This is a genomic window from Limnohabitans sp. Rim8, assembly GCF_945901735.1.
Taxonomy (GTDB): domain Bacteria; phylum Pseudomonadota; class Gammaproteobacteria; order Burkholderiales; family Burkholderiaceae_C; genus Limnohabitans_A.
In genome coordinates, this window is the sequence record NZ_CAMDLM010000030.1 from 1 (window position 1) to 50,887 (window position 50,887).

A 50,887-nucleotide genomic window follows, 5' to 3' on the forward strand; every position below is an offset into this window, starting at 1 on the left:
AATTAACCCCCCCTAGGAGATCATGATGTCCGGTATCAACTACAGCGAAAAAATTCCCAACAACGTCAACTTGAGCGAAGACCGCACCTTGCAGCGTGCGCTTGAGCAGTGGCAGCCCAACTTCATCAACTGGTGGGACGACATGGGCCCTGAGGGCTCGACCGACATGGACGTTTACCTGCGCACCGCCGTGAGCGTGGACCCGCAAGGCTGGGCCCAGTTTGGCCACGTCAAGATGCGCGACTACCGTTGGGGCGTGTTCATGAACCCCGGCGAGCAAGACCGCAAGATCCATTTCGGTGACCACATCGGTGAAAAAGCTTGGCAAGACGTGCCTGGCGAACACCGCGCCAACCTGCGCCGCATCATCGTCACACAAGGCGATACCGAGCCAGCGTCTGTGGAGCAGCAGCGCCACCTGGGCCTGACTGCGCCCAGCATGTACGACCTGCGCAACCTGTTCCAGATCAACGTCGAAGAAGGCCGCCACCTGTGGGCCATGGTGTACCTGCTGCACAAATACTTTGGCAAAGACGGTCGTGAAGAAGCCGATGCCCTGCTGCAGCGCAACAGCGGCAATGAAGACAACCCCCGCATCTTGCAGGCCTTCAATGAGAAGACCCCAGACTGGTTGAGCTTCTTCATGTTTACCTACTTCACCGACCGGGATGGCAAGTTCCAGCTGTGTGCCTTGGCCGAGTCGGCTTTTGACCCCCTGGCCCGCACCACCAAGTTCATGCTGACCGAAGAAGCGCACCACATGTTTGTGGGCGAGTCTGGCGTGAGCCGCACCATCCAGCGCACAGTCGATGTGATGAACCAGCTGAAAACCGACGACGTGGGCAAGCTGCGTGCAGCCGGTGTGATCGATTTGCCGACCATCCAGCGTTACATCAACTTCCACTTCTCGGTGACCATCGACTTGTTTGGTGCCGATGAGTCGTCGAATGCCGCCACCTTCTACAGCTCGGGCCTCAAGGGCCGTTACGAAGAAGGCAAGCGTGGTGACGACCACATCTTGAAGGGCAACAGCTACAAGATCCTGTCGGTTGAAAACGGCAAGCTGATCGAAAAAGAAGTGCCAATGCTCAACGCTTTGAACGAAGTGCTGCGCGACGACTACATCACCGACTCCAAAGGTGGCATCGACCGTTGGAACCGCGTGATCACCAAGGCCGGCATTCCTTTCACGTTGAAGGCACCGCACAAGGCGTTCCACCGCAACATCGGCTCTTTGTCGGGCTCCAAAATCACCCCCGATGGTCAAGTGGTGACCGACGCGCAGTGGATGGCGCAAGTGGGCGAGTGGTTGCCCACCAACGAAGACCGCGCTTATGTGGCCAGCCTGATGGGCCGTGTCGTCGAGCCAGGCAAGTTTGCCAATTGGATCGCACCTCCTGTGATGGGCATCAACCGTCAGCCAGTGGACTTTGATTACGTTCGCTTTAACTGATGTTTTGAGTGAACTGCTGCCTCCTTTTTTGGGGGCGGCAGTTGACACAGGAAGGGGCGGGTTCCTCATGCTGGGGTACCAGAAATCGTCACCCGCCCCTTACCCCATCAACAGCATGGGGTTCGCTCGGCTTCTGAGTTGTTTGACTTGCCCACATGTTTTGCCTTGATTGAAGGCGGTCATTGAAAGGGCAAGGGGCGGGTTCCTCATGGCGGGGTACCGCAAATCGTCACCCGCCCCTTGCCCTTTCAATGACATGGGTGCGCTGTGCACGCCGGGTCCCAGTAGACTCAGCACTTCAAAAAGGGCACAGAGCGACGGCATGGCTGTGGGCCGGGCGCCGATTTCTGGTACCCCAGTATGAGGCGCCCGGCCCACAGCCATACCGTTGCGGACCACGCATACCCAAGCCATACCGTTGCGGACCACGCATACCCAAGCCATACCGTTGCGGACCACGCATACCCAAGCCATAACGTCGTGGACCGCGCGGACCACCAACAAGATAAGACAAACAAACACAAGAGAGCCAAGACATGAGCACCGAAGCGACGCTGATCAAACAACACCTGATTGACCCGGAAATCTGCATTCGCTGCAACACCTGCGAAGCGATTTGCCCAGTCGGTGCCATCACGCACGACTCGCTCAACTACGTGGTCAAGGCCGATATTTGCAACGGTTGCATGGACTGCATCTCGCCATGCCCCACTGGCTCGATCGACAACTGGCGCATGGTGCCCAAGGCCAAGGCTTACAGCATCGAAGAACAACTCAAGTGGTACGACTTGCCTGCTGAGCTGAGTGCCGAAGAACTGGCCGAAGCAACAGGTGACACGGGCGGAGGTAATGCCGCAGTCGCAGAACAAGAAGCGCAAACCGCTGTGCAATCTGCCGCCTCTTCGTCATCCGCTGCCAGCACAGCAGCGGCTTCGGGTTTCAACTCCGCCCAATTCGGCGCGACCATCCCACCCTGGTCTGCGGCCCACGCCTACACCAACCTCTATGGCCCCAAGGCGCAAGACAAAACCATCACCGCCACCGTGACGGGCAACCTCCGAGTCACCGAGGTGGGTTTGCAAGAGGGTCAGCAAGACTACGACACGCACCACATCGTGCTCGACTTCGGCAACTTGCCCTTCCCGGTGCTCGAAGGCCAGTCGATCGGCATCATCCCGCCCGGGGTGGATGCCAACGGCAAGCCGCACCATGCGCGCCAATACTCGATCGCCAGCCCGCGCAACGGCGAGCGCCCCGGCCACAACAACCTGTCGCTGACCATCAAGCGTGTGCTCGAAGACCATGACGGAAAATCGGTGCGCGGCGTTGGCTCCAACTTCATGTGCGACCTGTTGGTCGGTGACAAGGTGCAGGTGATCGGGCCGTTTGGCGCGAGCTTTCTGATGCCCAACCACCCCAAGAGCAACATTGTCATGATCTGCACGGGCACAGGTTCTGCCCCCATGCGGGCCATGACCGAGTGGCGTCGCCGCCTGCGGGCCAGCGGTAAATTTGAAGGTGGCAAATTGATGCTGTTCTTCGGTGCCCGCACCCCTGCCGAGCTGCCATATTTTGGTCCGCTCAACAACCTGCCCAAAGACTTCATCGACACCGAGTTTGCGTTCTCGCGCGAAGTGGGCAAGCCCAAGCGTTATGTGCAAGATGCCCTGCGCGAGCGCGCCGCCGACATCGCGCTGCAGCTCAAAGACCCGAACACCTGCTTTTATGTCTGTGGCCTCAAAAGCATGGAAGAGGGCGTGGTCATGGCCCTGCGCGACATCGCGCAGAACGCCGGTCTGGACTGGGAAGCCATCGGTGGCGCGCTCAAGAAAGAAGGCCGCTTGCATCTGGAAACTTATTGATCCAAGCGGATACTGTGCGCTTAGCGGTCATGTCGGGGCTTAAGCCGCCGACCTACAAATCAGCGCAATTGTCTTTTGTAGGTCGGAGGCTTCAGCCCCGACATCACGCGTTTGCCGACGGCTGACATGAATTTCACCAACGGATGTGACCCATCGCATGCAAACCGACTCCACTTCTGAAACCCGCATCGGTTTGAATGCCTTGCGCGAGCAACTGCGCAAGCCCCGTTCGCAACTCAAAGGCCGACAAGTTTCGGACGAGGCACGGGCCGAAGTGCAGGCCCTGATCGGTGCCAAGCCCACAGAAGGCCACCGCCGCGATGTGCTGATCGAGCACCTGCATGTGCTGAACGACCGTTTCCGAGGTTTGTTCGAGCGCCACATCGTGGCGCTCGCGGCCGAAATGCGCCTGCCCGTGGTCGAGGTGTTCGAGGTGGCTTCGTTCTACCACCACTTTGAAATTCTGAAAGACGATGCACTGGCCCCGCGCATCACGGTGCGGGTGTGCGACAGCTTGAGCTGCAGTTTGGCGGGCAGCGACAGCTTGCTGCGCCAATTGCAGCGGGATCTGACAGGCGACGTGCAGGTCGTCAATGTGCCTTGTTTGGGCCGCTGCGAGCAAGCACCTGCGGCGCAAGTGGGCCAGCAGGCCGTGGCGCAGGCGACGGCCGAGGGCGTGACCCTTCTGGTGGGAGAGAACAACATCCAGCCTTTGGCCTTGCCCCATGCGCTGCGTTACGACGATTACAAAAAAACCGGGGGCTACCAGCTGGCCTTGCAAGTGGCCACAGGCCTGAAAGGCCACGAATCGGTCATCCATGTGCTGGAGTCTTCTGGCTTGCGAGGCCTGGGTGGCGCAGGTTTCCCCGCTGGGCGCAAATGGCGCATCGTGCGCAGCCAACCCGGCCCGCGCCTGATGGCCGTGAACATCGACGAAGGCGAGCCCGGCACCTTCAAGGACCGCACCTGTCTGGAGGCCGACCCCCACCGTTTTCTGGAGGGTGTGTTGATTGCAGCGAGTGTGGTGGGCTGCGAGGCGGTCTACATCTATCTGCGCGACGAATACCACGAAGCCCGTGTCTTGCTGACCCAAGAATTGGCCGCCCTTAAATTGAACCCGCCTTGCGCTTTGCCGCGCATTGAGTTGCGCCGTGGTGCGGGCGCCTATATTTGCGGCGAAGAGTCGGCCATGATCGAAAGCATCGAGGGCAAACGCGGCGAGCCGCGCATGCGCCCGCCTTACATTGCCGAGGTGGGCCTGTTCGGCCGCCCGACCCTGGAGCACAACTTTGAAACCCTGTTTTGGGTGCGCGAACTGATCGAGCAAGGTGCGCAGCGCTTTGCATCGCAAGGTCGCCATGGCCGCCAAGGCCTGCGCCGCTTCAGCGTGAGCGGTCGCGTCAAGCACCCGGGCGTCAAGCTTGCGCCTGCCGGCATCACGCTGCGCGAACTGGTGGATGAACACTGCGGCGGCATGGCCGAGGGGCACACGCTGTACGCCTACCTGCCCGGCGGAGCCAGTGGCGGCATCTTGCCCGAGCGCCTGGCCGATGTGCCGCTGGACTTTGACACGCTGCAGCCGCACGGCTGCTTCATCGGCTCGGCCGCCGTGATGGTGCTGAGCCAACACGACAGTGCCCGCGAAGCTGCGCTGAATGTGATGCGCTTTTTTGCACACGAAAGCTGCGGCCAGTGCACACCCTGCCGTGTGGGCACCGACAAGGCGGCGCAACTGATGACGGCTGCGGTGTGGGATGCCGAGACTTTGCAAGATCTCGCGCAGGTCATGGGCGATGCGTCCATCTGCGGCTTGGGGCAGGCCGCGCCGAATCCGATACGGTGTGTGCTGGATTATTTTCCGCACGAAGTGGGCGCAGGGGTGAAAGCATGAACACCGTTGAATTCACCCTCAATGGCCAAAGTGTGCAAGCGCCAGCCGGCAAAAGCATTTTCAACATCGCCAAAGAATTGGGCATCGCCATTCCGCACCTGTGCCACAAAGAAGGCCTGGCCCCGGACGGCAATTGCCGCGCTTGTGTGGTCGAGGTGGCAGGTGAGCGCACGCTGGCCCCGAGCTGCTGCCGCAGCGCCACGCCCGGCATGCAGGTGCAGACGAACAGCGAGCGCGCGGTCAAAAGCCAGAAGCTGGTGCTGGAGATGCTGCTGGCCGACCTGCCCGAGCAGGGCCACAAATGGCTCGATGACCGTGCCGAGGCCCCGCATGGCGAGCTGAGCCAGTGGGCTGAGCACCATGGCGTACAGGTGCGCCCGCAATTGGCGGCACTGCGCCGCGAAGCGGTGCCTGCCGACCTGTCGCACCCGGCCATGGCTGTGAATTTGGATGCCTGCATTCAGTGCAACCGCTGCCAACGCGCTTGCCGCGACCTGCAGGTCAACGACGTGATCGGTCTGGCCTTCAGGGGCGCACACACCCAAGTGGTGTTTGACTTGGCCGACCCGATGGGGGGCAGCAGCTGCGTGGGTTGCGGCGAATGTGTGCAGGCCTGCCCCACGGGGGCGCTGATGCCCAAGAGCCACATGGGTCCGCAAAAGGTGGACCGCGAGGTCGATTCGGTGTGCCCTTTCTGCGGTGTGGGGTGCCTGGTGACTTTTCAGGTCAAAGACGAAAAGATCGTCAGCGTCCAAGGCCGCGAAGGCCCGGCCAACGCAGGCCGCTTGTGCGTCAAGGGACGCTTTGGCATGGATTACATCCACAGTCCAGACCGCATCACGACACCGCTGATCCGCAAGCCGGGCGTGGCCAAAGATGTGTCTTTGTTGGACGGCCACACCGACTGGCGCGAAGTGTTCCGCGAAGCGAGCTGGGAAGAAGCACTCGATCTGGCCACCCGGCCGCTCATTGCGCTGCGCGACCAACACGGCCCCAAATCCCTCGCCGGTTTCGGTTCGGCCAAAGGCAGCAACGAAGAAGCCTACTTATTCCAGAAGCTGGTGCGCACCGGCTTTGGCAGCAACAACGTGGACCACTGCACGCGCCTGTGCCACGCGTCCAGCGTGGCGGCTTTGCTCGAAGGCTTGGGCTCAGGGGCCGTCAGCAACCCGGTGCGCGATGTTGAGCACGCCGACCTCATCATCGTGATTGGCGCCAACCCCACCAACAACCACCCGGTGGCCGCCACCTGGATGAAAAACGCTGCCAAATGCGGCACCCGCATCGTGCTGGCCGACCCGCGCATCACCGACATCGGTCGCCACACCTGGCGCAACCTGCAGTTCAAGGCCGACACCGATGTGGCGCTGCTCAACGCGATGCTGCACGTCATCGTCACCGAGAACCTGTGCGACGAGCAGTTTTTGCGTGAGCGTGCCGACAACGTGGCCGCACTCAAGGCCCATGTGCAGGGCTACACACCCGAAGCCATGAGCACGGTGTGCGGCATTCCGGCCGACACCCTGCGCGAAGTGGCGCGGGCCTACGCCAAGGCCAAAGCCGCCATGATTTTGTGGGGCATGGGCGTGAGCCAGCATGTGCACGGCACCGACAACGCGCGCTGCCTGATCGCGCTGGCCTGCATCACCGGGCAGATCGGCCGCCCCGGCACCGGACTGCACCCTTTGCGGGGTCAAAACAATGTGCAGGGTGCGAGCGATGCGGGCCTGATCCCGATGATGTACCCCAACTACCAGCGCGTGAGTGACCCCTCTGTGCACGACTGGTTCGAGAAATTCTGGAACACGAAGCTGGACGACCAACCCGGCTACACCGTGGTTGAAATCATGCACAAAGCCTTGGCCCTGGACAGCGATCCGCACAAGGTGCGCGGCATGGTCATCATGGGCGAGAACCCGGCCATGAGCGACCCGGATTTGAACCATGCCCGCCACGCCTTGGCCAGTTTGCAACACCTGGTGGTGCAAGACATCTTTTTGACAGAAACTGCCTGGCTGGCCGATGTGGTGCTGCCGGCCAGCGCCTGGCCGGAGAAGACGGGTTCCGTGAGCAACACCGACCGCACGGTGCAGATGGGCCGCCAGGCCGTGCTGCCACCGGGCGATGCCAAGCCCGATTTGTGGATCATCCAGCAGATCGCGCAACGCATGGGCCTGAACTGGGCTTATGCAGGCGAGCAAGAGGGCGTGGCCCAGGTCTACGAAGAAATGCGCCAGACCATGGCCCCGGCCATCGGCGGCATCGATTGGGCGCGCCTGAATGCGGGCTCGGTCACTTACCCTTGCGTGAGTGCCGACGATCCGGGTCAGCCGATCGTTTTTCATGACCACTTTCCCACAGCCGATGGGCGGGTGCAGCTGGTGCCCGTCGGCTTGATCCCCGCCAACGAGCAGCCCGATGGCGATTACCCGATTGTGCTGATCACCGGTCGGCAACTGGAGCACTGGCACACCTGCAGCATGACGCGCCGCGCCACCGTGCTTGATGCGCTGGAGCCTGCGGCCACGGCCTCGCTGCACGGGGGCGATCTGCAAAGGCTGGGCCTCAAGCCCGGTGACTTCGTGAACATTGCCTCGCGTCGGGGTCAAGTGCTTTTGCAGGTGCGCCAAGACGACGGCACGCCGCAGGGCACCGTGTTCATCCCCTTTGCTTACCACGAGGCCGCAGCCAATTTGCTGACCAACGCGGCGCTGGACCCGTTTGGCATGATCCCAGAATTCAAATACTGCGCCGTGCGGATCGAAACGGCGACCCCGGTGAACGCATAATCGGCGGCTGTTTGAGCCCCTGGGCCGGCGATCCGGCTGCGTCCACGGCGGGCTGTCCGATCGGGCCAAGGAGGCTGATTTGAATTTCAATGTGCAAACCATCTTCTGGATGGATGCGTTTTTGTACCTGATGCTGCATGCGGCCATCTGGTACGGGCTGGCGCGCTTTCGCAGCCCGGTGGTGGTCATGTGGAGTGTTTCGGGCATTCTCAGCGCACTGTCTTTGTGCGTGATGGGCAGCCGGGGTTGGCTCAGCACCGATGTGGTGGTGTTGTTGGGGCTGTTTCTGATGACAGCAGGCAACTGGGGCCGCCAAGTGGCTTTGCGCTCGCTCAATGGCCCGGCATCGCCCATGTGGCTGTGGGCCTCGGGCGGGGCGAACGTGGCCTTTTTGGTGCTGAGCTATGGTTTGCAATTTTCGGGCTCACCCGAGAGCACCATCATGCTGGTGTTTTATGGTTTTTACACCTTCAGTTGTTTGGAGTACTTTTTTTCTGGCAAGCGCATTGCCCTGACCCATGACAAAAAGGGTGCAGATTCGGTGATGTGGGCAGGTTTGATTTTGTCGGTGACTTTGGGCGTCAAGGCACTGGCCATGATCGCGGGCGTTGGGGCTGAAGATCTGTATGAACCCTCCTGGGATCACGCCTTGGTGTTCATCGGTCAATTCACGGCCATCATGTTGCTGTGTGTGGGGTTCATGCAGATTTTTGTGGACCAGGACCACCGCAGCAAAATCGCCACGGAGCAGCAACTGGCGCGTGAGCAAGAACATGCCGCTTTGGCCTTGCAACACGCCCAAGATCTGGGTGCCTTGTTGACCGAGCGCGAAGAGATCATTCGGCAACTGACGCTGTCCAACAAGAGTGCTGGCATGGGTGCACTGGTGGCCAGTTTTGCTCACGAATTGAACCAGCCGCTCACGGCCAACTTGCTGCACGCCGAACTATTGCAAGCCAAATTGGAAGAGGCTGAACGCGAGCAGTCCATGCCCAATTTGGCGTTTCTCATCCAGGTGGCCAGCGCCGTCGCGCATGACACGCAGCGTGCGGCAGACATCATCCGTAAACTGCGCAATTTGTTTCGCATGAGCAAAGGCGAGTACACGGCCTTGAAACTGAACGAGGTGGTGCAGGATGTGCTGGACTTGGTCCAGTCGAACATGAAACATGCCGACATTGGCTGCACGGTGGAATGGGATCCCCACTTGCGCGTGCATGGCGATGCCACGCAGCTGCAACAAGTCGTTTTGAACCTGCTCAACAATGCCATCGATGCGCTGACCGATTCCGGGTGTGTCAAGCCTGAGCTGCGCATACGGGGCAAGGCTTCGGGTGATCACCTGAGCTTGGAGGTGCAAGACAATGGCCCAGGCATCGCGCCAGAGCGTGCGGAAGATGTGTTCAGTCTGTTCAAAACCTCGAAGTCGCAAGGCATGGGCGTGGGATTGTGGCTCAGCCGTTCTATCGTTGAGATGCACGGCGGTCGTTTGACTTTCCAGTCCGAGCCCGGTCGCCGCACGGTGTTCACTTTGCGTTTACCCTTGCTCAACGAAACCATGCTGGGTTGATGAAGGGGCAAGCCCCGCTGAAAGAAAGTGCCTAATGTCTGTTCATGTCGTGTCTGAAATGGCGGTGCTGATGCGCCGTGAAGCCGTTCAAGGGGCCATGGCCCGCTGGCAGTCCCACCGCTGGGTGCTGGCCGATGTGGTGCCGCATGAAGTCGGGTTTGGTGAGACCCCGCGCTGCCTGCGTCAAACCGATGACGAAGCCCTGTGGCTCTACCCCGCTTGGCGGCTGGAGCTGTTCAGTGACGACGCCGAAGGTTATTGGCTCAACCTCACTTCGCCCACGCCCAGTTTTTTTGTCATGTGGCGTGTGCAACAAGGGCTGGAGGGCCAGGCGGAGCTGGCCGTGCCCCAGGCCCTGAGCCTGAGTTACCACGATGCGGGTCGCTGGCTCGATGCCCAGGAAACCGTGGACAACGTGCCCGCCTCGCCCGAAGTGGTGGCCAGGTTGCAGGCCTTCACCGACGCCTTTTATGTGCCCGAGGTCAAGCGCCGGCAGCGCCCGCAAAGCTTTCAGGGCCTGACCGATCGTTTTGGCCAGCCGGCGTCGGTCAGCACCGTGGACAAGCGCAAAGGCGGGAGGCAGGGCTCATGAGCGAGCACTTTTTCAGCCGCTGGTCGCAGCGCAAGCAAGCCGTGGCCAAGGGCTTGCCGGTGGCCGAACCTGCCATCCCAGCGAGTCCGGTCGAATCGTCTGAATTGACGGGACCATCCGAACCCTTACAGCGTTCCAAGCCTGCGCCCCAAGAGCTTGATTCGGTTGCAAACGAAGCGAAGCCCAACGAATTGGCCACCCAACCCTTGCCCAGCTTGGACGACGCACGTGCCTTGACGCCGAACTCGGATTTTCAGCCTTTCATGCGGCCCGGCGTGACCGCTGATGTGCGCAATGTGGCCATGAAAAAGCTCTTCACTGACCCGCATTTCAATGTGATGGACGGGCTCGACATCTACATCGGCGACTACAACACACCCGACCCCATGCCAGCCGGCATGTTGCAAAAAATGGTGGGCGCGCAACTGCTGGGTTTGTTCGACACACCCGATGAAGCGGCGGCCACAGTCGAGCCCGTGTTGCCAGCGCTCAGTCCTGCTGCTGGCCTCCGTGAAAACCCTGTGCCAAGTCCTGCGGCACCGCAAGGCGCGCCAGTTGTGGCACAGTCTGCGCCTCCCCTGTCCGATTTGGCAGGATCGGTCAGCCCCGTGCTGCAGCCCCACGACAAAGCGCATGCCGAACATGACCACCCTGATTTGCAACTGCAACCAAACCATGCCCCTTCAAGCCCAAGCGCTGGGCCAGGCGCTGGGTGAAGACCTGATCCTGCACACCACTTTGTGCCGCCGCGAGGCGGTGCAATTTCAAAAAGCGATGAAAACCGGCGACACCGTGGTGGTGGCCTGCACGCAAGAAAAACGCCTGTTCTCTGAACTGGCAGAGCAAACCGAAGGTGCTGTATCTCCGATCCGCTTTGTCAACATCCGCGAAACCGGTGGCTGGGGCCGCGAAGCCGAATTCGCCACACCCAAAATGGCCGCTTTGCTGGCTGCTGCCCGCCTGCCCGAGCCCGAGCCGGTACCCACCGTCACTTACAAAAGCGAAGGCCGCGTGCTCATCATTGGCGCTGTGGATGCCGCCGAACGCGCCGCCAGTTTTTTGTCAGATGCGATGCAGGTCACGATTTTTACGCAAGGCCCGGGCAACGCCGGGGGCAGCCAGGAGCGGCGCTTTCCCGTGGTGGCCGGTCGCCTGCAAGGCCTCAAGGGCTGGTTGGGGGCATTCGAGGTGTCATGGGATGCCAGCAACCCGATTGACCTGGACCTGTGCACCCGCTGCAACGCCTGCGTGGCCGCCTGCCCCGAGCAGGCCATTGGCCTCGATTACCAAGTGGATCTGTCGCGCTGCACCTCGCACCGAGACTGCGTGAAGGTGTGCGAGGCGGCCGGTGCCATCGACTTCAGCCGCGCTGCCCGACCGCAAACCGAGCGTTTTGACGTGGTGATGGACCTGCGCGGCGACCAAGCCTCGCCCACCTTCTCATCGCACGCCTTGCCGCAGGGTTACTTCCGCTGGGATGGGCAAGACCTGCAAACCTTGCTGAAGGTGCGCGAACTGGTGGGCGAGTTTGAAAAGCCCCGCTTTTTTGCCTACAAACAAAAGCTATGCGCGCACAGCCGCAATGAACAAGTGGGCTGCAGCGCCTGCATTGACATCTGCTCGGCCGAAGCCGTGCGCTCGGACAAAAGCCGCCAGCAAATCGTGGTCAACCCCAACCTGTGCGTGGGTTGCGGTGCGTGCACCACAGCTTGCCCCACGGGCGCACTGACTTACGCCTACCCGCGCGCGGCAGAGCAGGGCGCCAAGATCCGAGCCTTGCTCTCGGCCTACCAAGCCGCTGGCGGGCGCGATGCTGTTTTGCTTTTGCACAGCCAAGACAAAGGCCAGGCCCTGATCGACGAACTGGGTCGCGGCGCGCAGCTGGGCGTGATGCAAGGCGTGCCCGCCCGCGTGATGCCTGTGGCGTTGTGGCACACCGCTAGTGTGGGCCTGGAGCTGTGGCTCTCGGCCGTGGCCTATGGCGCTCGCCAGGTCATGGTGCTGATCACCGCCGAAGAAGCGTCGCAATACCGCGCTGCGCTTCTGCAGCAGATGGCCGTGGCCCAAAGCTTGCTCACTGGCCTGGGCTACACCGGGGTGCATTTCCAGCTGATCGAGGCTAAGACCGCGTCTTCTCTGGACGCCGATTTGCAACGCCTGTGCGCCCGCAGCCTGAAGACCGCCAGCCTCCCCACAGGACCAACTGTGGCCGCCCGCCACGCGGTGCAAGCCGAAAAGCGCAGCAACCTGGAGCTGGTCATCGACCACCTGATGGCCCAGTCGCCCGTGATGGCGATGGACGAGGCCTCGCGCCCCAAGGCTTTGGCCTTGCCGGCCGCGGGGTCGCCCCTGGGCAGCATCACGGTGGACGGCAGCAAGTGCACCTTGTGCATGAGCTGCGTGGGCGCTTGCCCCTCGTCGGCGCTGCAAGACAACCCTTTGCAGCCCGAGTTGCGTTTTGTCGAGAAAAATTGCGTGCAGTGCGGTCTGTGTGCCACGACCTGCCCCGAAACCGCCATCACGCTGCAGCCACGCCTGTCGCTGCTGGCCGAGCGGACGCAGCCGCGTGTGGTGCACAGCAGCCCGCCGTATGCCTGCATCCGCTGCGCCAAACCCTTTGGCACCCTCAAGGCCATCGAAACCATGCTGGGCCGCCTGACAGGCCACAGCATGTTTCAGGGCCCGGCCCTGGAGCGACTGAAAATGTGCGGTGACTGCCGCGTCATCGACATGTTCACCGACCAGAACCAGGTGCGCATCACCGATGGCCAAGTGCCTCCCAAAACCCGATAAATGCTTATCATGAGCCCAGACCTGAACCTGTCCGCCAGCAGCCACGCGCTGGACGAAGAAACCGCCCGCGCCGAGGTGTACGGCCTGCTGTCGCAACTGCTGTATGCCGCGCCATCGGCCGATTTGCTGAGCCAACTGCAGGTGGCCGTGACCGAGGCCCCCGATGCCGGTGGCTTTTTGGAGGAGCCGTGGCGCGACCTGGTGGCCAGCGCCCGCAGCCTGAACCACGATCAGGTGGCGGCCGAATACAACCGCCTGTTTGGTGGGGTGGGCAAGCCCGAGGTTTACCTGTATGGCTCGCATTACCTGAGCGGTTTCCTGAACGAAAAGCCCTTGGTGCGCCTGCGTGACGACTTGGCCGTCTTGGGCCTGGGCAAAGGCGAGTGCATGTCCGACACCGAAGACCATGTGGCATACGTCTTCGAAGTCATGCGCTACCTAATTGCCGGGGACGATGTGACGGTGGCCAACCTCACGCAACAGATGGCGTTTTTCAGCCAACATCTGCAGCCGTGGGTGCCGCAAATGTGTCAAACGCTGCAGGCGCATCCAGCTGCCGTCTTTTATGCCCACTTGGCCGCATTCACCGAAGCTTTCCTGAGTGTGGAAACGCAGGGCTTCGATTTGGTGGTTTGATTGAAATTTTCAACATTTCAACATATCAACTTGAAATTTTTGACAAGGCGTCCTAGGGTTTTCACTGACGGGTGAGCCTTTGGTGCGCTGCATAATCAATTACCAAGCGGTAATTTTTCGCGCTTGAAAGTTCAACAGGAGACAACATGACCCGAATTCAACAAGACGTTCAATCCCAGACCATCGAAGCCCCTGAGGCCAGCCGTCGTCGCTTCTTTGGCAAGGCTGCCACCGCTGCAGTGGCTTTGCCGCTGGCTGGCGTGCCCATGATCGCCGTGGCCCAAGCCCCCATTGTGTTCAAGATGCAAGGTTCCTGGGGTACCAACGAAATTTTCAGCGAGATGGCGCAGCAGTACGTCACCCGCGTCAATGAAATGTCCGGTGGCCGCTTGAAAATCGAGTACCTGCCAGCAGGTGCTGTGGTCAAGCCGTTCGAAATCATTGACGCCGTGAGCAAAGGCGTGCTTGACGGTGGTCACCACGTGTCCGGCTATTGGTACGGCAAGAACAAATCGGCTTCTTTGTTCGGCACAGGCCCCGTCAGCGGCGCCACCCCCGATATCGGTTTGAGCTGGATTCAGGCCGGTGGTGGTCAGCAGCTGTGGGACAAACTGGTCGCCAAGATGAACCTGAACGTGGTCGGCTTCTTCTCCTTCCCCATGCCTTCCCAACCTCTGGGTTGGTTCAAAAAGGCCCCGCCCAAGAAAGCTGCTGACTTGAAGGGCTTCAAGTACCGCACCATTGGTTTGGCTGCCGACATGCTGCAAGAAATGGGCATGGCCGTGGCGCAGTTGCCAGGCGGCGAAATTGTGCCTGCCATGCAGCGCGGCGTGATCGATGCCTTTGAATTCAACAACCCCACAGCCGACATGCGCTTTGGTGCACAAGACGTGGCCAAGTTCTACTCCATGGGTTCCTTCCACCAGGCTCAGGAATTCTTTGAAATCATCTTCAACAAAGACAAGTACAACGCTTTGCCTGCTGACCTGAAGGCCATCCTGAAGTACGCCGCTGAAGCCGCATCCACCGCATCGACCGCCCTGGCTCACGAAAACTACTCCAAAGACTTGCAGGAGTTGATCGTCAAGCACAAGGTGCAGGTCTCGCGCACCAGCGCCGATGTCTACAAGGGTCAACTGGCTGCTTGGGACGTGGTCACGGCCAAGCTGGAAAAAGAAGTCGACATGTTCAAGGAAGTGAACGATTCGTTCAAGGCCTGGTCACGCCGCGTGGGCTTCTACCACTTCACCAACGAAGCCAACTACCGCATGGCTTACGAACACGTGCAGAAAACCAAGCTGCCAGTCTGATCATTGGGTCCACTTGAAGGCTGTCGGAATCAATTCCGGCAGCCTTTGTTTTTTCTGTCTAGAGGTAAATCGCATGGAAGTCTGGATTCGAAGGATTGACATCCTCAACAAGTCGATTGGTCACGCTTTTTCTTGGTGTGTATTGATCTTGACCGCATCCACCTGTTTTGAGGTGTTCATGCGTTATGTGCTCAACAGCCCCACGGTGTGGGCGTTTGACATGAGCTACATGCTGTATGGCGCCATGTTCATGATGTCAGGTGCTTATGCTCTCTCGCGCAACTCGCATGTGCGCGGCGATTTCTTTTATCGCAATTGGTCTAACCGCACACAAGCCAAAGTGGATTTGGCTTTGTACTTCCTGTTTTTCTTTCCAGGCATTTTTGCCATGGTGTTCACCGGTGGCCAATACGCCTACGAAAGCATGCGCATTTTGGAGTCCAGCGTGAACAGCCCGGCAGGCGTGCCGGTGTGGCCTCTGAAGTCCGTTATTTTTGTGGCCGGTGTCACGCTGCTGATTGCGGGTGCCGCAGAGGTCATGCGTTGCCTGGTGTGCATCCGCACGGGCGAGTGGTTGTCGCGCGGCAGCGATGTCGAAGAACTTGAACAAGTGTTGATCAAACAACACGCTGAGAAAGCCCCATCATGAGTGATCCGTTTGTCGCCCTCTTCATGCTGGGGCTCTTCATTGTCTTTATCTTTTTCGGTTTCCCGATCGCCTTCACCATGATGGCCATGGGCATGGGTTTTGGCTTTTACGCCTATTTCACGCCCGACCAGTTGATTTGGGACAACCGCATCTTGTACCTGTTCACACAAAACACCTTCAGTGTGATGAACAACGATGTGCTCATATCCATACCCTTGTTTTTGTTCATGGGTTACATCATCGAGCGCGCCAACATTCTGGACAAGTTGTTTTTGAGTTTGCAAGTCGGCTTGCGAGGCGTTCCTGGCTCTATGGCCGTGGCTGCACTGGTCACTTGTACGCTGTTTGCGACCGCCACCGGCATTGTGGGCGCGGTGGTGGCCCTGATGGGCCTGATCGCCTTGCCGGCGATGCTCAAAGCCGGTTATGACGAAAAACTCGCCAGTGGTGTCATCACGGCAGGCGGCACTTTGGGCATCTTGATTCCACCTTCCATCTTGCTCATTGTGTATGCGGCCACAGCCAGTGTTTCGGTGGTCAAGATGTACGCTGCGGCCATCATCCCTGGCTTCACATTGGCGTTTCTGTACCTGCTCTACATCATCGTTCGGGCCACGCTCAACCCCTCTTTGTGTCCCAAGCCCAAAGATGTCTACGATTATTCCGTCTGGGAAAGCATTGTCATGGTGTTGAAGGCCTTTGTGCCTTTGGCCGTCTTGATCATGTCGGTCTTGGGCTCTATTTTGTTTGGTTTGGCGACACCCAGCGAAGCAGCCGCCATGGGTGTGTTAGGCGGCATCATCTTGGCCATCGTCTACCGCGCCTTCACTTGGCAGCGGCTGCGCGAGTCGGTTTACCTCACGGCCCGAACCTCGGCCATGGTGTGTTTCCTGTTTGTCGGTTCGGCCACTTTCGCCTCGGTTTTTGGTTACTTGGGCGGTGAGCATTTGGTCAAGGACTTCATGCTGGCATTGAACCTGTCGCCTTTGCAGTTCTTGCTGCTGTCCCAGTTCTTGATTTTCATCTTGGGTTGGCCTTTGGAGTGGAGCGAGATCATCATCATCTTCGTGCCCATCTTCCTGCCTTTGCTGCCCTTGTATGGCATCGACCCGATCTTGTTCGGCATCTTGATCGCCGTGAACCTGCAGACTGCTTTCTTGACCCCGCCGATGGCGATGTCGGCCTATTACCTGAAAGGGGTTGCACCCAAGAGTCTGCAACTGAACACCATCTTCAGTGGGTGCATGCCTTTTGTTTACATCATTTTGTTCACACTGGCCCTGACCTATGTCTTCCCGGCCATGGTGACCTATTTGCCAGACCATTTCTTCAACCAGTCGGTTGAGATGGAGCGCGATCCCAACGACGAGTCGGTGGTCAACCCTGATTTCTTCAAGCCGCAGTGATGAGCGCCCATCCCCTCAGCGTTTCGGAACTCACGGCCCTGCAAATCCGTGAGCACCTGCTCAGCGGCCAAGAGACGGTGGAGGAGTTCACCGTCAAACTGGGTCAGTTTGTGGATGCGGCCGATGACAAGATCCAGGCTTTCGCCCACCGCGATGACCGGGTGGTGGCGCTGCAGGCAGACAACCTGCAACGCGACCGCACGGCCGGCCATTTGCCTGGTCCTTTGTACGGCGTGCCGGTGGCGGTCAAGGACATCATCGACACCATGGATTTCCCTACCGAGTACGGCAGCGCCATCCACACGGGCCGCTATTCGGTGGGTGATGCCACCGTGGTGTCGCGTTTGCGCGCGGCGGGGGCCGTGATCTTCGGCAAAACCGTCAGCACGGAATTTGCCACCACCCAGGCGGGCCCGACCTGCAACCCTCACAACACGGCGCACACGCCTGGCGGCTCGTCCAGCGGTTCGGCCGCTGCCGTGGCCGCTGGCATGGTGCCGGTGGCCCTGGGCACCCAAACCAACGGTTCGGTGATCCGCCCGGCCTCGTATTGTGGGGTCTATGCGTACAAGCCCTCACGCGGACTGCTGCCGCGTACTGGGGTGCTTGACCAGTCCCCTTCGCTCGACGAAGTGGGCGTGTTTGCGCGCAATCTGGAAGACATCGCTTGGGTGGCCGAAATTTTGACGGGTGACGACGGCCATGACGCCGCCACCGCACGCCAGGCCCCCCGCCGTTTGTACGATGTTGCGGTTTCGGAGCCACCGCTGCCACCCAAGTTTTGCTTTGTCAAAACCCCTTGGTGGGACCAGGTTGACCCCGAAGCACGCGAAGCCTACGAGGCTTTTGTGGACCACTTGGGCGACTGCGTGACGCACGCTTCCTTGCCCGACATCGTGCGCAATGTGGCGCCTTGGCTGGCGACCATCAACGAGTCCGAGCTGGCGTTTTGCCTGCAAAAAGAATGGCTCCACAGCCGCGAACTGTTGAGCGAGCCATTGCAAGCGCGCATCGAAAAAGCCATGGCCATCCCGGTCACCGATTACCTGGTGGCCAAAGACCGGCAGTTCCACGTCATGACTGCTTTTGACGAGTACTTCGCCACTTATGACGCCATCTTGTGCCCGGCTGCGCTGGGCACCGCCCCTGTGGGGCTGGAATCGACGGGCAACCCGATCATGCAAACCACCTGGAGTTTTGCCGGTTTGCCCAGCCTCAACTTGCCGCTGATGAACCTGTCCAATGGCTTGCCATTGGGTGTGCAGGCCGTTGGTGCTCACCAAAACGATGCCCGCTTGCTGCGCTCTGCGCGTTGGCTGGTGGCTGAATTTGTCAAAAGGAATCTGGCATGAAATCGCTTGAACGCTTCACTGGCCTCGTGGGCCTTGCCCTGATGGCGGCTTTCTTGTTGCCCTACATTTTCAAGCTGCCCCAGCTGGACATCACCCTCATCTTGTTGGGGGGCTTGGGTTTGGCTGTGTTTGATTATTTATCTTCGGGCAAAGACGACAAAACCGAATGATCGCGCCACAGGGCCTGAGGGTCCTGTGTGCGCCAGCACACATCGGCTGGTGCATGGGTTGAGGTGCGCGTCATCAACTTGACTCGCTGACCCATCACCTAAGGGTATTCACCCAGATTGCTTTGACATGTAGCAGTAACATCACTGCCTATGCAACCATTTGCATGAGATGGCTTTTTTTGAACTTGCCCTGACTTTTCTTTTTCCGGAGCGCTTGATGTCTTCCAAAACTTCAACCCTTTCACGTCGCACCTTGTTCTCGGGTGCTGCCACCGTGGGCGCTGTGGCTGCAGCCACTGCCGTGTTGCCCGGTGTCGTCAAGCAAGCCGCGCCAGTGGCCACAGCCCTGCCCAAGCCCACACGTGGTGGGGGCTACACCCTGAGCGAACACGTTCAGCAGTACTACAAGACCACCCGCGTCTGATTTTTCTTCTCTCTTTCCTGTTCTCCCCCAACTGGAGCCCTCCATGTTGCTGACCAAAAAAACGCCCGGCACCACGGGTGCCACCTCATCCCCCTTCATCCACAGCTTGCGCCGTGGTTTGTCGCAGGCTTTGCCCACCTTGGATCGTCGCAGCTTTTTGCGCCGCTCTGGTTTGGGCGTGGGCGTGGGCTTGGCTGCATCACAGCTGAGTCTGGTGCAAAAAGCACAGGCCGCCACCGCCAAGTCCATCACGGGCGCGGGCAAGGTCGAAGTCAAACGCACCATCTGCACCCATTGCTCGGTGGGTTGCGCCATCGACGCGGTGGTGGAAAACGGTGTTTGGGTGCGCCAGGAACCCGTGTTCGATTCGCCAATCAACCTCGGTGCGCATTGCGCCAAGGGTGCGGCCATCCGTGAGCACGGCCACGGCGAGTTCCGCCTGCGCTACCCCATGAAGCTGGTGAAAGGCAAGTACGAGCGCATCAGTTGGGACGTGGCGCTCAACGAAATCAGCGCCAAGATGCTGGAACTGAAAAAGGCCAGCGGCCCAGACAGCATTTATTACGTGGGTTCATCCAAGCACAACAACGAACAAGCCTATTTGCTGCGCAAGTTTGTCAGCTTCTGGGGCACCAACAACTGCGACCACCAGGCCCGCATTTGCCACTCCACCACGGTGGCTGGTGTGGCCAACACCTGGGGTTATGGCGCCATGACCAACTCGTACAACGACATGCAAAACAGCAAGGTCGCTTTGTACATCGGCTCCAACGCGGCCGAAGCCCACCCGGTGTCCATGCTGCACATGCTGCACGCCAAGGAAAACGGCTGCAAGATGATCGTGGTTGATCCCCGCTTCACCCGCACGGCAGCCAAAGCCGACGAGTTCGTGCGCATCCGCTCGGGCACCGACATTCCTTTCCTGTTCGGTGTGCTCTATCACATCTTCAAGAACGGCTGGGAAGATAAAAAATACATCAACGACCGTGTCTACGGCATGGACGCCATCAAGACCGAAGTGCTGGCCAAGTGGACACCTGACAAGGTGGAAGAGGCTTGCGACGTGAAAGAAGAGCAAGTCTTCAAGATCGCCAAGATGTTGCACGAGAACAACCCGGGCACCATCGTCTGGTGCATGGGCCAGACCCAGCACACCATTGGCAACGCCATCGTGCGGGCTTCTTGCATTTTGCAATTGGCTTTGGGCAACGTCGGCAAGACCGGCGGCGGCACCAACATTTTCCGTGGCCACGACAATGTGCAAGGCGCGACCGACGTCGGCCCCAACCCCGATTCTTTGCCCGGCTACTACGGCCTGGCCGAAGGCTCGTGGAAGCATTTCGCCAACACCTGGGGAGTGGACTTCGAGTGGATCAAAAAGCAGTTTGCCAGCCCCGCCATGATGGGCAAAAACGGCATCACCGTGTCGCGCTGGATCGACGGTGTGCTGGAGAACAACGAGCTGATCGACCAGGACAGCAACCTGCGCGGCGTGTTCTATTGGGGCCATGCCCCCAACTCGCAAACCCGGGGTCTGGACATGAAGCGCGCCATGGACAAGCTGGACTTGTTGGTGGTGGTTGACCCTTATCCATCGGCCACAGCCGCCATGGCGGCCATGCCCGGCAAGGCCGAAGACCTGAACCCCAACCGCGCTGTGTACCTGTTGCCCGCTGCAACGCAGTTTGAGACCAGCGGTTCGTGCACCGCCTCTAACCGGTCGATCCAGTGGCGCGAGAAGGTCATCGAGCCCCTGTGGGAAAGCCGTTCGGACCACATGATCATGCACCAGCTGGCCGAAAAACTCGGTTTTGCCAAAGAGCTGTCCAAGAACTACAAGATGCAAAAAGTCGGCGGCATGGACGAGCCCGTGCCCGAGGACATCCTGCGCGAGATCAACAAGTGCGTCTGGACCATTGGCTACACCGGCCAAAGCCCAGAGCGCCTGAAGGCGCACATGAAGAACATGAACCTGTTCGACGTGAAAACCCTCAAGGCCAAGGGCGGCAAGGACAAGGAAACCGGCTACGACTTCACCGGTGATTACTTCGGTCTGCCATGGCCTTGCTACGGCACGCCCGAGATGAAGCACCCCGGCTCGTCCAATCTGTACGACACCTCCAAGCACGTCATGGACGGCGGCGGCAACTTCCGCGCCAACTTTGGCGTGGAACGCGAAGGCAAGAGCCTGCTGGCCGAAGACGGTTCGCACTCGATGGGCGCTGACATCACCACTGGCTACCCCGAGCTTGACCACATCTTGCTCAAGAAATTGGGTTGGTGGGATGAGCTGACCGAGGCGGAAAAAGCCAAGGCCGAAGGCAAAAACTGGAAGACCGATTCATCGGGCGGCATGATCCGAGTCTTCATGAAAGGGCATGGTTGTCATCCTTTTGGCAACGCCAAAGCGCGTGCAGTCGTCTGGAACTTCCCTGACCCGATCCCGCAACACCGCGAGCCTTTGTACGGCACCCGTCCGGACTTGATGGCCAAGTACCCCACACACGACGACCGCAAGGCTTTCTGGCGTCTGCCCACCTTGTTCAAGACCGTGCAGGACAAGAACATCGCTGACAAGGTGCACGAGAAGTACCCGCTCATCCTGACTTCTGGTCGTTTGGTCGAGTACGAGGGTGGTGGCGAGGAAACCCGCGCCAACCCCTGGCTGGCCGAGTTGCAGCAAGAGGCTTATGTCGAGATCCATCCCAAAACGGCGGCCGATCGGGGCATTCGCAACGGCGACCGGGTCTGGTTGACCGGTGCCACGGGTGCGCGCCTGGACGTGCAGGCCATGGTGACCGAACGCGTGGACACCGCCACGGTGTGGATGCCTTTCCACTTCTCGGGCCGTTGGCAAGGGGCCGACATGCTGGCGCACTACCCCAAGGGGGCGGCGCCTATCGTGCGTGGCGAGGCGGTCAACACCGCCACCACCTACGGTTATGACAGCGTCACCATGATGCAAGAGTCCAAGACCACCATCTGCAACATCGAAAAAGCCTAAGCGCTCCAGGAGAACACGATGGCACGAATGAAATTCATTTGCGATGCAGAGCGCTGCATCGAATGCAACGGCTGCGTCACCGCTTGCAAAAACGAACACGAAGTCCCGTGGGGTGTGAACCGCCGCCGCGTGGTCACCCTGAACGATGGCGTTCCTGGTGAGAAGTCGATCTCGGTGGCCTGCATGCACTGCTCGGATGCGCCTTGCATGGCGGTCTGCCCGGTCAATTGCTTTTACAAAACCGAAGAAGGCGTGGTGCTGCACGACAAGGACATCTGCATTGGCTGCGGCTACTGCTCTTATGCCTGCCCGTTTGGTGCGCCTCAATTCCCCTCCAGTGGCACCTTTGGCTTGCGCGGCAAGATGGACAAGTGCACCTTCTGCGCCGGAGGCCCCGAAGAGCACGGCAGCCAGGCCGAATTTGAAAAATACGGACGCAACCGCCTGGCTGAGGGCAAGCTGCCCGCCTGCGCCGAGATGTGCTCGACCAAAGCCTTGCTGGCGGGCGACGGCGATGTGGTCGCCGACATCTTGCGCGGTCGCGTGCTGGCCCGAGGCAAAGGCGCCGAAGTTTGGGGCTGGGGCACCGCTTACGGTAACCAAGCCAAGCCAGGAGCCTGAGCATGAGAAAAACCATTTTCACCATCGGGTGCGCGGCTTTGCTGGTGGCGTGCGGCGAAACTTCGCAAGACAAACCGGGCGTGCGTTCTGACAAGCCCGTGCAAAACGGCACTGGTGTGGCGGTCTACACCGCCCAGGGCTGGAAAGCCGGCGACAAAGACGGCTGGGCCAACCACCTCAAAGCCCGTGCCAGTTATGGTCAAGACGACCACGCCCGTGCTCCCAAGTGAGCCACAAGGAGAAGTTCATGCGCCGCTTCTTACTGAGCATCGGTCTGGCCCTGTGGACCTGGGGCGCTGTGGCCCAAACGCAGGCCCCGGCCTCTGCGGCCCCACCCACGGCCGCTGTACCTGCTGCCGCAGCTGACAACAGCTTGGGCGTGAAAAGCGCCAACATCTTCCAGATCGCGCCGGGTGCCGATGCCGATCCGAAGTACAAGGACCAGACCAACGCCGAACGCGGCCAGGTTCAACCCGGCAACAACGCGCCCATGTGGCGCGCGGTGGGGCAGGGCGCGACCGGTTACATCAGTTTGCCCAAAAGCCAGGCGCCTGAAGCGGGCAACCTGATCCAGCCCTTCGTGCAATACCCCGGCTCGCGTCTGGCATCAGCCGGTGAATCCTGGCGTCAGGTGCGCAACAACATCATCATTCCGTACGGCGCAGCCTTGCTGCTGATCGCCGTGGGCGCAATGGCGCTGTTTTATTTCTCTAAGGGCACGATCGAATTGCATGGCCAGGAAACTGGCCGCAAGATCGAACGCTTTACGCCGTTTGAGCGCTCGGCCCACTGGGCCAACGCCATTGCGTTTGTGTCGCTGGCCATCTCGGGCATCGTCATCGCCTATGGCAAGTACTTCTTGCTCCCCATTTTGGGTAGCACGCTGTTTGGTTGGCTGAGCTATGGCCTGAAAAACCTGCACAACTTTGCGGGGCCCTTGTTTGCGGTGTCTTTGGTGGTGGTTTTCATCACCTTCCTCAAGGACAACCTGCCCAGCAAGGACGATGTGGTTTGGATGCTCAAAGGCGGCGGCTTGTTCTCAGGCACCGAGGTGCCTTCTCACCGCTTCAATGCCGGTGAAAAAGTGGTCTTCTGGGGCGGTGTGTTGTTCCTCGGTTTGATCGTGGTGGGCTCGGGCCTGGTACTCGACATGCTGATTCCCGGCCTCATTTACGAACGCGGCACCATGCAAATCGCCAGCATGATCCACGGCGTGGCGGCCTTGTTCATGATGGCCATGTTCATCGGCCACATCTACATGGGCACCATCGGCATGCGCGGTGCTTACAAAGCCATGCGAACAGGCTATGTGGACGAAACCTGGGCCAAGGAGCACCATGAGTTGTGGTACGACGATGTGAAAGCGGGCAAGATTCCAGCGCACCGTACAGCCACCACGACCCCCCCTGCCGCCTCGAATGCTTCCACCGCTTCGGCTTGAGCCTGGAGAAACTTCATGAAAAAAACCCTGCTTGTTTTGTCCGCAATGGCCATCGGCTTCAGCGCTGCCGCCAAACTGCCCGCCCCAAGTGACGAAGCCAAGGCCAAAGCCGCCGAGGCTGCGGCCAAAACCGCGCACGGTAACAAAGTGGCCGACTTCCAGTTGTGCAAGTCCCGCGAAAAAGTGGCAGCGCACTATTACAAAACCAATGGCAAAGGCAAGGCCGAACCTGTTGCCACGCCCGCTTGCGTGGACCCTGGTGCCTACAAGCCTGCAGAAACCACGGCAGCAGCGCCTGCCGCTGCGCCCGCAGCAGCACCAGCTGGTGCCAAGCCCGCTGCTGCGCCTGCCAAAAAAGGCTGATCGCCTGTCCAGCGTCACCACAAAATCCCCCGTCGGCAACGGCGGGGGATTTTTACGTTAGGCTCAAGCCATGTCTGTTGCTCTGAACGCCCCCGAGGCGCCACCGTTGCCCAAGCCCGCTGTCACCCATGCCCGAGCGTCCCTCACGCGCAGCGTGACCGTGCACAACGAATTCGGCGAAGTCTCCGAGACCCAAATCCCCGCCGAGCGGGCGCTGACCATTTACCTCGACAAAAAAGAGCTGGTGACCTTGATGACCCTGGGCGCCGAGCCGGAGTGGCTGGTGCTGGGCTTCTTGCGCAACCAACGTCTGATTGATTCGGTGGACCAGATTGAATCCATCACCGTGGACTGGACGATTGGCGAAGGCGAACTGGGTGAGCCCGGTGTGGCCGCTGTCAAGACCCGCGCCAATGCCCAGGTGGTGGTCGAGCGCAGCGCTGACCGCGTGGTGACCACCGGTTGCGGCCAGGGCAGCGTGTTTGGTGATTTGATGTCCCACATCGACGAGATCGAACTGCCACCAGCCCAGATCACGCAAAGCCAGCTCTATGGTTTGGTGAATGCCATCCGCTTGCAAGAGACCACCTACAAATCGTCCGGCTCGGTGCACGGCTGCGCCCTGTTTCAGGGTGAAGAGATGCTCATGTTTGTGGAGGATGTGGGGCGTCACAACGCGGTGGACACCATCGCCGGTTGGATGTGGATGCACGACGTGCTTGGGCAAGACAAGGTGTTCTACACCACCGGGCGCTTGACCAGCGAGATGGTCATCAAGTCGGCGCAAATGGGCGTGCCCGTGGTCGTCTCGCGCAGCGGCATCACGCAAATGGGCCTGGACGTGGCCCAGCGCCTGGGCCTGTGCGCCATTGGCCGCGCCACTAACAAACGCTTCTTGTGCTTCAGCGCGCCCGAGCGGCTGGTCTGGCAACCTGAGTGCCTGACAAGTTGACGGTTTGACAGGTCCTATTTCGCTCAGCGACAGTTTCAACGTTCAGTGGTGCACAAGCACCGCGTCGGACCTAAAGGCACCGACCTGCGAAACCGACATGACTCCCGTAGGTCGGGCCTTTACGGTCCGACATGCCATCTTCTCGCGAAGCGCCAGTTTTAAAACCATGTGGCCCATCAGCCGTGGATGAACTTCGGCGCGCGTTTGTTCAAAAAGGCGTCCATGCCTTCTTTTTGGTCGGCGGTGGCAAACAGGCCGTGGAACAGGCGGCGCTCGAACATCACACCGTCGCTCAGCCCACTTTCAAAAGCACGGTTCACGCTCTCCTTCGCCGCCATGGTGGCCAGTTGGCCATGGCCACAAATCATCAGCGCCGCGCCCAAGGTTTCTTCCATCAACTTGTCCAAGGGCACCACGCGGCTGACCAAGCCACCGCGCTCGGCCTCGGCGGCATCCATCATGCGGCCTGTGAGCACCAAATCCATCGCCTTGGACTTGCCCACCGCACGCGGCAGGCGCTGCGTGCCGCCTGCGCCGGGGATGATGCCGATCTTGATTTCCGGCTGGCCGAACTTGGCGTTGTCGGCGGCGATGATGAAGTCGCACATCATGGCCAACTCGCAGCCGCCACCCAGCGCAAAGCCGCTGACGGCCGCGATCACGGGTTTGCGGATGCTGCGGATGGTTTCCCAATTGCGGGTGATGAAGTCGTTCTTGTAAACGTCGTGGAAATTGAACTTCGCCATGGCCGAGATGTCAGCGCCTGCGGCAAAGGCTTTTTCGCTGCCGGTGATGACCATGCAGCCAATGGCCTCGTCGGCATCAAAAGCCTTGAGGGCGGCGCCCAACTCGTCCATCAGCGCGCCGTTCAAGGCGTTCAGGGCTTTGGGACGGTTCAAGGTGATGATGCCAACCTGGCCGCCTTCGACGCGGACTTCGATGTTTTCGTAGCTCAAGGGTTTCTCCAGCAGTGGGGTCAATTCAAAATGCGACTATAACCAGGTCGGCTGTCCCGAGTCTGTCGCTCTGGCGCTGGGGCTGCTCAGGGAAAACAACAGGGAAAACATTCACCAACCGTGCGGTCGGCTAATGGTACAGTCATGGATTCAGGAGACCTCCATGACCGAATCGACCGCAACGGTGTTGTACGAAACGCGAGGCGCTGTGGCGCTGATCACACTCAACCGTCCGCAAGCCCTCAACAGCTTCACCCGCGCCATGCACCACGACCTGTGGGCCGCGCTCGATCAGGCCGAGGCCAACCCGGCCATCCGCGCTGCGGTCATCACCGGTGCAGGCCGAGGTTTTTGCGCGGGTGCCGATTTGTCCGATTTCGATTTCACACCCGGCCCCAACAGGGTCGAACGTGCCGACCCCGGCCCCATCATCGACCAGGCCTTCAACCCCAGCACGCGTCGCTTGCAAGCGCTGCGCATGCCCACCATTGCGGCCGTCAATGGCGTGGCTGCCGGTGCCGGTGCGTCCATGGTCATGGCCTGCGACATCGCGATTGCAGCGCCCAATGCCAGTTTCATCCAGGCCTTCAGCAAGATCGGCTTGATCCCCGATGCGGGCGGCAGCTGGTTGCTGGTGGAGCGCTTGGGCCTGGCCCGCGCCATGGCGCTGGCCATGACGGGCGACAAATTGACCGCCGAAAAAGCCAAGGAATGGGGCATGATTTGGGAGGTGGCCGAAGACCCATTGGCCAGTGCTTTGGCCCTGGCCGAGCGCCTGGCCAACATGCCGACCAAGGCCTTGGTGGCCACCCGCGCCTTGCTCCAGTCGGCCACCACCCGCAGCCTGTCTGAGCACCTTGATGCAGAGCGCGACACCCAGTCGACCCTGGGCCGCACGCACGACTATTTCGAGGGGGTGCAGGCCTTCCTCGAAAAGCGCCCAGCGCAATTTAAAGGCGAATGATGAGCGACCTAAAAGCACTGGCCCAGAAAGTGGGCGAGACCATGTTCGCGGTGGATGTGGCTTCCAAAGACACCATGGGCATGGAACTGCTGGCCTGCGAACCTGGCCGCGCCCTCATGCGCATGGAGGTCAAGGCCTTGCACCTGAACGGCCACCAGATTTGCCACGGCGGCTTCATCTTCACACTGGCCGATTCGACCTTTGCCTTTGCTTGCAACAGCTACAACAAGAACGCCGTGGCGGCCGGTTGCAGCATCGAATTCTTGAAGCCCGGCAAGCTGGGTGATGTGCTGACCTGCGAAGGCATTGAGCAGACTCTCAGCGGGCGTCATGGCATCTATGACATGAAAGTCAGTAACCAAAACGGCGAGGTGATCGCCATGTTCCGCGGCAAGAGCGCGCAAATTGCAGGCACCGTGATTCCGGAGTAAGTGAATGAATGGGGGGCTGGTCTTCCGCCCTGTCCCCCGCTGATCAAGTGGAGTTTTGAATGAGCCCTAAAGCCTTCCCCCTGGAGCCGATTGAAAAGGCCAGCATCGACGAGCTGCGCAGCTTGCAGCTCAAGCGCCTGCAGCAAACGCTGCAGCACGCCTATGCCAACTCGCCCGTGTACCGGGCCAAGTTCGACGCCGCAGGCGTGCACCCTGACGACTGCAAGAGCCTGGCCGACATCGCCAAGTTCCCGTTCACCACCAAGTCAGACCTGCGCGACAGCTACCCCTTTGGCATGTTCGCCGTGCCGCGTGAAAACTGCGCCCGCATCCACGCGTCCAGCGGCACCACCGGCAAACCCACCGTGGTGGGCTACACCCTCAAAGACATCGACACCTGGTCCACCGTGGTGGCCCGCAGCATCCGCGCAGGTGGTGCCCAACCCGGCGACATGGTGCACATCAGCTATGGCTATGGCTTGTTCACTGGCGGCATGGGTGCGCATTACGGTGCCGAAAAACTGGGCCTGACGGTGGTGCCTTTTGGCGGTGGCCAAACCGAGCGCCAAGTGCAGCTGATCCAGGATTTCAAATCCAACATCATCATGGTCACGCCCAGCTACATGCTGGCGATTGCCGACGAATTTGAGCGGCAAGGTATCGACCCCCAAAGCAGCTCGTTGCGCATCGGCATCTTCGGCGCTGAACCGTGGACCAATGACATGCGTGCCGCCATCGAAAAACGCATGAACATTGACGCGGTGGACATCTACGGCCTGTCCGAAGTCATGGGGCCGGGTGTGGCCAGCGAATGCATCGAGACCAAGGACGGCCCGACCATTTGGGAAGACCACTTCTACCCTGAGATCATCCACCCCGAAACCGGGGAGCCGGTGGCCGATGGCGAAATGGGCGAGCTGGTCTTCACCAGCCTCACCAAAGAAGCGCTGCCCATCGTCCGCTACCGCACGCGCGACCTGACGCGCCTGCTGTCTGGCACCGCCCGCAGCATGCGGCGCATGGAAAAGATCACCGGCCGCAGCGATGACATGATGATCATCCGGGGCGTGAACGTGTTCCCCAGCCAGATCGAAGAGCTGATCCTGAAGCGCGCCGAGTTGGCCCCGCACTACCAATGCGTACTGACCCGTGAAGGCCCGATGGACGACCTCAAAGTGCTGATCGAAACCAAGCCCGGCGTGTCGCCCGAGAGCATCGAAGCGCGTGCGGCGGCCAAGCTGCTGCAGCACGAGATCAAGGTCTACATTGGCTCGAGTGTGGCGATCGAGCTCAAGGCCGAAGGCGGCGTCGAGCGCAGCCAGGGCAAGGCCAAACGCGTGGTGGATTTGCGCGGCAAGTGAACCCGGTCCGCAAGGGTGCTGCATCCTGTAGGTCGGTGCCTTCAGGCCCGACATGGCGTATGTGATCCTTGCAGGATTTTCAAGCTGCAGGCCACGGATGGCCCGCACGTTCCTTGGGCACGCTCAGCTGCCAGTGGCTCGCTTGCGCAGGCACCCTGAGCGGCAAGCGCAGCAAGCGCCTGTCGCGTGACACCAGTGCGATCAGTTTGCGTTCTTTGCCCAGCAGAGCGGGCAGTTCGGCGAGCTTGCTCAGCCGCCAGCTTCCGCCTTGGCCTTTGGCCCCGACCTCCAGCCCCAGCCATTCGTCGCCAGCAGCCAGGCCCGCCGCTTCGCCCGCGCTGCCACGCAGCACCCCTTTGACCTGCACACTGCCTGCGGCGTCGCTCACGCGCAAACCCAAGCGCTCGGCCATGCCCGCAATCTCGGCGTCGACCTGAATGCCGTGCGCCGTGAGCAACTCGCGCAATGGCAGCTCTTGCGTGCTGTGCGCCCAGCGCTGGATCTCGCCCGTCCAACTGCGCCCGGTCAAGGCTTGCAATTCGTCCAGCAAGTCCTGCTCGCGCAGGGGCCCGGCCTGGCAGCGTTTCCACAGGCCGCGCATCACGGTGTCGAGCGTGTGACCTGCTGGCTTGAATTCCCTGCGCAGCGTCAGGTCCAGGCACAAGGCCACCAGCGCGCCCTTGGTGTAATAACTCACAGTGGCGTTGACGGTGTTTTCGTCCTGGCGGTAGTACTTGACCCAAGCGTCAAAGCTGGCCTGCGCGACGCTTTGCACATGGCGACCTGGGGTTTGCTGCACTTGTGCGATGGTCTTGCCCAGCAGCTGGATGTAAGTGGCGTCGTCAATCAGCCCTGCGCGGCGCAAGAGAATGTCGTCGTAATAGCTGGTGAAGCCCTCAAAGAACCACAGCAACTGCGTGTAGTTTTCCTGGCTGTAGTCGTAGCGGGCAAAGGCATCGGGGCGCAGCTGCTTGACGTTCCAGGTGTGAAAGTACTCGTGGCTGATCAGGCCCAGCAGCGTGGTGTAGCCCTCTGGCTTGCGCGGGCTGGTGGACAAGCCGTTGAGGCGCGGCAAATCATCGCGTTTGCAAATCAATGCGGTGCTGTTTTGATGCTCTAGACCGCCATAGCCGTCGTGCACGGCGTTGAGCATGAACAGGTAGTTGGGATGAGGCGTTTTTTTGCCCGCTGCCTTGCTCGATCCGTGCCAGAAATGAATCGCCGCCTCGCAAATTTTTTGCGTATCGGCCAACAATCGGTCACCGTCAAAGGAGGGCAAAGCCCCCGCCACCACAAAGCGGTGCGGCACGCCGCAGGCGTTGAAGCTGCCGCTCCAGAACGCGCCCAACTCCACCGGGCAATCCACCAGGGAGTCGTAGTTCTTGGCCTGGTACAGGCCAAAGCCTTTTTTGTCGATTTTGAGCGGCGCCAGGCCCGTGGCAGCCTGCCAATGGGGTTGGCTCTTCACAGTTTGCAGTTGCAGCTGGTGCGGCGCTTGTTCTTGTCCGTGCACCCGCAGGCACAGGCTGGTGCCATTGAAAAACCCCCTTTGGCTGTCCAGCCAGGCGGTGCGCACCGAGTTGTCAAGGGCATAGACCTCGTAGCTCAGCACCAGGGGCTGCCCGCTCTTGCAAGCGATGGCCCAGCTGCACTTGTCTTGCTGCTGTGTGGGCAAACTGCGCCGGCCTTGTTTGGCGCTCAGGTTTTGCAGGTTTTTGGAAAACTCACGCACCAGATAACTGCCCGGAATCCACACCGGCAGCGACACGGTTTGCAAGGTCTGCGGTTGCGCAATGGTCAAGGTGACGCGGAACAAATGCGCATGCAGGTCGGCGGCTTCAACGGTGTAGTGGATGGCGGTCATGCGTGTTGTGACTCAAGTTGCACCCGCCGCCAAAAAGCAGCACAAGCTGGCCACGAGGGTCAGTTGCAAGCGCATGGGCAGCCACGGGGCCAGGCCCGCGGCGGGCCAGGTGCGGCGGTCCATCAGGTAGCAGCCGATCAGCACAAAGCCCAGCAGGGGCAAACCTGCGAAGGCGGGCATCATCACGCCCACCCAGGCCAAGAGCGAGGGCACCACGCCCCAAGTGAAGTGGATGCGCGGCGCGTTGGGGCGGATCAAGGCGTTGCGAAAGCCCACGCCCCAATGGATGCCACCCAAAAACGAGACGATCACCGCGCCATAGCCTTGCATGGACAGGGCCACATAGGGGTGCAGTTCAGGGCCGACCAGCCACAGGCACAGGGCCAAAAACACAAAGGGAATCAGCCCGGCGTAACCCAAGCGGCGGATCAGCCGCCAGGTCGGGTCTTCGGTCATGGGGGTGGCGTGTGGGAAAGTCATTTGATCTCGGCGAGCATTTTTTCAACTTGGGCCATGGGCACGGCACCGGGCACGCGGGAGCCATCGGCAAACAAGAGCAGGGGGGTGCCGGTGATGCGGTTTTTCTGGCCAAAGGCCACGATCGAATCAATGGCCGAGGCGTCGCAGTTGGCGGTGGGCGGGGTGGTGCCGTTGATCATCCAGTCGTTCCAGGTTTTGGCCTTGTCTTTGGCGCACCAGATGTTTTTGGACTTGGTTTTGGAGTCCTCGCCCAAGATCGGATAAAGGAAGTGGTAAATGGTCACGTTGTCCAGCTTTTGCAGGTCTTTTTCGAAGCGCTTGCAATAGCCGCAGTTGGGGTCGGCAAACACGGCCAGCTTGCGTTTGCCGTGACCGCGCACTTGGGTGAAAGCATTTTTGATAGGCAACTGGTCAAACGGGATGGCCGAGAGTTTGTCCATGCGCTCTTCGGTCAAGTTGCGCTTTTGTTTCACATCGATCAGCGCGCCCTGAATCAGGAAGTTGCCTTCGGCATCGCTGTACATCACTTCGTTGCCCATGCGGATTTCAAACAGCCCGTTCATCGGTGTTTTGCTCACCTCGTCGATCTTGGGCAAGTTGGGCAGGCGCTCGCTCAGGTTTTTGCGGATGGCCGCTTCTTGGGCCATCACGCTGCCCAGCGACAAAGCGATGGAGGTCACGATCAGGAAAAGTTTGGAGAGAGAGAACTTCATGGAGAGGACTTTCGGGATCAAAAAAGACAAAGACGCATCAACGTGTGGCCTTGGCAGGCTTGGGCGGGGTGCTTTGGCCCATGGCACGTTGCGTCACCCAGTGTTTGAGGGGGCCGCTGCAGTCAAAGCCGCGCATGCCCCAGTTGCGCAGGTTTTGCCAGACCGGACCGGGCTGGGCAAACAGGCGCTGCAGGCCATCGGTCACGAAACCCATGGCCTGCACATCGGCCTGGCGTGCGCGCTCGTAGCGGCGCAGCAGTTTGAGGTCGTGCAGCGGCCGCCAAAATTCTTTGGCGCGGATCACGTTGACCAGTTCAGCCACATCCGCCAGGCCCACGTTCAGGCCTTGACCAGCGAGCGGGTGCAGGGCATGGGCTGCATCGCCCGCCAGGGCAAAGGCTTGTTTGTGTTGGCCCGGCATGGCACCTGTCCAGCGCTCGGCACGGGCCAGTTGCAGTGGCCACACGGCACGCTCGGCTGAGAGCTGCATGCCGCCCAGGGCATGGCCGCAAGCCTGGGCCAGCGCAGCTGAAAAGTCTTCCGGCGACATCGCCATCAAGGCTTGCGCCCGCAGCGGGTGGACCGACCAGACCAACGCGACTTCGCGCCCACCTTCGCCCCCCAAGGGCAGCAGGGCCAGCACTTCGGCTTGGGGCCGCGCCAGGCCGGGCGCGGGGCTCCAGCCAAACCATTGACGGGCGATGCCCTCATGCGCCCGCTCGCACACCAGGCGGGTGGCCAGGGCGTGTTGCTCGTAATGCGTGATATCAAAGCCCACACCCAGCTCGGCACGGGTCTGGCTGGCGCGGCCTTCACACACCACGGTCAAGGGCGCGGACACCGGGGCCTGCACCACTTGAATCTGGGGCTGAAACTGCACGGCCTGGGCCAGCAGCGCTTGCAGCACAGGCACATCCACCATCCAGTTGAGCTCACCCACGCCGTGCTCGCGGGCACCGAAGTTGAGCTGGCCGCCATCGTCGCCCCAGACTTGCATTTGGTGCACGGGCGTCACGGCGGGGGCCTCGGGCCAGCAGCGCAGGTCTTGCAGCAAGGCCTTGGCCGCGCCATTGAGCGAATAGGCGCGCACGTCGGGGGCGGTGTTGGGCTGGGGGGACTCGACCAAAGCCACGTTCAGCCGTTCGCGGGCCAGCAGCAAAGCCAAAGTCCGGCCCACAATGCCAGCGCCACGGATGCAAATGTCAGGGGATAGAGCCATGCGCGCATTGTAAGGAGGCTGCTCACCGCACGGGGCCGCCGGGGACTTTGGGGCCGGGCCGCTGCTTTGGGGCTGTGCCGTTAAAATCGCGGGTTGATTTCTGAATCTCCCCCCCGAATCACCGAAAGCCTTCCATGAGCCTCAAATGCGGCATCGTGGGTTTGCCCAACGTTGGCAAATCCACCCTGTTCAACGCCCTGACCAAAGCGGGCATTGCTGCAGAAAACTACCCCTTCTGCACCATTGAGCCCAACACGGGTGTGGTTGAGGTGCCCGACCCGCGCCTGCAGCAGTTGGCCCAGATCGTCGAGCCCGAGCGCATCGTGCCCGCCATCGTCGAGTTTGTGGACATTGCCGGTCTGGTGGCCGGGGCCAGCACGGGTGAGGGATTGGGCAACAAATTTTTGGCGCACATCCGCGAGACCGACGCCATCGTCAACGTGGTGCGCTGCTTTGAAGACGACAACGTGATCCATGTGGCCAACAAGGTCGATCCGATTGCCGACATCGAGGTCATTCAGACCGAGCTGTGCCTGGCCGACCTGGCGGCTGTGGAAAAAGCCATTCACCGCGTCAGCAAAATCGCTCGCTCGGGTGACAAAGAAGCCGTCAAACAAATGGCGATTCTGGAGAAGTGCCAAACCGCTCTGAACGACACCCAGCCGGTGCGCACCATTGATTTCAGCAAAGAAGAGCGGGTCGAACTCAAGCAGTTCTTCTTCATCACCGCCAAGCCCGCCATGTTCGTGGCCAACGTGTCCGAAGACGGCTTCGAGAACAACCCTTTTCTGGACCGTTTGAAAGCCTTTGCCGCCAAGCAAAATGCGCCCGTGGTGGCCATTTGCGCCAAGATCGAAGCCGAGCTGTCCGAGATGGACGATGCTGACCGCTTGGAGTTCTTGAAGGAAATTGGGCAAGACGAGCCTGGCCTCAACCGCCTGATCCGCTCGGCTTATGGCTTGCTGGGCCTGCAGACTTATTTCACCGCGGGCGTGAAAGAAGTGCGCGCCTGGACCATCCATGTGGGCGACACTGGACCGCAAGCCGCAGGCGTGATCCACACCGATTTCGAGAAGGGCTACATCCGCGCCCAGACCATCGCGTTTGACGACTACATCACCTTCAAGGGCGAGCAAGGCGCCAAAGACGCGGGCAAGATGCGCGCCGAGGGCAAGGACTATGTCGTGAAAGATGGCGACGTGATGAATTTCTTGTTCAGCTCCTGACACCATTCGCTGCCCAAGCCCTTTTCACGCAGCGTGCAAGTCTGGACTTTGTCCGATTTGCATTGATATCAGCCAGGCTGTGAATTAGTCTTGTCTGCAGGGTGTGATCGTTAAAGTAAACACAATGAGGTCCTCGGTGGGGCAGTAATTCACCGAATAGTTAAATTTTTCAGCCAACGACTTCACTAAAAATAGCCCTAAACCTGTACCGCTGCGGTAGGTGGCAGCAGGACTTCTGTAATACTTTTCAAAAACCTTCTCTGCATCTGGCCAACCAGCTCTGCCAGGCCGATTGGCGACACCAATCACCCAATTGGTGGATGTCATGGCCTGATTCAAGGTGACCACAATATTCGAATTCGAGTCGCCATATTTCAGTGCGTTATCAAGCAAATTGCGAATGATGATGGTCAACAAATAAATATCGGTATTGATTTTCCTGGCGTGTAAATTGAGAATTTGAAGGGTCATTCTTTCGGGGTTTTGCATCGACTCGATCAGACCCTTCAGCAAGTCCGGTAAATCACAATCCATCAGCTGAACTTCAATCGTTCTGTGGTTGACTTGTCCAATTTGAATGGTTCGCTCAATCACATTGGACATGTCAGCGACTGATTTGGTCAATTTTTTAGATAAATTGACTGACAGTTGGGGGTCGTTCACTTGCAAAAGCAAAGTCGCAAGCGGAGTCTTCAACTCGTGACCCAACATGGTCAGGAGTTGTTCAGTTTCCTGTCTGAATAGCCGTTCTTTCAGGGCTTCTTGTTCGGCTTGGTCAGCTTTGGCCGTCAGCGCAGTGTGGTCCTTGATGTTTTGTATTCCCCGGTAATGGATCACCATCATCATTAAAAAACCACTGCAAACACTGTAAAAAGAAACAATGTAATGGCTGAGTTCGGTTGCAGGAACCAGATTGAGAGCTGGCATAGAAGTCAAAAGAGTAATGACAAGGGTGATCGAAAAATAAGTGATATTGATCCACTGCGGTATAGGATGCTGCCTTTCCTTGAACATTTTTCGAGGTGTCAATAATGCAATTGCGAAATGAAAAATTGGCAGTATAAAAATCAATAACATATTGATCTGAAGGCCAATTCTTTCCTCGCCAAAAATAATCATGAAGAAACAAATTGCAAAAATAAGATAAACAGGAAAACTAATCAAGACGCGCCAAAAAAATTTCCGTAAATCCCCTAAAACTTGCTGAGCGAAAACAGATACCAAAAAAGTTGAGGTAATACCCAAAAAACTGGTCATGAAATTTATGGCCGACGGTTCCAGCCAATTGGGAAGGTACAAAGATGCATATCCAAAGAGACAAAAACCGAACAAAAGAGCAGCAATTTGATAGAGAATAAAAATCAATGCCAGACGTTCCTTCTGGACTGTGAGTTGAATCAGTCCCCAGACGACAAACATAAAAATTGAGCTCAAGTAGAGCGCGCCCAAATGCTCAATTTTTTTATTGCTTTTTCGCATTGACTGCTCATCCATCACGTCGACGTGAGCCATGCGCGTACTGCTGGTCTCTAAACGCACCCAGACCTCACGGCTGGATGAGCCCGCTGGCAGTGAATAGCTCAATGAAGAGGACGGATCCACAGAGTTCGGTTTGGGGTGTGTATCCCCAATCATGGGCCTCATCGCAGGCGTCTGTAAGGGATCAAACAGTTGCAGTTGATCAAGATAAGCAGGGCGAATACGCATCACCAGCTTCGCTTCGGGCGGTAAATCTGTTGATGTTGGATCGATGCGCAGTCGAAACCATACAGCGCCTTTGCCATAGCCGGCACTGATGACAGGGCTGTCTTTTTTTATTCGCCAATCTTTTGATTGTTGAACTTCTTCCCAAGTCATCAGACCACCTTGATCGATCAGCCAGGCTCTCTCGGCGATCAAGTCGTGAGATGATCCAGCCCAAGCAGATTTCGCCTGTCCAACAAAAATGGTATATAAAAAAATAAATGTATATAAAAGTATAAATTTATTGATCGACTTGAATGAAGACATAAATTCTAGTTAAAGCGTGCGGTTTTGTTGAGCGTGTTCATGCAGGACAACCCGCACGGACCATAACGCAATTTGTTGGGCACCCATGCGATGAACACCTTGTATCATGGATTCAGTCATGGCGGGAACTTGCAATGGCGTGACTTGAAGATTTGATTTTCGTAAGACGGAAAAACTAACAACGTACTGAATGAGGATATCGATGTTTTTCAATGGCTTGATCAGGTTCATTTCGTTGTTCATTTTATTGTCTGGTTTGAACATCAACGTCCTTGCCAATAAGCCCCTTCAAGGTGCGCTGCTACCGGTAGACAGTTCAAATACTGCTACCCATCAAGTCAAAATAGGAATTTATCCAATAGCTATTTATCAGTTGGATATGGGCAGCAATACCTTTTATGCTGACCTGTATTTGTGGCTGCGTTGGAAGGGAGACATTGATCCTGTTGCCTCTCTTGAATTTAAAAATATGGTTGAAAAATGGAACAAACAATATGAAAGAATTAACCCGAACCCCAAAATAATGGCGGACGGATCGAAGTACCAAATTCTAAAGGTCGAGGGCAGATTTTATCAACCTTTTAATCTGACCGACTATCCTTTAGATCAACAAAAATTGACCATTCAGGTGGAGGATGCCTTATACAGTGCGGAAGAGCTCTCATTTGTAATTGATCAAGAAAACAGTGGTTTAGGCAGTAACTTTGTTATACCTGGTTGGTCCTTGACGGGTTGGTCAGGCCAGGTTTTTCACCATGATTATCGGACAAATTTTGGTGAAGACAAAGCCTCATCGCTGTATTCAACAGCACACTTCAATATTCACGTGGAGCGGCCAACCAGTTACTTTTTCTGGCGGTTGTTATTACCAATATTCATTGTTTTGTGTGTGGCACTTTCTGCTTTGATTTTATCGCCACGGAGTATAGACGCCCGCACCGGTCTCGCAGGGGGGGCCCTATTGACGGCCATTTTCTTGCAAATAGGATATTCCGACGCGCTGCCTGAATTAACTTATCTCGTACTGATCGATAAAATTTATCTGCTGGCATATATATTGATTGTTTTGACACTGGTGCGGACGATCCTTGTATTCCAAAAATGCAACCAAGCCACCGAACAAAGCATGGAGAGCTTATTGCAAATGGACAAGAGGCTGATCGCTCTGCAGCTGTTGGTCTTTGTGTTGGGAACGGCCGTGTTGGTTTGGGTGCACTGAATCTGGACTGAGATCAGGTGCCGGTCGCATGCGCAGCAAGCCGCAAGTCGCATGCCGCATGTTGCCGAGTGCCGCCTGGTATCTCAAATACAGCCATGTTGACGTGTGGGTCCATCCACAGACGGCAAGGCTTGCTCTGACAGCGCAAAGCCATGTTCAGTTTTGTTAAGTTTCGAGCTTTTTCATGTGATTTAATGTCAAAAATATTTTTGTCATTTAATCGTTGCGCCTGCGCGACGAGCACCCTAATTGTTTCGGAGAAAAAGCATGAGTCAAAAGAAGTCTGCAGGCCCTGTCAATACACGCAGCCCTAACAAATCTCAAACCGATCGTGACGCTCTATCAGCATTGATTCCGAATGGTGAGGTCGCAGGCGGGGGCGATCGGGTGGTGAATCGCGCAAGCAAGCGCGTACAGATGCCTCAGGATGACTTTGAGACGGCCGATAAGATCGTGCAAGACGAAATCGTTTCTTTGAGCGATGCTCCAGCGGCTGAACCGTCTCAAGTCTGGACCTTGGCGCAAGCCAACACGTCTGCGGCCAACTCATCGGCGGCAAACACTTCGGCCACGGCGGTAGATTGCAAGCTGCCTGAAAAAAAGAACAGTGAAGAGTGCGATGACGACAAAGGGCTTTGGTGGAACCACGGCACGGGCTCGTTGATAAAAATCGGTCTTGCGGGCGCAGGTATTTTGATGGCGCTGAACGGCAAGGACAAGGCGGCCCCCACAGCCAGCCTCGAAACCGCGATGGCCGCTGGCCCCTTTGAAGCCAAAAACATGACCCTGGCATTTTTTGGCAACCGGGGCTTGCTGCTTGAATTGACAGGGAACGATCAAGGCGAATTATTGCCCAGCGTAGGCTCGGCCTACAAAGGGAAAATTCAAGTCCAATATTCCAAAGTGATGGATGCTGGCGTCGAAAAAACAGTCGTTTCAGGGGTCATTGTCGATTTTGGCGATTACAAAGGCGCCGTGATGGGGGTGTTGTATGACCGCCTCCCGGATGATTTGAAACCAGTCCAGTACTACGACGAAGTGGCAGGACTGATTGCATTGGAATCGACGGCTTTGCGAGCCGTGACCACCATCAATCCTGGCCAAAACTACATGGCCATCACGCCATTCACAGAAATGGCCTTCCGAAAAGCCGCTGTGGGTGATGTGGCTCTTACACCTGAGGCCGTTTCGGCGCTCCTCAGTGACCAGGGCAAGCTGACAAAAATCGCAGATGCCAACAAGGCTGTCAGTGCATGGGTTGGCGTGCCAGACATTGTCGGCGTGTTGCCAGTGGCTGTGAACGATGTGGGTTTTTCGACAGAGAAAGACAAGCAAGCCAAAACATACGGAGAAAAGCTCGCCGCACTCTCGCGCCTGGTGCCAGGTAACCTGGAAGAAGGCATCGAACGTCTTTTGCATGCGAGGCCTGCTGATGTGCCGGGTGCACTCAATGAGGCGTTGGAGGACTTCAATGACGACAATTTGCCTGGCGCAGTCCTCACACCACCATCGGTGCAGATTGAACGCAGTCCCTGGGTCAACGCTCAGGAAACCCAGCCCCTGCGTATCCAGGGCACATCCACCGACGCAGATGAGGGCAGTGTCGTCCGCATCAGCGTACTCAAAGACGGCGTGGTGCTGGCCTCGCTTAAGGCAGAAGTAGGTCCAAATGGTGCTTGGCAAGTGCAACTGCCCAGCACATTCAGCGCCATGGGCATCCAAGACGGCCAGAGCTTTACCATCCGTGCCCATATCGACCCTGATCATCCCGATAGCGTGACGGCCCAATACGATGCGACCGCACCAGCGGCGCCCCAGTCGGCCCCCGACTTGCTGGCCATGCATGACACCGGCAGCAACAATGACGACGATGTGACGGGTCAGGCGCGTCCTGGTTTTACCATTGGCGCTTTGCCAGAAGCTGGCATGACCGTCGAAGTTCTGGTGAATGGCGATGTGGTCCCCGCCACCTACGATCTGTTTGCGGGCACTGTTCGCCTTCAGAACATCCTGACGGATGGTAGTCACAGCGTGACATACCGCTATGTGGATGCAGCGGGTAACCGCGGTGACGCAAGCCTACCTCTCCAACTGATTGTCGACACATCAGCACCCCAAGCAACCCTGCTCTCGCCATTGCTCAGCCAAGACACGGGTGCCAGTGCGACCGACTGGATCACCAACATCGCAGACCAGAGCATTCGCGGACAACTCAGCCAAACGCTTGAAGTGGGCGAGACCCTGCGTGCCAGCCTCAATGGCGGCATTACCTGGACTGACATCACCTCTTCAGTCAGCGGCACCAGCGTCAACTGGAACCAAGTACCCCTCATTTCGGACATCATCACCCGAGTGCAGTTCCAGGTTATTGACCAAGCCGGCAACAAGGGCCCCTTGGTAGAAAAAACCTGCTTCATCGACACACAGGCCCCATTGGCGCCCAGCCAAGCGGCCGATCTGCAAGCCGCATCCGATTCGCAACTGAACACTGACAACGTCACCAACAACACACGCCCTGTGTTTGACGTAGAGGGCATTCCGGCAGATGCCGTGGCTGTAGAAATGTGGGTCAACGGCAGGCTGGTTGCCTCCACATTCAACCCCAACACCCAGACCCTGCAACCCAACGCAGCCCTGTCGGACGGCGTGTTGCAAGTCAGCTACCGTTTTGTAGACGCAGCCGGCAACCGCAGTGACCTCAGCACCGCATTGCCGGTCACCATTGACACCCGTGCGCCTGTTGGTTCTGCCATCACGGGCGTGACAGTGGGCAGCTTCAGTGGCACTTATGAGGCGGGCAGCGCCGTACAACTGAGCATTGCCGGGCAGCCAGCCACAGGGCAAGTCGTGCTCAACAGCAACGGCACTTGGCGTTATGAACCCAGTCCAGATGAGCTCAATACCTTGCGCACGGAAGGCGCTGTCAGCGAACTGCGGATCACCGTCACCGATGTGGCTGGCAACATTGCACAAGCCAACCGCACGGTCACAGCTGATGACTTGCGTGGTCCGTATGTCAAGGAATTCATCCCAGCGGACAACGGTTTTTTGGCCAATGACGCGACAGGCCACGCCACCCTTAACTTGGTGTTCTCCAAACCCATCACCAAAGGCACAGGATCACTGAAGGTCTTTGACCTGAACAACAACCTGATTCACACCGTGTTGGTGAGCAGTGCAGACGTGAGCATTGATGGCGAAGGTCAAAACGACGTATTTGTCCGTTTGCCCGGCTTGAACATGGCCACCCAGTATTACGTCACCCTGGATGCAGGCAGCTTCGTTGACAGCAACCAAGAAGCCTACCTTGGGCAGACCTTGACAGGGCTGAACGGTTGGAACTTCTCTGCAGTCACGGCATCGATTGCGCCCGATTTTGTTACCGCCGATGACATGATCAACCGGGTGGAGAGTGCTGCGGTGGTGCCGGTTACAGGCCGGGTCGTCAGCAACGGTGGCGTGCTTGCTGCCATTACCACCAATGACTTGACGCTCGATGTGCGCGATGCCAACAACAACCCTGTGTCGGCCACCATCACGGGCTACAACACCAGCACTGGTGAGTTCACTTTCAACATCGCGGCCAATGTGTGGCAAGAAGGCCGTTACAGATACACCGTGACCTTGAACGGTGCGCAAGGCGCAGCCCAAGGGGTTCAGGCTCAGTACGTCTTCACCAACCTGACCATCGATCTGACCGCGCCCACCATGAGTGCCAGTTTGCAAAGCGCAAGCGATGACGCCGGTGTTGTTCAGGGCGATTTGTGGGCTGCTGGGGCCAACACGGGCGTCAGCGACGACATCACCCCATTTGTCAGCGGTACCCTCAGTGCGGCTCTTTCGGGTGATGCCCGCGTGGTGGTGTACCGCCGTGACGTGACCAATCCTAATCAGCCGGGTCCTGAGGTTGAAACCACGGGCATCGAAGGCCTCAAGCCCACCGGCACCACTTGGAGCATGAGCGACAGCGGTTTGCAAGACGGTCGTGCCTACGAGTACGTCGCCTTTGTAGAAGACGCTGCCGGTAACCGCAGTGCGGCCACAACAGGCCGCACCATCATCGTGGACACCAGCCCACCCACCACCTTGGTGTCGGCCCTGAGCTTGAGCCAAGACAGTGGCCAAAGCGCCACTGACCGCATCACCAATGTGGCCAGCCAAACCGTGACCGGCACGCTGAGCGCGCCATTGGCTGCTGGCGAAACCCTGCGCGCCAGCTTGGATGGCGGTGCCACATGGGCAGACATTTCTGTTGTGGTGAACGGCACATCGCTGGCTTGGCCAGGCGTGACATTGCCTCAGGGCCCAGGTCAGGTGTTGTTCCGCGTGCAAGACGCTGCGGGCAACCAAGGCCCCATCAGCACCTGGAGTTTCACTCTGGACCAAATGCCGCCGGCCGCGCCCACCAGCCCGCTCGATCTGCTGGCTGCCAGCGACAGCGGCAGCAGCAACAGCGACAACATCACCAACAACACCCAACCCCGTTTGGTGGTGGGCGCTTTGCCAGTGGGCATGGCGGGCGCGCAGCTGCTGGTTGATGGCGTGATGGTGGAAGCCGCCTATGACGCCAACGACGGCACTTTGCGCCCTGTGCAGGCGCTCGAGCATGGCGAGCGCAACTTCAGTTTCCGCTGGGTGGACACAGCGGGCAACATCGGTGCAGCTGGGACCGCTTTGGCGGTGCAGATTGACACCATTGCCCCCTCACTGCGCGTGACCAACATCGACATCAGTGCCGACAGCGGCAGCAGCAACAGCGACTTCATCACGCGCACACCGGCCCAAACCATTACCGGGCAACTCAACAATGCCCTGACAACAGGGGACAAGGTGTTTGGTTCGGTCAATGGCGGCACCTCTTGGACAGATGTGACCAGCATGATCAACTCTGGCGGCCAACTCAGTTGGACGGGAGTGACCCTGCTCGAAGGCAACAGCAGCGTGCAGTTCCGGGTGGTGGATGTGGCGGGCAACATCAGCCCCATCAGCAGTCAGGATTACAGCCTGGACCTGACCCCCCCCGAGACCATGGTCCGGAACATCGACATCAGTGCCGACACCGGCATCAGTGATTCTGATTTCATCACCAAAGAGGCCACGCAAACCGTTACTGGACGTCTGATGGATGGTGACGAACCGCAAGCATTGCAGGCAGGGGACCGTTTGTGGGCTTCGTCCAATGGCGGGGCCAACTGGCAAGACATCACCTCCACCGTCAGTGGCGATGAATTTACCTGGGCCAATGTGAACTTGACCAACGGCGCCAGCAGCTTGCAGTTCAAAGTGATTGACGCTGCAGGCAACGAGGGGGGGGTCAGTCGCCAAAATTACACCTTGGACATGGTGGCGCCCGCTGCGCCCCAGAACTTTGCCTGGGCCACTTACCCCAATGGCATCAACACCAGCACCAACGTCGTCAACGGCACCATTGGTGATGTGCCCTTCACCTACACCCTGAAAAAGCTAGACCAAGCTGCGCTTAACCTCACCTCTACTTCAAACATGTACAACCAGGGGCTGTTCCCGGTGTCTTTCGGAGTGCCCAACACCACGTCGATTCGCAACGATGTGGCCTCCATCAACCAATTGACGTTTGATTCGCCGATGAGCAACCCCGTGTTGGCGTTCTCTTCAATTGGTAACCCAAACAACCCTGTCACCATTTCTTTCCCTGTGCCAGTGGAAATTCTCTGGTCAACTGACGTCACGGTTAACCAAGGCACAACGGCTGCTGCGACCCGATTGACAGGCCGTGAAGGCTTCATGGTGGTGCGCCTGAATGGCACCGTGGATGACATGCGATTTGACTACTTGTCGAATGAAACCTATGTGAACTTTGCCTTTGGCGCCGCTGTGTTTGACCTGCTCTCGCCAGAGCAGGACAGCGGCATCAAGAGCATCGACGACATCACGAACATCACGCGACCTGCCTTCATGCTGCAGAACAAGCCTGCGGATGCTGTGTCTGCTGAATTGTTGATCAACGGTCAGCTGGTGAGTGCCGCCTTCAGTCTTGAAGACAACACCCTGACTCCCAATGCACCGATCTCAGACGGCGTGTACCAAGTGGCCTACCGCTATGTCGATTTGGCCGGCAACGTCAGCGCTCCAGGGCCTGTGACCCAAGTGACCATTGACACCCTTGCGCCCGTCAACACCAACCTGACCACCTTCACCCCGGCCAGCATTGGTGGCAACTACGAACCTGGCACCGCCCTGAGCCTGAAGATCAATGGCGTCAGCATTGCCTCCAACCGCATCGTGCTCAACGCCGCCAACGGCACCTGGAGCCTGGTGCCCACGCAGGCCGAACTCACCACCGCAGGCACGGGTTGGCTCAACAAAGCCACCAGCACATTCGATCTGACGGCCACTGACCTGGCTGGCAACGTGAGTGTTGCCAGCCAAACCGTGAGCAAGGACGTGTTCAATGCGCCGTATGTCAAGGAATTCATTCCTGCAGATGGTGGCTTTTTGGCCAACGACAGCACTGGAAAGGCCACACTCAACCTGGTGTTCTCTAAGGCCGTGCAAGCCGGCACTGGCAAGATCAAGTTGTTCAACGTGTCAGGTGACGCCCTGGTGGCCGAGATCGATGTGGCCAGCAACGCCGTGCGTATCGAAAATGGCACCGACGTCTATGTGACCCTGCCGACCCTGACCACCGGCACGCGCTATTACGTCACGCTGGATGCTGGCACCTTTGTCGACAGCGCTAACCAAGGCTATGTGGGTAAGAGCGAGACTGGCACCTCGGGCTGGGACTTCACGGGCGCTTTGGCCTCGATCGCGCCTGACTTTGTGGCTCAAGACGACATCGTCAATGCCAGCGAAAGCGCCGCCGTGGTGCGCATCACCGGCAAGGTGGTCAGCAGCACTGCCATGATCGAAGACATTGTGGCGGGCAACCTGACCGTGACCGTGGCCGTGCCGCAAGGCGCAGCCGCCATCACGGCCACGCTGCAAAGCTACAACAACCAGACCGGAGAGTTCGTCTTCACGGTGCCCGCACAAGCTTGGGCCAATGGCAGCTACGGCTACACCGTGCGTTTGCGCGGCACAGCGGGAGACGCTGCAAACGTCAACGCCGATTACAACTTCACCAACCTGGCGGTGGATCTGGTTGCACCCACTGGCATTCTGGGCAGCATTGATGCGATCACTGACGATGTGGGGCTTGCACAAGGCAACCTGTTGTCAACGAGCCTGAAACTGCTCGAAAGCGGCTATGCCTCCAAGACCGGCACCAACAAAGTGACAGAGGTAAATGTCACCGACCTCGACTTGTCTCAGTTGTCTGCCACTTTTGGTGGGGTTTTTATTTCAGCGGATGGTACTCGGCCAGGCGTGTACAACAGTGGGTCGACGGTTTACAACGCAAACCGCTCACAAGTTTCTTTTTGGATACAAGCAGAATATGACGGTAAGTACACCAAAGCCGTTCAGCTTCAATTGACTGATTCGTCAAATGGTATTGAGCTCAAAATCGTCGATGCTAAATATTCGAACGATTACGTTAATTTGCCTACAACCCACAACTGGAACATTGGCGGGAATCCCATAGCCATCGCCACACATGCAGGGGCTAATGGATATGGTATTTCAAGCTTGCAATTGGTGAGCAACAGCAGTTCAGCTAATGGTCTAACTGACGACAACACCCCCACCCTGACGGGCTCCCTGACCCGTGCACTGGCTCAAGACGAACGCATCGCGATTGACCGCACCAACGGTCAAGGCCAAACCGTCACCATCACCGGCAAGGCGGGTCTGATCGTGGACGGCACCACTTGGACGGTGAACGACGGTACCCTGGCCGATGGCCAATACACCTACCGCGTGTTTGTGGAAGACGTCGCTGGAAACCGCAGTGCTTCCGGTGCAGCACGCACCATCACGGTGGACACACAGGCACCCACGGTGACCGTTACGGCCGCTAGCCTGAGCCAAGACACCGGGGTCAGCAACACCGACCGCCTGACCACAGTGGCGGCGCAAACCGTCAGAGGCACTCTCAGCGCGGCTTTGGGGGAAGGCGAAAAGCTGATGGCCTCGCTCGATGGCGGAACCACCCTCATCGACATCACCGCCATGGTCAATGGCACCAGCTTCAGTTGGACTGGGGTCACCCTGAAACCAGGTGAAGGCAGCATCCGCTGGCTGGTGATCGATGCCATGGGCAACCGCGGCACCTCTTGGGATGTGAGTTACACGCTCGATACCACAGCGCCCGATAAGCCCGCTGCTCCTGCAGCCTATGTTGACGATGCAGGCGCTGAAACCTCGAACAACAGCGCGGCCAGCAGCACCGACGATTTCACGCCCGGCATTCTGGTGCAAAGGGGTTTGGCCATTGCGCCTGTTTTGTTTGTAGACGGCCAGCAAGTGGCCTCTAACTACAACGCCAGCACCGGCGTGCTGACGCCCAGCAATGCGGTCAGTACTGGTTTGCACAAATACTCTTACGCCCTAGCGGATGATGCTGGAAATATCAGTGCTCCCAGCGATGCCCTCTCTATCACGAGCGCAGTGCCGGTCACTTTTGCGGCGACACCAGAACCGATACGAATCACAACTCCTGGGGCGTCTCCAAGCATTTTTCAGCCGAACAGTGGCGCATTTTTTGATATTGCAGGGGACCTGAATTCTGATGGTTACTCTGACATTGTCATATCTGACTGGTCCAAGACTTATGTGGTCTGGGGGCGGCCATCAGGATTACTGACCGCGGTCAATCCTATAAGCGCCACTACATTGGGTCAAAACGGCAAAATTGTGTCGTCAGTCGTTTCGGTTTTGGACTACGCGCCGGCCTTTTTGGGTGACGTGAACAACGATGGCAGGGATGATTTCATTGCGCTGGACATTCGCGCCCCCCAAAATGGCCAATTGGTGCTGGACGTTAACTCCAGCTCGCCGGCCATTGTCATAGACGGCCCCAACACGTTTCAAGATAACTGGCAAAGCAAATCTGTTGGAGACATCAACGGCGATGGGGTTGATGATTTCTTGATAATCAACTGGGACTATCAAAATCGCCCATCTGTCATTGTTTTTGGACGTACGGACATCACAGATCTGAACACAGGTTCTTTGGGCAATGCCGGCTACACAATTGCCTTGGGAAATGGCATGTTGGCTGGTGACGGTGTAGGCGACTTCAATGGTGACGGTATACCTGACTTTGTAGTGGCTGACAAAGCAACCGCTTCAAGAGTGGTTTTCGGCCAGGCCAACCCCACCAATATTTCAGCTGCTTCGCTACCGGCTCAATCTATTTCCATTTCAGCATTCACGACTAACAGAAGCGAGAGTTACGACACACAAATGATCCCTAGTCAAAACCACGTGAGTGCGCTGGGTGATTTCAACGGCGATGGTTATGCCGATTTCATCATCGGTGGTGGGGCTAATGGAACAAGTGATGCTTTTGTGGTTTTTGGTCGCGCCGACCGAACCGCCATCGATTTGCAGAACTGGACTTCTGCTCAAGGACTCAAAATTACTGGCGAAAGCTCTGCCTTTGCTTGGTCTGTATCGGGTGCTGGCGATGTCAACGGCGATGGTCTTGCGGATGTGCTGTTGGGTGACTTCAACAGCAACAAAGCCTATGTGGTTTATGGACGTGCGGATGGGGGACAGCTAGCAGTATCGTCTTCCATGGCCGCCTCCGACGGTTATGTTCTCAGCGGTGGTACCAACACCAATAGCTATGGCAATCAAGTCAAAGGGGGAGGAGACTTCAACGGCGATGGCATTAAAGACTTTGTCATTGAAGCACCAAGTGGCGTTTTAAGCGGTACGTATGTGGTGTACGGCAAAGCCACATCTCAGGGTTCTGTGTTTGATGAACTTGGGGATGCACAAAACAACACTTTTGCCGATGCTGGTGAGTCGCGTTCAATGGCTGGTGGTGCCGGTGATGACGTATTTAAATTGGATGCAGCAAGTGTGGCCTATGGCGGTGCTGGTAATGATGTGTTCATCCTGGGCGCAGGAATGATTGAGGCGCTGGCCAATCCGCTTGGTCTTGGCGGCAATCTGGGCAAACTGTCGCGTATTGAAGGTGGCACAGGTAAAGACACGATCCAGCTCGCGGGATCGGCCACTTTGGATTTGACTGCGATATCAAATCAGGCGGCTTCGCAAAATTTCGGCGGCAGTCGCATTGACGGTGTGGACGTCATTGATCTGAACACACAGGGCGAAAATACCCTCAAGCTCGTTCTGCGTGATTTGATTGATATGGCTAATGCAAACACTTTTGAAGCCACCGGCCGCAAACAGCTGATGGTCAAAGGCAGCGCAGGCGATACCGTGCAGCTTATGGACACCAACGCCGTTGGCGTCTGGACCAAAGCTGCGAATACAGTGACTTTGGATGGCGCTCAATACCATGTCTTGAACCACAACACAGCGGCCGCAACGCTGTATGTGCAAGTCGGTGTAGCGGTCACCGATTTCGTTGCTGGAGCCCCTGGCGTTCAGGTCATTGACCCGGCCTGGGCAGTGAACACGTCGCGTCTGACCATTGACTACTCCTCTGCGGACAAGAGCGGTTGGATCGATGCGGATGAATATGTCAACAATCGCTGGGATCACATCAACAGTTACATAACCGACAATGACAATGTTTTTGCCTATGATTTCAGCCGAATTGTTTGGGAAGACGATCAGTTCACAGACGAATCACCAGACTATCGCTGGGAGTTGAAATCTTGGCAAATTGGCCAGGGAGATCGCATCCAGGGTGCCACAGTCTTGAATGGTTTTGATGGCAACCAGAAGATCGCTGTGCCCAGCAGCTTTGGCTCTACGGCCGGTGGGGATGACCAAATCGACAATGGTCAGTTTGAGGTTTACTACGGGACCTGGGCCAACGGTGTCTTTACCGTCACCAGTACCGAAGAATTTACCAACTCCCAAACTGAGTTGATTGGTGGGGATGGTCCCACCAACAACACACTGACCGGTGCAACACACACGCTGATATTGTTTGACAACGACACCCAGAAACGAAGTGGTAACAACACATTGAACGACTTGTTGGCACAGAGCAACCACGCCAGTTACCTGCCTGATCAAGGGTACCGCGAAGCCTATGGCGGATCGGAAATTTATCTGAGCCACCCCTATTGGCTGGAAGCGGCCGTGGTCAGTGGTGTCTATCACGAAAAAGGCTGGTCATTGTCCAAAGATGCCGATGGCAAAAACCAAAAATTGGGTTGGGAGGCACGGCCTGACTACATCTCGATTGGCCGTCTGGATGCCGAAGCAAATGCATTTGGCGCCTGGTTTGACACAAACGAGAACGGTGTGTTTGATGACGGTGAAGACACAATAGAACTGTCGAACTCCGTTAGCTTTGACCCCGATGCACAGGAGTTCTCTTACTCTTACACATTGAGTGACGTCGATTTTGCTGCGGGCAACTACACAGTGCGCTTTGTGGATCCGGTCCTGTCCGTTGACGGCGACCTCGATAAGAACATGACAGTGCCTGAATCCTCAAATGTTGATTACGGCACTCTGAATCTGGACGAGATGGCCTTCAGAAACGATGATTTGTTGATCATTGACAAGCGAACCAATCCGGATGCTTGGACAGGTTGGCAGGTCGAAGGATTGGCCGGTGATCATGAGGTCACACTGAGTTCAGCCGGTGTGGGTGTTGATGCACCCATCGCGCATCTCGGCTTACCCAGGGTCCTGAACGACAACGTGACTGTCTTGGTGTGATCGTTTGGCCGTCAAAGCCATGCCGGGCTGCGCAAGTGTGGAGCCCGGCATGAAAGTGTTGGCGTATTTGCGTGAGCCTCGTTTAGAGGCGACTCGTGTCGCCTTTGCATTTCAAGGCGTACGCCTGAGCCGTGGCGAACTTTTAGAGAGAGCCCTGCAGTTTGCACAGGCGATGCAGGCGCGAGGGCTGCGCCCGGGTGATCGTGTGGGTTTGCTCATGGACAATCCCGCGATACATGTGACCAGCCTTTTGGGCCTGTCACAAGCGGGCGCAATGGGTGTCGCGGTGCAGGCTTCTTGGTTGCAGCAGTTTGGCAGTGGGCCGTTTGCGCGTCTTGGCTTGTCATGGTTGGTCCATGATCGGCGAGATGCGGCTACGCTGCAGTTACCCCCAAGTTGCCAAGCCGTGTCAGCACGCGAGGTGTTTGCGCCCCACAGCGCCGAGGGTTTGGCCGCCACTGGCTACCAGGCTTTCGACTCGTCTCAGCCATGGTTGTTGTCCATGTCTTCGGGCACCACGGGTGAACCCAAATGCGTGGTGACATCGCAGTCGGCGTTCATCGCGTCACTGCAGATGGGCGAGCAGTTTCAGGCTGAAGATCGTGTGGTGCTGTTTTTGGAGCACAGCATGTATTGGGCCTTGGCCAATGCCTGCAGGGCACTGTGGGCCGGGGCCGAGGTGGTGTTTCAGCCGCCATCCATTTTGCCGGCGCAGCTCTTGCAATTGCTCCAGGCTGCACAAACAACGGTGCTGGTGTTGTCAGCCGATGCGGCCAGCAAGATGGCCAATTTCCTGCTGGATTTTCCGGGCCAAGGCCCGTCTTTGCGTTTGTCTCGTGTCATCGTGGGCGGCGGCCGGGTTTCCAGCCGTGTGCTTGAGGTTTTGCGCGAGCAGTGGGGCGCCAAAGTGGTGGTGCTGTATGGCTCCACCGAGATGGGGCCCATGGCCGTTTGGCGGCAAAACGCCGAGGGCGGCGGTGACCATGACGCCAACCGTTTGGCCATTTTTGAAGGGGTGGAGGCCCAAGTGGTGGATGGACTGGCGCATCCACTGTCACCGCTGGAGGTGGGTTTTTTGCGTTTGCGCTCGGCCGCCATGTTCAGCGGTTACATGGATGAAGATGGGCAGCTGCCTCAGCAAGCGCCTGATTGGTTTTACCCCGGTGATATGGCCAGCTTCACCACCGGTGGGCACCTGGAGCTACACGGTCGTGCAGACCACGTGTTGAATCTGGGCGGACTCAAGGTGGACCCTGAGCGCGTCGAGCAGACCATTGCGCTGCAGCCGGGCGTGGCGGATGTGGCGATCACGGTGGCGACCATGGGTGTGGCCGAGGTGCCCGTCTTGGTGGGCGTGGTGGTGCTTAAGCCCGGTCATGCCATCGGCTCACTGCGCGACCATTGCGCCAAGCACTTGCCTGCAGCAC

Annotated in this window: 35 protein-coding genes; 28 read left to right on the plus strand and 7 right to left on the minus strand. The window is 58.3% G+C overall.

The features are described from left to right. The first annotated feature begins 25 nt into the window (after positions 1–25). The 21 genes from boxB to Q0O99_RS13915 all read left to right on the plus strand — a co-directional run bounded on the left by boxB (position 26) and on the right by Q0O99_RS13915 (position 25,278). On the plus strand, positions 26–1,453 hold the full coding sequence (gene boxB / locus Q0O99_RS13815) for a benzoyl-CoA 2,3-epoxidase subunit BoxB (protein ID WP_293752520.1): 1,428 nt from the start codon (positions 26–28) through the stop codon (positions 1,451–1,453). 536 nt (positions 1,454–1,989) lie between these two features. Beyond that, entirely contained in the window at positions 1,990–3,315 is a 1,326-nt protein-coding gene (gene boxA / locus Q0O99_RS13820; RefSeq protein ID WP_293752522.1) for a benzoyl-CoA 2,3-epoxidase subunit BoxA, read from the plus strand. 157 nt (positions 3,316–3,472) lie between these two features. Then, positions 3,473–5,206, plus strand: coding sequence for an NADH-ubiquinone oxidoreductase-F iron-sulfur binding region domain-containing protein (locus tag Q0O99_RS13825; RefSeq protein ID WP_293752524.1), 1,734 nt, complete (start codon positions 3,473–3,475; stop codon positions 5,204–5,206). Continuing rightward, a complete protein-coding gene (fdhF, locus tag Q0O99_RS13830; RefSeq protein WP_293752526.1) occupies positions 5,203–7,995 on the plus strand; it encodes a formate dehydrogenase subunit alpha in 2,793 nt (930 codons plus the stop codon). Before Q0O99_RS13825 ends, fdhF begins: the two co-directional genes overlap by 4 nt. Before the next feature lie 79 nt (positions 7,996–8,074). After that, positions 8,075–9,565: a HAMP domain-containing sensor histidine kinase gene (locus tag Q0O99_RS13835; RefSeq protein ID WP_293752528.1), complete on the plus strand. Its 1,491-nt coding sequence runs from the start codon at positions 8,075–8,077 to the stop codon at positions 9,563–9,565. A 34-nt stretch (positions 9,566–9,599) separates the two neighbouring features. Next, a complete protein-coding gene (locus Q0O99_RS13840; RefSeq protein WP_293752530.1) occupies positions 9,600–10,157 on the plus strand; it encodes a DUF3305 domain-containing protein in 558 nt (185 codons plus the stop codon). After that, complete coding sequence (locus tag Q0O99_RS13845; protein WP_293752532.1) at positions 10,154–10,873, plus strand: DUF3306 domain-containing protein; 720 nt, start codon at positions 10,154–10,156, stop codon at positions 10,871–10,873. Before Q0O99_RS13840 ends, Q0O99_RS13845 begins: the two co-directional genes overlap by 4 nt. Beyond that, positions 10,833–12,950 (plus strand): 4Fe-4S dicluster domain-containing protein, encoded by a 2,118-nt coding sequence (locus Q0O99_RS13850; RefSeq protein WP_293752583.1) that lies wholly within the window; start codon positions 10,833–10,835, stop codon positions 12,948–12,950. The genes Q0O99_RS13845 and Q0O99_RS13850 overlap by 41 nt, the downstream gene beginning before the upstream one ends. Positions 12,951–12,959: 9 nt before the next feature. Next, a complete protein-coding gene (locus Q0O99_RS13855; protein ID WP_293752534.1) occupies positions 12,960–13,586 on the plus strand; it encodes a molecular chaperone TorD family protein in 627 nt (208 codons plus the stop codon). Between the two features lie 146 nt (positions 13,587–13,732). Next, positions 13,733–14,896 (plus strand): TRAP transporter substrate-binding protein, encoded by a 1,164-nt coding sequence (locus Q0O99_RS13860; protein WP_293752536.1) that lies wholly within the window; start codon positions 13,733–13,735, stop codon positions 14,894–14,896. A gap of 73 nt (positions 14,897–14,969) precedes the next feature. After that, the gene (locus Q0O99_RS13865) at positions 14,970–15,545 is read left to right on the plus strand and encodes a TRAP transporter small permease subunit (RefSeq protein WP_293752538.1); all 576 of its coding nucleotides are present in this window, start codon (positions 14,970–14,972) and stop codon (positions 15,543–15,545) included. After that, positions 15,542–16,951 carry a TRAP transporter large permease subunit gene (locus Q0O99_RS13870; RefSeq protein ID WP_293752540.1) on the plus strand — a complete coding sequence of 470 codons (1,410 nt, stop codon included), beginning with the start codon at positions 15,542–15,544 and terminating at the stop codon, positions 16,949–16,951. The genes Q0O99_RS13865 and Q0O99_RS13870 overlap by 4 nt, the downstream gene beginning before the upstream one ends. Beyond that, a complete protein-coding gene (locus Q0O99_RS13875) occupies positions 16,951–18,303 on the plus strand; it encodes an amidase (protein ID WP_293752542.1) in 1,353 nt (450 codons plus the stop codon). Before Q0O99_RS13870 ends, Q0O99_RS13875 begins: the two co-directional genes overlap by 1 nt. Then, entirely contained in the window at positions 18,300–18,473 is a 174-nt protein-coding gene (locus Q0O99_RS13880; protein ID WP_293752544.1) for a hypothetical protein, read from the plus strand. Before Q0O99_RS13875 ends, Q0O99_RS13880 begins: the two co-directional genes overlap by 4 nt. Before the next feature lie 217 nt (positions 18,474–18,690). Then, on the plus strand, positions 18,691–18,897 hold the full coding sequence (locus tag Q0O99_RS13885; RefSeq protein ID WP_293752545.1) for a formate dehydrogenase: 207 nt from the start codon (positions 18,691–18,693) through the stop codon (positions 18,895–18,897). A 43-nt stretch (positions 18,898–18,940) separates the two neighbouring features. Then, complete coding sequence (locus tag Q0O99_RS13890) at positions 18,941–21,901, plus strand: formate dehydrogenase subunit alpha (RefSeq protein ID WP_293752547.1); 2,961 nt, start codon at positions 18,941–18,943, stop codon at positions 21,899–21,901. Positions 21,902–21,919: 18 nt separating this feature from the next. Continuing rightward, positions 21,920–22,522, plus strand: a complete 603-nt coding sequence (gene fdh3B, locus Q0O99_RS13895) for a formate dehydrogenase FDH3 subunit beta (RefSeq protein ID WP_293752548.1) — start codon at positions 21,920–21,922, stop codon at positions 22,520–22,522. Positions 22,523–22,524: 2 nt separating this feature from the next. Beyond that, the gene (locus tag Q0O99_RS13900; RefSeq protein ID WP_293752549.1) at positions 22,525–22,752 is read left to right on the plus strand and encodes a hypothetical protein; all 228 of its coding nucleotides are present in this window, start codon (positions 22,525–22,527) and stop codon (positions 22,750–22,752) included. Between the two features lie 17 nt (positions 22,753–22,769). Beyond that, positions 22,770–23,963 (plus strand): formate dehydrogenase subunit gamma, encoded by a 1,194-nt coding sequence (locus Q0O99_RS13905; RefSeq protein WP_293752550.1) that lies wholly within the window; start codon positions 22,770–22,772, stop codon positions 23,961–23,963. A gap of 15 nt (positions 23,964–23,978) precedes the next feature. Beyond that, positions 23,979–24,326, plus strand: coding sequence for a hypothetical protein (locus Q0O99_RS13910; RefSeq protein WP_293752551.1), 348 nt, complete (start codon positions 23,979–23,981; stop codon positions 24,324–24,326). Between the two features lie 70 nt (positions 24,327–24,396). Then, positions 24,397–25,278, plus strand: coding sequence for a formate dehydrogenase accessory sulfurtransferase FdhD (locus tag Q0O99_RS13915; RefSeq protein WP_293752553.1), 882 nt, complete (start codon positions 24,397–24,399; stop codon positions 25,276–25,278). Positions 25,279–25,454: 176 nt separating this feature from the next. On the opposite strand, the gene Q0O99_RS13920 is transcribed toward Q0O99_RS13915, so the two are convergent. Beyond that, positions 25,455–26,234, minus strand: coding sequence for an enoyl-CoA hydratase (locus Q0O99_RS13920; protein WP_293752555.1), 780 nt, complete (start codon positions 26,232–26,234; stop codon positions 25,455–25,457). 163 nt (positions 26,235–26,397) lie between these two features. On the opposite strand from Q0O99_RS13920, the gene Q0O99_RS13925 reads away from it, so the two are divergent. The 3 genes from Q0O99_RS13925 to paaK are packed head-to-tail and all read left to right on the plus strand — an operon-like array spanning position 26,398 to position 28,990. Beyond that, positions 26,398–27,198 carry an enoyl-CoA hydratase-related protein gene (locus Q0O99_RS13925; protein ID WP_293752557.1) on the plus strand — a complete coding sequence of 267 codons (801 nt, stop codon included), beginning with the start codon at positions 26,398–26,400 and terminating at the stop codon, positions 27,196–27,198. Next, entirely contained in the window at positions 27,195–27,629 is a 435-nt protein-coding gene (gene paaI, locus Q0O99_RS13930) for a hydroxyphenylacetyl-CoA thioesterase PaaI (RefSeq protein WP_293752559.1), read from the plus strand. Before Q0O99_RS13925 ends, paaI begins: the two co-directional genes overlap by 4 nt. A 59-nt stretch (positions 27,630–27,688) precedes the next feature. Then, positions 27,689–28,990, plus strand: a complete 1,302-nt coding sequence (paaK, locus tag Q0O99_RS13935; RefSeq protein WP_293752561.1) for a phenylacetate--CoA ligase PaaK — start codon at positions 27,689–27,691, stop codon at positions 28,988–28,990. Between the two features lie 79 nt (positions 28,991–29,069). Here the strand turns inward: paaK and Q0O99_RS13940 are convergent, their stop codons facing one another. Genes Q0O99_RS13940 through Q0O99_RS13955 form a run of 4 tightly spaced genes read right to left on the minus strand, consistent with a single transcriptional unit; the run spans position 29,070 to position 33,266 of the window. Continuing rightward, on the minus strand, positions 29,070–30,854 hold the full coding sequence (locus tag Q0O99_RS13940) for a peptidase M61 (protein ID WP_293752563.1): 1,785 nt from the start codon (positions 30,852–30,854) through the stop codon (positions 29,070–29,072). A gap of 12 nt (positions 30,855–30,866) precedes the next feature. Continuing rightward, a complete protein-coding gene (locus tag Q0O99_RS13945) occupies positions 30,867–31,334 on the minus strand; it encodes a DUF3429 domain-containing protein (RefSeq protein WP_293752565.1) in 468 nt (155 codons plus the stop codon). Next, entirely contained in the window at positions 31,331–32,047 is a 717-nt protein-coding gene (locus Q0O99_RS13950) for a DsbC family protein (protein ID WP_293752567.1), read from the minus strand. The genes Q0O99_RS13945 and Q0O99_RS13950 overlap by 4 nt, the downstream gene beginning before the upstream one ends. A 37-nt stretch (positions 32,048–32,084) precedes the next feature. After that, a complete protein-coding gene (locus Q0O99_RS13955; RefSeq protein ID WP_293752569.1) occupies positions 32,085–33,266 on the minus strand; it encodes an FAD-dependent monooxygenase in 1,182 nt (393 codons plus the stop codon). 134 nt (positions 33,267–33,400) lie between these two features. Between Q0O99_RS13955 and ychF the strand changes: the two genes are divergently transcribed. After that, on the plus strand, positions 33,401–34,492 hold the full coding sequence (ychF, locus tag Q0O99_RS13960; RefSeq protein ID WP_293752571.1) for a redox-regulated ATPase YchF: 1,092 nt from the start codon (positions 33,401–33,403) through the stop codon (positions 34,490–34,492). An 84-nt stretch (positions 34,493–34,576) separates the two neighbouring features. On the opposite strand, the gene Q0O99_RS13965 is transcribed toward ychF, so the two are convergent. Further along, positions 34,577–36,502, minus strand: a complete 1,926-nt coding sequence (locus Q0O99_RS13965) for a sensor histidine kinase (RefSeq protein ID WP_293752573.1) — start codon at positions 36,500–36,502, stop codon at positions 34,577–34,579. A 9-nt stretch (positions 36,503–36,511) separates the two neighbouring features. Continuing rightward, positions 36,512–36,745: a hypothetical protein gene (locus Q0O99_RS13970; RefSeq protein ID WP_293752575.1), complete on the minus strand. Its 234-nt coding sequence runs from the start codon at positions 36,743–36,745 to the stop codon at positions 36,512–36,514. A gap of 13 nt (positions 36,746–36,758) precedes the next feature. On the opposite strand from Q0O99_RS13970, the gene Q0O99_RS13975 reads away from it, so the two are divergent. From Q0O99_RS13975 to Q0O99_RS13985, 3 genes are all read left to right on the plus strand, one after another. Then, positions 36,759–37,721, plus strand: a complete 963-nt coding sequence (locus Q0O99_RS13975) for a hypothetical protein (protein WP_293752577.1) — start codon at positions 36,759–36,761, stop codon at positions 37,719–37,721. 417 nt (positions 37,722–38,138) lie between these two features. Next, positions 38,139–49,460, plus strand: a complete 11,322-nt coding sequence (locus Q0O99_RS13980) for an Ig-like domain-containing protein (protein ID WP_293752579.1) — start codon at positions 38,139–38,141, stop codon at positions 49,458–49,460. A 49-nt stretch (positions 49,461–49,509) separates the two neighbouring features. Next, the coding region (locus tag Q0O99_RS13985) for a class I adenylate-forming enzyme family protein (RefSeq protein WP_293752581.1) at positions 49,510–50,887 on the plus strand (1,378 nt) is incomplete at its 3' end.

Bases quoted from the DNA above. Each gene is read 5' to 3' on its own strand.
- boxB (WP_293752520.1), top strand. From the start codon at position 26: ATGTCCGGTATCAACTACAGCGAAAAAATTCCCAACAACGTCAACTTG.
- boxA (WP_293752522.1), top strand. From the start codon at position 1,990: ATGAGCACCGAAGCGACGCTGATCAAACAACACCTGATTGACCCGGAA.
- Q0O99_RS13825 (WP_293752524.1), top strand. From the start codon at position 3,473: ATGCAAACCGACTCCACTTCTGAAACCCGCATCGGTTTGAATGCCTTG.
- fdhF (WP_293752526.1), top strand. From the start codon at position 5,203: ATGAACACCGTTGAATTCACCCTCAATGGCCAAAGTGTGCAAGCGCCA.
- Q0O99_RS13840 (WP_293752530.1), top strand. From the start codon at position 9,600: ATGTCTGTTCATGTCGTGTCTGAAATGGCGGTGCTGATGCGCCGTGAA.
- Q0O99_RS13845 (WP_293752532.1), top strand. From the start codon at position 10,154: ATGAGCGAGCACTTTTTCAGCCGCTGGTCGCAGCGCAAGCAAGCCGTG.
- Q0O99_RS13850 (WP_293752583.1), top strand. From the start codon at position 10,833: ATGCCCCTTCAAGCCCAAGCGCTGGGCCAGGCGCTGGGTGAAGACCTG.
- Q0O99_RS13855 (WP_293752534.1), top strand. From the start codon at position 12,960: ATGAGCCCAGACCTGAACCTGTCCGCCAGCAGCCACGCGCTGGACGAA.
- Q0O99_RS13860 (WP_293752536.1), top strand. From the start codon at position 13,733: ATGACCCGAATTCAACAAGACGTTCAATCCCAGACCATCGAAGCCCCT.
- Q0O99_RS13865 (WP_293752538.1), top strand. From the start codon at position 14,970: ATGGAAGTCTGGATTCGAAGGATTGACATCCTCAACAAGTCGATTGGT.
- Q0O99_RS13870 (WP_293752540.1), top strand. From the start codon at position 15,542: ATGAGTGATCCGTTTGTCGCCCTCTTCATGCTGGGGCTCTTCATTGTC.
- Q0O99_RS13875 (WP_293752542.1), top strand. From the start codon at position 16,951: ATGAGCGCCCATCCCCTCAGCGTTTCGGAACTCACGGCCCTGCAAATC.
- Q0O99_RS13880 (WP_293752544.1), top strand. From the start codon at position 18,300: ATGAAATCGCTTGAACGCTTCACTGGCCTCGTGGGCCTTGCCCTGATG.
- Q0O99_RS13885 (WP_293752545.1), top strand. From the start codon at position 18,691: ATGTCTTCCAAAACTTCAACCCTTTCACGTCGCACCTTGTTCTCGGGT.
- Q0O99_RS13890 (WP_293752547.1), top strand. From the start codon at position 18,941: ATGTTGCTGACCAAAAAAACGCCCGGCACCACGGGTGCCACCTCATCC.
- fdh3B (WP_293752548.1), top strand. From the start codon at position 21,920: ATGGCACGAATGAAATTCATTTGCGATGCAGAGCGCTGCATCGAATGC.
- Q0O99_RS13900 (WP_293752549.1), top strand. From the start codon at position 22,525: ATGAGAAAAACCATTTTCACCATCGGGTGCGCGGCTTTGCTGGTGGCG.
- Q0O99_RS13905 (WP_293752550.1), top strand. From the start codon at position 22,770: ATGCGCCGCTTCTTACTGAGCATCGGTCTGGCCCTGTGGACCTGGGGC.
- Q0O99_RS13910 (WP_293752551.1), top strand. From the start codon at position 23,979: ATGAAAAAAACCCTGCTTGTTTTGTCCGCAATGGCCATCGGCTTCAGC.
- Q0O99_RS13915 (WP_293752553.1), top strand. From the start codon at position 24,397: ATGTCTGTTGCTCTGAACGCCCCCGAGGCGCCACCGTTGCCCAAGCCC.
- Q0O99_RS13925 (WP_293752557.1), top strand. From the start codon at position 26,398: ATGACCGAATCGACCGCAACGGTGTTGTACGAAACGCGAGGCGCTGTG.
- paaI (WP_293752559.1), top strand. From the start codon at position 27,195: ATGATGAGCGACCTAAAAGCACTGGCCCAGAAAGTGGGCGAGACCATG.
- paaK (WP_293752561.1), top strand. From the start codon at position 27,689: ATGAGCCCTAAAGCCTTCCCCCTGGAGCCGATTGAAAAGGCCAGCATC.
- Q0O99_RS13940 (WP_293752563.1), bottom strand. From the start codon at position 30,854: ATGACCGCCATCCACTACACCGTTGAAGCCGCCGACCTGCATGCGCAT.
- Q0O99_RS13945 (WP_293752565.1), bottom strand. From the start codon at position 31,334: ATGACTTTCCCACACGCCACCCCCATGACCGAAGACCCGACCTGGCGG.
- Q0O99_RS13950 (WP_293752567.1), bottom strand. From the start codon at position 32,047: ATGAAGTTCTCTCTCTCCAAACTTTTCCTGATCGTGACCTCCATCGCT.
- Q0O99_RS13955 (WP_293752569.1), bottom strand. From the start codon at position 33,266: ATGGCTCTATCCCCTGACATTTGCATCCGTGGCGCTGGCATTGTGGGC.
- ychF (WP_293752571.1), top strand. From the start codon at position 33,401: ATGAGCCTCAAATGCGGCATCGTGGGTTTGCCCAACGTTGGCAAATCC.
- Q0O99_RS13965 (WP_293752573.1), bottom strand. From the start codon at position 36,502: ATGTCTTCATTCAAGTCGATCAATAAATTTATACTTTTATATACATTT.
- Q0O99_RS13970 (WP_293752575.1), bottom strand. From the start codon at position 36,745: ATGAACAACGAAATGAACCTGATCAAGCCATTGAAAAACATCGATATC.
- Q0O99_RS13980 (WP_293752579.1), top strand. From the start codon at position 38,139: ATGCCTCAGGATGACTTTGAGACGGCCGATAAGATCGTGCAAGACGAA.